We start from the raw sequence: 57,671 nt of genomic DNA, 5'->3' as shown, positions 1-57,671 counted from the left end.
TCAGGTGCAGTTGCAGGTCACGGCGGTTGGCGCCGAACGCGTCCAGCGCGCCGACCTGGGCGAGCCGCCCCGCCAGCGGCCGGCTCGGGCGTGCCCGTTCCCAGAAGTCCAGCAGCGAGGCGTACGGCTGCCCGTCCGCGATCCGGGCCGCCTCGGCCTCGCTGATGCCGTGCACGTCGGAGAGCGCCAGCCGCAGTCCCCATACCGGCGCGGACGACGGAGATTCAGACACCAGTTCGATACGGTGCCCGACCGCCGACCTGTTCACGTCCAACGGCAGGATCGGCACCCCCCGTCGCCGCGCGTCCGCCAGCAGCAGCCGCTTCGGGTACATCCCGGGGTCGTGCGTGAGCAACCCGGCGTAGAAGGCGGCCGGGTGATGGGCCTTCAGCCAGGCCGACTGGTACGTCGGTACGGCGAACGCGACCGCGTGCGCCTTGCAGAAACCGTACGACCCGAAGGCCTCGACGATCTCCCAGGTCCGCTGAATCGTTTCCGCGTCATAGCCGCGGGCCGCCGAGTGCTGGGCGAACCACACCTTGATCCGCCCCTGCGACTCCGGGTCGGAGAGCCCGCGCCGCACCCGGTCGGCCTCGCCGCGCCCGCAGCCGGTCATGACGGCGACGATGTCGATGATCTGCTCGTGGAAGACCACGACCCCGTACGTCCCCTTCAGCGGCTCCTCCAGGTCGGGGTGCGGGTACCTGACAGGGGCCCGTCCGTGCCGCGCCTCGATGAACGGCCGCACCATGTCGGCGGCGACCGGACCCGGCCGGAACAGCGATATGTCGACGACCAGGTCGTGGAAGGTGGCCGGCTGCAACCGCCCCACCAGGTCCCGCTGGCCCGGCGACTCGATCTGGAAGCAGCCCAGCGTCTCGGCGGACCGGATGAGTCGATACGTCGACGGGTCGCCCGGCGGCACGGAGTCCAGGTCGACCCTGGTGCCCGTCGCCCGCTCCACCTCGGCGACCGCGTGCGCCATCGCCGACTGCATCCGCACGCCCAGCACGTCGAGCTTGAGCAGCCCCAGGTCCTCCACGTCCTCCTTGTCGAACTGCGACATGGGCAGCCCCTCGCCACTGGTCGGCACCACCGGCGTACGGGAGAGCAGGGAGGCGTCGGAGAGCAGCACCCCGCACGGGTGCATGGCGATGCCGCGCGGGAGGGCGTCCAGCCCCTCGACCAGCTCCCAGAGCCTGCCGTACTTCTCCTTCTCGCCCGCCAGTTGCCGCAGTTCGGGCAGTTCGTCGAGGGCGGCGCGGGCGTCACGCGCGCGGATGTGCGGGAAGGACTTGGCGATGCGGTCGATGTCGGCCGGGTCCATGGACAGGGCCGCGCCCACGTCCCGGACGGCGTGCCGGACCCGGTAGGTCTCCGGCATGGCGACGGTCGCGACCCGTTCCTCGCCGAACCGGCCGATGATCGCCCGGTAGACCTCCAGGCGGCGCGCGGACTCCACGTCGATGTCGATGTCAGGCAGCACCACCCGCTCCTTGGACAGGAAGCGCTCCATCAGCAGCCCGTGCTCGACCGGGTCGGCATTGGCGATGCCGAGGAGGTGGTTGACCAGGGAGCCCGCGCCGGAGCCGCGGGCGGCGACCCGGATGCCCATCTTCTTCACGTCGTCGACGACCTGGGCGACGGTCAGGAAGTAGGAGGCGAAGCCGTGGTGGGCGATGATGTCCAGCTCGTGGTGCATCCGCTCCCAGTACGCGCGCTTCCCGGCGTACCCGTGCAGCACCATCCCGGCCGCCGCCCGCGAGGCCAGCGCCCGCTGGGCGGTGCGCCGGCCGGCGCCGACGAGGTGCGGTTCGGGGAAGTGGACGGTGCCGATGCCGAGGTCGTCCTCGGGGTCGACCAGGCACTCCGCGGCCGTCGCCCGGGTCTGTTCGAGCAGCCGGTGCGCGGTGTCGCGCCGGAAGCCCGCGGCCTCCACGATCCGCTCGGCCGTCCGGAGCATGGCGGACGCGTCCTTGAGCCAGGCCTCCCCGGAGTCCAGTTCCTTCGTCGGGTCGATCGGGACCAGCCGGCGGGCCGCGTCCAGCACGTCGGCGACCGGGCCCTGGCCGGGGTCGGCGTAGCGGACGGCGTTGCTGAGCACCGGGCGGATCCGCTGCTCGGCGGCGAAGCCGACGGTACGGGCGGCCAGCCGCAGGGAACCGGGTCCGGTCCCCGTGCGGCCGTGCCAGACGGCTTCCAGGCGGAGGGCGTCGCCGTGGGCCTCCCGCCAGGGCGCGAGGAGTCGCGCGGCACGGTCGGGGCGGCCCGCGGCCAGGGCCCGGCCGACGTCGGAGGCGGGCCCGAGCAGCACGGTCACGCCGTCGCCGTGGTTGTCGGGCCAGGGCAGCAGGGGGGTGCCCGCGCTCCGGTGCGCGGCCGTGACCAGGCGGCACAGGTCGGCCCAGCCCCGGGCGCCGTCCCGGGCGAGGAAGGTGGCCCTGGGTGTCGACTCGTCGACGAAGGCACCGCCGCGGACCGGGACCCGACGCCTGTCCTGTCGCAGTGCCTCCGCCGGGACGGTCGCGAGGTTCACCCCGAAGAGCGGGCGGACGCCGGCCCGGGCGGCGGCCTTGGCGAAGCGGACGGTGCCGGCGAGGGTGTCACGGTCGGTGAGGGCGAGGGCGTCCATGCCCCGCTCCGAGGCACGCTCGGCGAGCCGCTCCGGGTGCGAGGCGCCGTAGCGCAGGGAGTAGCCGGAGACGGTGTGCAGATGCGTGAAACCCGGCATCCGCACCTCCCGCACTCATGAGCCCCGCCGGACCACCCGAACAGCGCTATCGAACATCAGTTCCCAACTTCCTCACCCCACCATACCCCCATTCTCGAACATGTGTACGACATCTGTCCGAACGCCTCTCACCTGCGCAAACGCTTCGGCGGGCCCAGGCGGAAGCCCCGCCCCCAGGGACAGGGCGGGGCCTCGTGCGGGAGCGGGCCGGCGTCAGCCGATCTGGGTGCCGGTGGCCGCCAGCGCCTCCGTCACCGGCTGGAAGAACGTCTCCCCGCCGGAGGTGCAGTCACCGCTGCCGCCCGAGGTCAGGCCGATCGCGTCGCTGCCCGAGAAGAGCGAGCCGCCGCTGTCGCCGGGCTCGGCGCACACGTCGGTCTGGATGAGCCCGCTCACCGTGCCCTCGGAGTAGTTCACGGTGGCGTTCAGGCCGGTGACCGTGCCGTCGTGGACATGGGTGGTGGAGCCACTGCGGGTCACCTTCATGCCCACGGTCGCCTCGGCCGCGCCCGTGATCTTCTGGCTGGAGCCGTCGTAGAGGTCGACCTCGCTCGGGTGGTCCACCCCGGAGGTGTACTTGACCAGGCCGAAGTCGTCGCCGGGGAAGCTGGACCGGGCGTTCTGACCGATCACGCCGCCGGAGGAGTCCGACCAGCTGGAGATCGCGGCGGTGCAGTGCCCGGCGGTCAGGAAGTACGGCTCGCCGCCCTTGACCACGTTGAAGCCGAGCGAGCAGCGCCCGCCCGAGCCGCTGATCGCGTCGCCGCCGGCGATGAAGGGCTTGAACTCCCCCTTCGAGCGGCGCAGTTCGACCTTCTCGCCGAGCCCGTCGACGACCTTGGCAAGCTTGGCCAGCCCAGCCCCGGAGACGGTCCTGTCGGCGGTGACGACGACCTTGTTGCCGACCGGGTCGGTCGCCCACGAGGTGCCGGGGATGGTGGCGTCCCGCTTCAGCGCGGTGCGCGCGCCGTCGAGCGCGGCGAGGGAGTTGGCGACGAGTCTCGCCCTGGCCCCGGCCGCCTCGACGGCCTTCGCGGCGGTGCCGTCGAGCACGTTGACGACGAGGTTCCTCGACCGCGCGTCGTAGTACGTGCCGGCCGTGTCGGTACCGAGGTCGGCGGCGAGCGCCGAGGCGAGCTTTCCGGCCGCCGGGGCGGACAGGATCTGCGGTACGGCGGCCTCGGCCGGCTCGCTGGCGTTCGCAGTCTGAAAGGTCACTCCGGCGGCGACGAGCGCGGCCGCGCCCGCGCCGGCCAGGACCGCCCGGCGCCCGGGTATGCGTCGGTGCTTCAACTCACGTCCTCCTGTGGGGGGTCGGCCCGAAGAATGGTGGGGATTCCAGGGCCGGAAGGCTGGTTGACGGGCGCCCACTATTCCGAGACCCACAGGGAGCACACAAGGTCGACTCCAGGACGGACGTGCGCGGATGTTGTGCGCCCCCGGTGCGCGAGGCGTTCACAGTCACCGCAGGAGGATTCGCACTGCGAACATCAGGGACGAGTCATGGACGGCGGGCGAGTCATGGACGGCGGGCGGCGACCCCTACCCCTGTCCTGAACTCGCCCCTCCCGGCCCTCCGGAACCATCGGCCCCGCCCGCCGGGGGCAGGTGCTGCTGGGCCCGTTCCAGGAACCGCAGCAGTTCCACCGGGAACGGCAGCACCAGGGTCGAGTTCTTCTCGGCGGCGACCGCCACCACCGTCTGCAACAGCCGCAGTTGCAGCGCGGCGGGCTGTTCCGACATCTCCTTGGCGGCCTCCGCGAGCTTCTTGGAGGCCTGGAGTTCGGCGTCGGCGTTGATGACACGGGCCCGGCGCTCCCGGTCGGCCTCGGCCTGCCGGGCCATGGACCGCTTCATGGTCTCGGGCAGCGAGACGTCCTTGATCTCGACCCGGTCGATGGTGACGCCCCACTCCACGGCCGGGCTGTCGATCATCAACTCCAGTCCCTGGTTGAGCCTCTCGCGGTTGGACAACAGGTCGTCGAGTTCGCTCTTGCCGATGATGGACCTGAGCGAGGTCTGCGCCATCTGGGAGACCGCGAACTTGTAGTCCTCGACCCGGACGAGCGCCTCGGCCGGGGAGGTCACCCGGAAGTAGACGACGGCGTCGACCCGCACGGTCACGTTGTCCCGGGTGATGCCCTCCTGCGCGGGCACCGGCATGGTGACGATCTGCATGTTGACCTTCTGGAGCCGGTCCACGAACGGGACGATCGTGGTGAAACCGGGTCCGCGCACCTCCGGCCGGAGCCTGCCGAGGCGGAACACCACACCCCGTTCGTACTGTTTGACGACCCGTGCCGCGGCCATCGCGTAGACCGCTCCGACGGACACGAGAGCGGCTCCGGCCGCCACCAGCGCCTCGACCATGCCGGCCCCCAAGGGGTGACTTCCAGGACGGATCCTTCGAAGGTAACCCCGCCCCCGGGCAAAGGGGAGCCCCCGCACGCCGGTTGCGTACGGGGGCCAGTGCCGGGAGACGGTCCGTACGGATCGTCAGCCGACGCTCACGCCGTAGTAGCTCAGCGCCTCGGTGACCGGCTGGAAGAAGGTCGTACCGCCGGAGGTGCAGTCGCCGCTGCCGCCGGAGGTCAGACCGTAGGCCACGGAACCGCCGTAGAGCGGGCCGCCGCTGTCGCCGCCCTCGGCGCAGACCGTGGTCTGGATCATGCCGTAGACGATGTCACCGCTGCCGTAGTTGACGGTGGCGTTGAGCGCGGTGACCCGGCCGCTGTGGGTGCCGGTGGTCGAACCGCGGCGGTACACCGTCGTCCCGACGCTGGGCGTGGCCGCGCTGGAGATGGTCTGGCTGCCGACCGCGCTCGGGTGCGCGATCGAGGTGTTGGTGTACTTCACCAGCGCGAAGTCGTTCGTCGGGAAGCTGTAGCTGACGTTGGTGCCCAGGACCGTGGTGTGCCCGGAGTTGCTGTACCAGGTCGAGGCCACCTCGCCGCAGTGCCCGGCGGTCAGGAAGTAGTACGTGCTGCCGCTGTGCACGTTGAAGCCGAGCGAGCAGCGGTAGGAGCCGCCGTAGATGGCGTCGCCGCCGGTGATCAGCTTCTTGAAGGTGCCGGGGGTGCGCTTGATGGTGAGCGCGCCGGAGTTGGCGCCCGCCTGCCGCTTGATCTTGGCGATCTCGGCGTTGGAGACCGTGGAGTCGGCCGTGACGACGACACGGTTGGTCTTGCTGTCGACGGACCAGGCGGTGCCCGGGATGTCGGCCTTCAGAACAGAGCTGTCCACGGACTTCAGCTGGGTCGCGCTGAAGGTGTGGACGTCGCTCGCGCTCGCGGTGGGGACGGCGAACGCTGCCGCGGCCAGGAAACCGGTGCCCACGGCGATCAGCCGGGTCCGTCTCGAGATACCGCTGCGGGGGGTCGTGCGCTTGATCCTCACTTGTCGTTCCCTCCCAGGGGAAGTCGGGGGCCCGCGTGGGGTCGGGGCCCGTGAGGCGCAGCCAGGGGTGACGCCCGGATTCCGAACACGCAATGCCCCTGACAAGCGCTGTGGGGGAGTATTCGGGCGAACGACCGGTAGCCGCAAGGGCGCCTTTCGGCCGTGCGGCTGTGAGCGAACTGTGGCGTATTTGTGCGATCTTGTCCCGGTCGTCTCCCGTCGTACCCCGCCGTGCCCCTCAGCCCAGCCGGCGCTCCCCCGCCTCGACGGCGACGTCCAGCGTGTTCCCCGGGGGCGGGAACGGGCAGATGAAGTGGTCCGCGAAGGCGCACGGCGGCAGTTGCGCCCGGTTGAGGTCGACGGTGGTGGAGCCGTCGGCGGCCGGGGCGGCCGAATAGAGGAACCTGAACCGGAAACTGCTGTGGCCGCTGGTGCTGTCGGCGAACACCGCCCACAGCCGGCCGTCGGGCTGCTCGGCGACCTGGAGCGTCCGCTCTTCACCCGCCAGGGTGAAGGCGAGTTCACCCGCGAGGACCAGTGCGCGCTCCCGTCCGTCCGCGTTGCCGACCCGGACGGAGCGCCGGTCGCCGGCGTACGGCGTGAAGCGGCCCGGCACCGACCAGCGCGGGTCGTAGGGAGTGGCGTCGATGCCCCGGAAGGCGCGGCGCGTCCCGGCGTCGGGGTCGTAGTCCCGTACTCCCCAGACGCCCTCGCGCACCAGCACGACGAGGTGGCGTTCGCCGAGCGTGACCCGGGCCGCCGGTTCGGGGTCGGCGGCGAGCCGGATCTCCCCGGCGAAGGGCTCGCCGTCGACGGCCAGGCCGTCGGCCTCCGTCGCGGTGAGGACGACCCCTTCCCCGTCGACCGCCCAGGTACCGGGAACACCCGGAAGGCGGCCGTCCGGATGATCCTCGATCCAGCGGGTGCCGACCAGCGCGAGCGGCCCGTAGGGCGCCGACACCTGCTCCCCACGCTGCTCGTGCCAGCGCTTCCAGTCGCCGGACGCGTCCTCGGCGGTCATACGATCAGCCCTTTCACAACGCTCGTCACGTTTCTCGTCATGGTTCTGGTCATGGTTCTCGTCATGGTTCTGGTCATGCTTCTGGTCATGGTTCTGGCCAGGCTTCCGGACACGGCTCTGGCCGCGGCTCTCAGGGCGCCGCGAGCTGGTCGGCGCGGCGGGCGAGGCCGAGGTGCTCGCGCAGGGTGCTGCCCGGGTAGAAGGTGCGGAACAGACCGCGGTGCTGGAGCAGCGCCACGGTGCCGTTGACCAGCCGCTCCAGGTCGCGCCTGGGTTCGGCGGGGACGAGGTGGAAGCCGTCGGTGGCACCCTCGGCGTGCCAGCTCGCGATCAGCTCCGCCAGGTCCACCGGGCCGCCCCGGTACAGCGGGCCCTGCACGGTCTGCCGCGGCCCGCCACCGCCGTGCCCCGGCTCGGCCGCCCGCTCCCCGTCCCCCAGATCCACCATCAGGCTCACCAGCACCCGCAGTTCCTCGGGCTCTCTCCCGAACTCCCGGGCGTGAGAACGCAGTTCGTCGCGTACGACGGCGGCCTGTGCCGAGCTCGCGGCGCGCACCAGGGCCACATCGGCGTACCGGGCGGCCGGCCGGCGGGCGGCTTCCTCGGTGGCGTCGGTCACCCGCACCGGACACTCCTCGACGGGCCCCGGTGCCTCGCTCCACCAGCCGGCCCGCCCTCCGCTGACCTCGTCGAGACGGACGGCGGCGGCCTGCGGGGCGGGCGCCAACGGCACCAGACCGATCCGCCGGGTGGCCGGGGCCAGCCGCGAAAGCACGGTCAGCGGGTCGCTCTCCGCCCATCCGAACCGGCCGTCGAGCGTCACGAAGTCCAGCCCGCCGCTCTCGGCGAGCCGGACCAGTTCGACGTACCGCTCGGCGTCGAACACGCCGACCTGGTCCACGGCGGCGGCCAGGTGCAGCAGCCCTCGGCCGTACGAGCCGCTCATAAGCCACCAACCTCTTCGGAAACCACGAAAACTCCTCCTTCTCGATGAACGGCACGCTTTTCGGTGAGCGGGGCGCTTCTCGGTGAACGGGGCGCCTGTCGGTGAGCGGGGTGCCTCTCGGTGAACGCGGCGCCTCCCGGCGAGCGGGGCTCCTCTCGGTGAACGCGGCGCTTCTCGGTGAACGGCGTGAGCCGGACCGGGGGCGGCGGTGCCGGCTAGGCGGCGGCCTGTTCTGTCAGGGTTCGCAGGAAGGCCAGGGCCGCGCGTGCCGTGGCGTCGTTCTGCCGGAACGCGGGCCCGCCGGTGCGGGGCCGGGTGAAGGCGCCGGGGGTACGGCTGTCGGTGAACGGCCCGAGCGCGAACCGCCGGGGGTGCGGTCGCCCGTCCCCGCCGAGGATCCGCCCGTCGGCCGGGTCCACCGCGAGCAGGCCGCCGTCGGTCTCGACGGCCCCGTCCGCGTGCAGTGCGCGCAGCAGCGCGTCCCGGGCGCGTCCGAGGGTGGGTTCGGGCAGTCGCGCCTCGACGAGCGTGCGAGCCTCGACGGTGAACCCGGGCACGGTGTCGGCGGCGGCCCGGAACACCCCGTCCGCCGCGGTCACCGTCATCCCGGCGCCGACGAACCTCAGCACACCCGCCCGGGACAGCGCGAGCATCTGCCGCAGCCGGGGTCCGGGCGGCCCGGAGGCGAGATAGCTGAAGAACCCGTGCCACCAGGTGCCGATGTTGCCGAGCCGCACCAACTGCCCGTAGACGGAGAGCAGTCCGAGGAACACGGCGAGGTCGGCGCTGTACTCCGGGTCGTGGCGGCGGCCCAGGTCGGCCTCCACGTACTCCCGCAGTCCGTCCTGGAACTCCTCGTGCGACCCGTACCGCACCCCGTCCAGCGGGCGGTCCAGCGCGGCCAGGTCGAGCCGGTCGGCCGGATCCGGTACGGCGGCGGCGACCAGCGCCCGCACCTCGGCGTCGGACTCGGCGGCGGCGTACTTCTCCTCGAAGTCACGCCAGGCGACGGCCGTCCGCTCGGGATGGACGGTGCACAGCCGGTGGTAGTGGGCGAACCCCAGTTCCTTCACCACCAGCGGCCACACGTCCTGCCGGAAGTCGAAGCCGTCCGGCCGGGCGAGCAGTCCGTCGATCTCGGCGGGCCCGAGGAAGCGGGGCAGCGGGGGGCGTTCGCCGGTCCAGTCGTACCCGATCTTCGAGTGGTACGGCACCCCGCGCCGCGATCCGACGTAGAGCACCGGCTCCTGTCCGGAGGGTATGTAGGTGTCTCCGTCGTACCGGCCGCCGCGTCCCTCGGTGAGCAGCACCATCAGGTCGACGAAGGCGAGCCCGAACCCGCGTACCAGCACCGGCTCGCCGGGGCGCACCGCGGACAGGTCGCTGTCGGCGGTGAAGTCGGGCGGCAGGTGGACCAGTCCGTGCGCGTCCGCGTATCCGGCCAGCTCCGCCTGTTCCTCGTCCAGTTCCGCGTCCAGGTGGCCCAGGGCGAGGACGACGAGGTCGGCGAGGAGGGGGCGCGGCCGGCCCTCCAGCCACACCTGCTGGCGGCCCTCGCGCGGTCCGCTCACCCGCAGGGCGCGGCGGGCATGGTGGTGGACGGTGACACCGTCGGGCAGGTCGGCGACGGCACGGTCGTAGACGTGGCGCAGGTAGTGGCCCTGGATCTGCCGGTCGGCGAAGGTACGGCCGTCCAGGCCCGCCCACTCGTGCAGGGTGGGTCCCTCGCGCACCGGGCCGGTCATCCGCACCGTCTCGTCCGTGAACATGGTGACGTCCTCGGCGTGCGAGTTCATCCACAGCAGCGGTGACTGCGCGGCTCGCCAGATACGCCCCGCGCCCGGCGGGTGCGGGTCGACCAGATGGATGTCGAGGCCCGAACCGGCGTACAGCTCGGGTGCGTTGGCGGCGATGCGCTCAAGGAGGCCGGTCCCCCGCGGCCCGGCCCCCACGATCACGAGCTGGGGTCTCATCGGGCCGCCCGCCGATCACGGCGGCGCGGCGGAACGATCCGCGGGAGGTGTGCGGGCCCGGGGGCGCCGGCGGTCTGGGCAAGGGTGTCGAATGACATGTGAAGGCTCCGTGGCGGACAGCACGAACACGGTGATCGCCTTCACACGGGCGCGCCGCTGTGCGGTGCGCTGCGGCCGAGCCCCTCAGCAGGGCCGCCTGTCGACTCTACGGCGGTGTTTCCCCTCGTTGTCAAGGGTGTCCAGAGTGTGGTCGGTGCGTCTCATCTCGGTTGACGGAAAACCGGAGACCTGTTCCACTTGGCCCATGCATCCACAGCAGTGGCTGGTCACCCGCTCCCACATCGACTTCGGTCGCGTGTGGTCCTGTTCCTGTTGAGCTGACCCACTGCGCGCCCCCGCCGACGGCGGGGACCTCTCGCGTTCTTCCTCGCGTATCGCCCCTCGCCTTCACACGCGCACCCCTCCCCTCGCGCCCCGTACGCCTGCCGTCCCCAGGAGACCGCCGCCCCTGGACACCTTTCTCCGCATGCCCGCAACCGTCCTGCCCGCAACCGTCTTGCCCGCAACCGTCGTGCCCGGCAACCGTCTTGCCCTCAACCGTCCTGCTCAGCAGCCGTCGCACGGGCAGCAGCAGTCGCAGCCATCGCAACCGTCGCAGCCGTCGCACGGGCAGTCACAGTCGCAGTCGCGGCAGCAGCCCTCGCGCTTCTTGCGCGACCAGGGCCCCTCGTACTCCTCCGCGCAGCACATCTGGCAGCTACAGCACAGCAGCGCGGACATCCCGCACCCCGCCAGGAGACCGCGCTTCTCCGGCGGGGCCTGCGGCTCCGGGCCGTGGGCCGAGCAGACCGGTGCGGTCCCGAACGCCCGGTCCACCGAACGCCCCAGTTCGTGCACGAGCAGCAGATGGGCCAGCCCGCCGTCGGCGAACTCCGTGTCCCGCAGCGCCAGCCGGATCCCGTGCAGCGCGTCGTCGGCGAGCCGGCGCGCCTCGTCCGGTGAGGTCCCGGTCGCGGCGAGCGGGTTCCAGGCCCCCGCGACGGCGTCGGCCGCGCGGTCCTCGACGGCGTCCAGCAGATGCGCGAGCCGGCCGAAGAGCCGGCCGGCCTCGGCGAGCGGTGCGGCGTTGCCCGGCCGGCCGGCCAGGACGGCGGTGTGCGCGAAGGCCGCGGCGGTGGCCGTCTCGGTCGGTTCGGTGACCGTCAGCAGCGGTGTGCCCGGCCCCGCGAGCGCCTCGACGGCGAGTTGCCGGTCGACGGCGTCGACCAGGATCCCGGTGTCGAACCCGACGGCCGCGCCGCTCCGGGCCCCGGCCCGTCCCCAGTCGGCGGCGACCCGGCGGGCGACCGCCGCGACCGGTCGGCGCGCCAGCAGCCCGTCCCGGTCGGCGACATGGTCACGCACCTTGGCCGAGGCGAGCACCAGGGAGACCGCGGCGGCGAGCCGCGCGCCCTCGCCCCGCGCCACCGAGGCGGTCCGCATCCCGCGCAGCGGGCACGGTCCCGCCGTGCGCCGGCCGTCGGCGGGCCGCTCCGCCTGGGCCTCCGTCAGAACGGATATCAGCAGTCCGTCATAGTTCGTGACGACCCGTGCGAACTGTCCGTGGTCACCGCGGAGCGCGAGACACAGCCCGCACAGGTGCGCAAGCCACTGCGCCCGGAACCGGTCCCCGAGCCGATGACCACATGGTCTGACCATCCCGAACATCCGCGAATTCCCCCCGTGCCGATTCACTCTGACGCACTGTTCATCACCCGTACGCCCCGAACAATCATATTTCACTCTCAGTCAGCAGAGGTGTGAGTCACGGCCCTTGGGGCACCTGGGCTCTCGACGTATTGGCTCTGCACCAGTACCGTCACAAACCCCCCGTGCGGCGTCTATCCACTTGGCGCACCATCCGCATCATGGACGACCATAGGGATGCGGAAGCAAGCAAGACCGCTGTGAGAGGAGGCGTCCATGGGATCGGTACGCAAGGCGAGTGCCTGGCTTGGCCTCGTCGACGACAACGATGACGAGCGCTACTACGACGACGACTACTCCGAAGGGACCGAGCAGCCCGGGGACGCCTGGGTCACCGACCCCCGGGTCAAGGTGGCCTCGGACACCGCCGAGGAGAAGGGCCGCCGGATCGGCACGGTCACCCCGGACAGCTTCCGGGACGCCCGCGCGATCGGCGAGCTGTTCCGTGAGGGCGTGCCGGTCATCGTGAACCTCACGGCCATGGAGTCCGGCGACGCCAAGCGGGTCGTCGACTTCGCGGCCGGCCTGATCTTCGGCCTGCGCGGCTCGATCGAGCGGGTCTCCAACCGGGTCTTCCTGCTGACACCCGCTCACACGGAGATCGTCAGCGGCGAGCCGGCCGCGCGGCGCGAGGACGGCTTCTACAACCAGAGCTGAGGCAGGGCCGTTCACCGGCCCTGCCCCCGCGCAGGGTTCACCGGAAGGCGTCGAGTCCGGTGAGCGCCTTGCCCAGCACCAGCTGGTGCATCTCCACGGTGCCCTCGTAGGTGAGCACGGACTCCAGGTTCGTCGCGTGCCGCATCACGGGGTACTCCAGCGAGATCCCGTTCGCCCCGAGGATCGTCCGCGCCGTACGGCAGATCTCGATCGCCTCCCGTACGTTGTTGAGCTTGCCGAAGCTGACCTGCTCGGGACGCAGGCGACCGGCGTCCATCCGCCGCCCCAGATGATGGGCGAGCAGGATCCCCTTGTGCAGTTCGACCGCCATGTCGGCGAGTTTGACCTGGGTGAGCTGGAAGCCGCCGATGGGCCGACCGAACTGCTCCCGCGACTTCGCGTAACCGACGGCGGCCTCGAAGCAGCTGCGCGCCGCGCCCATGGCCCCCCACACGATCCCGTACCGGGCGTGCGACAGACAGCTGAGCGGCCCCTTGAGCCCGGTGACCTCCGGCAGTACCGCGTCCGCCGGCAGCCGCACGTCGTCCAGGACCAGCTCGCTGGTGACGCTGGCCCGCAGCGACCACTTGTGCCTGATCTCGGGCGCCGAGAACCCGGGCGTGTCGGTGGGTACGACGAAACCCCGGATCCCGTTGTCGCTCTGCGCCCATACGACGGCCACCCCGGCCACCGAGCCGTTGGTGATCCACATCTTCCGGCCGTTGAGCACCCAGTCGCCGCCGGGGTCGCGCCGGGCACGGGTGCGCATCGAGGCGGGGTCGGACCCGTGATCGGGCTCGGTGAGCCCGAAGCACCCGATGACGTCACCTGCGGCCATGCCCGGCAGCCACCGCTGCTTCTGGGCCTCGCTGCCGAACCGGTGGATGGCGTACATGGCGAGCGAGCCCTGCACGGAGACCAGCGACCGGATCCCCGAGTCGGCGGCCTCCAGTTCCAGACAGGCGAGCCCGTACTGCACGGCGGACGCCCCGGCACAGCCGTACCCGTCGAGCGACATGCCGAGGGCGCCGATCGCTCCGAGTTCCTTGGCGAGCTCCCTGATCCCGGGCAGCTCACCGGTCTCGTACCACTCGGCGACGAACGGCAGCACGCGGTCCGCCGCCCAGCTCCGCACGGTCTCCCGCACGGCCAGGTCCTCCGGCTCCAGCAGATCGTCGATGCCGAGCGGGTCATCGGGGTCGAACGGGGGCAACTTCACGGACGCGGACATGGCGAACCCTCCCAAAACTAGCACCGCTAGTTATCACAGGTTACCGCGCCGCCCGCCGGCGCGGGCAGTGGCGTCGGCACGGGCAGGGGGCGTGGGGAGCGGCGGTGGCGTCGGCGCGGGCAGTGGCAGTGGCGTCGGCGCGAGCGGTGGCAGTGGTGCGGGCAGTGGTGGTGGCCGCTACGCCGAGACGCGCGGGCGGGCCGGTTCCCTGGGGGCCGGGACCTCCAGCGGTGTCTCGCCGCACTGCATGACCCGCGGCAGACGCAGCGCCATCACCGCGCCCAGCAGCAGCAGACCCGCGCTCACCAGGAGCGTCACGTGCAGGCCGTGCACGAAGGAGTCCCGTGCCGCACGGCGCAGCGCCGTGCCCGCCGGTCCGCCGAGCCGCCCGGCGACGTCGTACGCCTCGCCCAGCGAATGCCCCGCCGCGGCCGACGCCGAGTCGGGTACGCCCGGCACCCGCTCGAGCCCGGGCGCGTACGCCGCGTTCATCACGCTGCCGAGCAGCGCTATCCCGATACCCGCCCCCAGCTGGTACGACGTCTCGCCGATGGCCGCCGCCCCGCCCGCCTGGGCGGCCGGCGCCTCGCTCAGCATCGACTCGTACGCCCCGAAGAGCGTGGTCTCCAGGCCGAAACCGAGGAGGACGAAGCCGACGAGCAGCAGCCCCGCGTTGTCGGCCCCGCCCATCGCCGTCAGCGTCAGCACCGCGGCCGCGGTCAGGAAGAACCCGAAGCACACCATCCGGCGCGGTCCGAAACGCCGGAGCAGCCGGGCCCCGGCCAGCCCCGCCGCCATCGCGGCGAGCGTCAGCGGCAGCAGCCGCAGCCCCGTCTCCAGCGGGGACAGGCCCAGCACCAGCTGGAGGTACTGCGCGGCGATCAGTTCGAGGCCCACCAGCGCGAGCATCGCCAGCACGATGCAGCACACGGCGGTGCTGAACGCGGGGCGGGCGAACATCTTCAGGTCCACCAGCGGGTACGTACGACGCCGTTGCCGTCGTACGAAGAGGACCAGCAGGAGCGCGCCCAGCAGCAGCGGCGCCAGCGTCAGCACGCTGCCGGCCGGTTCGCCGCCGCCCAGTCGCTTGACCGCGAACACCACGCCGAACAGCCCGGCCGCCGCCATCAGCGCGCCGATCACGTCCCAGGGGCCGTCGCGGTCGCCGCGGGACTCGGGGAGCAGAAGCCGCCCCACCGGGAGGCTGACCAGCATCAACGGGATGTTGACCAGGAAGACGGAACCCCACCAGAAGTGCTCGAGGAGGAAACCGCCGAGGAGCGGGCCGACGGCCGCGCCGACCGCCGCCACCGCGCTCCAGACGCCGATGGCCAGGGCCCTCTCCCGGCGGTCGGGGAAGACCTGCCGGAGGATCGAGAGCGTCGCGGGCATGATCATCGCGCCGCCGACGCCGAGCAGCGCCCGCGCCAGGATCAGCGCCTCGGCGCTGGGCGCGACGGCCGCCGCCGCGGAGGCGATGCCGAACAGGGCGTAGCCGAGGAGCAGCACGCGCCGCCGGCCCACGCGGTCGCCGAGCGTGCCGAACAGGATCAGCAGCGAGGCGCAGACCAGTGGGTAGACGTCGACGATCCAGAGCAGCTGCATGGCACCGGGCCTGAGGTCCTCGGTGACGGCGGGCACCGCGACATGCAGCACGGTCGCGTCGAGGGCGACCAGCAGCAGGCTGACGCAGAGGACGACGAGGACGACCCAGCGGTTGGCACCGGCCCCGGGCGCCCGACGGCGCGGGTGTACGGCAGCCGTGGTCGTCCCGGACATCTTCGTACCTCCCAGATGATCCCTCGCGTGCGGCGGACCGGCGGGGCGGGGACTCCCCGTCGTACGGCCGGAGAGGAGCGGGGTCTCCGGCCCGCGCAAACGAACGCGAGTGACACGTCAGCGTACGCGAGTTCGTTCCGGGGGCACGTGGCGGACCTCTCACACTCCGGACCGAACCTGTGTGGTGTGCGCCACTGGCCCCGCCGCGCACCGCGCCCCGGCGGGCCTCGTGGTTCCGCCTCCCGTCGATAATCGAGCCCGTGACCGATCTTGAGACGCCCGTCGCGGTTCCGCGCCCGCCGGTCCTGCGACGCGCGGTTCCCGCCCTGCTCGGGTACGTGGCCGTGCGCGCCCTGGGCCTGCTGACCCTGGCCGGCTGGAGCGCGGCGCGCGGCAAGAGCGCGTACACGCTGCTGACGGCGCGCTGGGACTCGCTCTGGTACACGCGGGTCGCCGAACTGGGCTACGGCTACGAGGTGCGGCTGCCCGACGGCGACGTCCACTCGAACCTCGCCTTCTTCCCGCTGCTGCCCTGGCTGGAGCGGCTGCTGCACGCGCTCACACCGCTGTCGTACGCCGGCGCGGGCTTCACCGTCAGCCTGCTCGCCTCGCTCGCGGCGGCCTGGGGGATCTTCGCGGTGGCGGACCACGTGTACGGGCGCCGGGTGGGGGTCTGCGCGGTGCTGCTGTGGGCCGTGCTGCCGGTCGGGATCGTGCAGTCGATGGCGTACAGCGAGTCGCTGTTCACGGCGCTGGCGGCGTGGTCGCTGTACGCCGTGCTGACCGGCCGCTGGCTCACCGCGGGCACGCTGGCCGCGCTGGCGGGGCTGACCCGGCCGGTGGGGATCGCCGTGGTGGCGGCGGTGTGGACAGTGGGCGTGGTCTCGTTCGTGCGAGAGCGGAGCGAGGGCGCGCGAGACCGGAGTGAGGGCGCGCGTGACCAGAGCGTGGGCGCGCGTGACCAGAGCGTGGGAGCCGTGCGCGACCGGGGCGACAGCGTGCGCGACCGGGCTGAGGGTCCTCAGACCGGCGTGCGGGGTGACGGACGCGCTCCCACCGCACTCCCTTGGCGCCGCGTCCTCGGCATGCTCCTCGCGCCCGTCGGCACGGCCGCCTACGTCCTGTGGGTCGGCCACCGCACCGGCGGGGGCCCGCTCGGTTATCTGGACGTCCAGGCGGGCTGGCGCAACGGGTTCGACGGCGGTTACGCGTTCGCCCGCTTCGTGGCCGACAAGTTCACGTCGTTTCCGTCCGCTCTCGCCGGAGCGGGTTTGACCGTCGGGGTCTGCCTGCTGCTGTGGCTCTACGTGACGGGCGTCCGCCAGCGCCAGCCGCTCGCGCTGCTGGTCTACACGGGTGTCGTCCTCGCGCTGGCGCTGTGCGCGTCGAGCTACTTCGGCTCCAAGCCCCGGCTGCTGATGCCCGCCTTCCCGGTGCTGCTGCCGCTCGCGCGCGCCCTCGCACGGCTGCGCACGAGCAGATCGGCGCTGGTCACGGCCGGTGTCGCGATCGCCACGGCGGTCTATGGCGCGTTCTGGCTGAACGGCTCCGGGCCTCCGTGATCGTCCTCGGCCGCCCGATGAGCGGCCGGAGAATTCCACCCCATGCTTTGGTTAACGAATTCATAAGTGCCATAAAACGGCGACCCGACATGATCAAAGGAATTGAAGGACGGACCGGCCGCGCATTACGGAATCCTTAGAATTCGGAAGCCTCCTGAGAGGTTTCCCACATCACATCGTCATCACAAACCCGCTGTTTCGACCGGGAACAGAGCTCACTCGCTGTAACGTCGATTGGGTGCGTACCGAACGAAACCTCACCCGTCTGGACCGGGTGTTCGCCAGGCTGGACCGTGAGCCGGAACGGCCGGCCCACATTGATGTGCCGAAGATGAGCCGGCACCGGGTCGTGTTGTTCACCGCGACCCTCGCCTTCTACCTGGCGATCGTGTGGGCCGTCGTGATCACGTCGTGGCTGGTCCGGCTCGACTGGCAGGTCATGTTCTTCCGGCCGTACCAGCAGTGGGCGGGAATCCACTGGTTCGTCGACTACTACGTGGTCCTCGGCCAGCGCGGCCCCACCGCCGTGATGGTCGCGGCCTGGCTGGGCTGGCGCTCCTGGCGGCAGCACACCATCCGCCCGCTGCTGACCCTCGGTGCCTCGCTGCTGCTGCTCAACATCACGGTCGGCGCCGCCAAGCTCGGCATGGGGCGCCTCGGACCGCACTACGCGACCGTGATCGGCTCGAACGAGATGGGTCTGGGCGGCGATATATTTCCCAGCGGCCACACCGCCAACGCGGTGGTGACCTGGGGAATCCTGGCCTATCTGGCCTCCACCCCGAGAGCCCGGCGCTGGCTCTCCGCGGCCTCGGCCGTCACCTCCCTCGGCGTCGGCATGTCCACCGTCTACCTCGGTACGCACTGGCTGAGCGACGTGTTGCTGGGCTGGGCCGCGGGACTGCTGATCCTGCTGGCGCTGCCGTGGTGCGAGCCGTTCATCGCCCGCGCCGAGACCTCGATCCTCGACCTGCGCGACCGCTGGCGTTCCCGCCGTGGCGTCCCGGCACCCGCGCCCGTCCCGGTCCCCGTGGTCCTCAAGCCACGCCCGGCGCCCGTCGAGCTCGCGGCACCCGAGCGCGAGCCGGTCTCGTCGGCCCGCGCGCCCAGGGCCCCGATCCATCTGGCGCCCGGCCCGCACACGGCCCGCTCGGAGCGCACCCCGGTGACCCCGGCGGGCAGCCGCCGCCCACAGCACCCCGAGCGTCCGCCGCGCGGCACCGCCGCCCAGGCGGCCCGCCCGCTGACGGGCGGCTGACAGCACCTCGGCGGGGTCCGGTACGCACAGACCCGCCCCCGCACGGCGAAGGCCCCGGAACCCGAGGTGAGGGTTCCGGGGCCTTCGCCGTCGTACGGCCGGCCGGCGTCCGGTCAGCCCTTCCAGGCGCGCGTCACGACCCCGTCGCGCACCTCGAAGTTGAGCCGGCCCGCCCGGTACTCCATGGTGACGATCGCGCCCGGCGGCAGCGCGCGCACCGTCGACCAGCCCCGCCCGCGGGCCAGCCGCTGCGCCTCGTCCGCGTCGAGGCCTACGTACCCTTGCGGGCTGTCCTGGGGCTCCTCGCGCGGAGCGGGATTCGGTGCCATGCGGCCACGCTATCCCGCGTCCGGTGCCGGTCACACTTCTGTCACAGAATCACGACACGCGTTTGTGTCGGACCGGGTCACCCGTACGAGCGGTTCCGTACGCCTTCCTGGCGCATTCGAACACAATTCCCTGATGTCGGCGGGGCCTTCCGATAAGCCGCCGGAAAGGACCGGAACCGGGGTTCGAGGGCGCTCCAGGCAGCCAATTCATTCCGATTCCACGGGCCGCGACGGCAGCTGACACCGCATAAGAGATTCACCGCTCCGACACAGAACCCTCAACGCCGGCGGGCCGTCCGGGGGCGGTGGCTTCGCGAACTCCGGGGTGCCGTCCACGCGTGAATCGCCGTCACACCGGGACACGCACGGCCCTTTTGGAGCCTGCCCGTGCCCGCCCGGAACGCTTCGTGCCCCGCCCGGAACGCGTCCTGCCCCGCCCGGATCGGTCCGGGCGGGGCAGGGTGGTGCGGGGCAGGGGTGTGCGTCAGAGCGCGAGGCGCTGCCCGGGCACGATGAGGTTCGGGTCGTCGCCGATGACGGCCTTGTTGACGGCGTAGAGGCGCTGCCAGCTGGTGCCGTGCCGCTCGGCGACACGGCTCAGGGTGTCGCCAGCGCGGACGGTGTAGTCGCCGCGGGACGAGGCGCGGCCGGTGTGGTTCGTCGAGCGCTGCGGCGCCTTCGCCGCGGGGGCCGACTTCCAGGTGGACTTCGGCTTCCGGGTGGGCGTCGACCTCGTCGCCGACTCCGTGTTGCTCCCGCTGGTCGCCGAGGCGTTCTCCGGCGCCGAGCCGCTCGCTCCGGCGCGGCCCGAGCAGACCGGCCACGCGCCCCAGCCCTGGGCGTGCTGAACCTTGGTGGCGACGGCGATCTGCGCTTCCCTGGAGGCCTGGTCGGCCGTGGACGCGTAGGCGGTGCCGCCGTACGCGCGCCAGGTGGAGGCGGAGAACTGGAGTCCGCCGTAGTAGCCGTTGCCGGTGTTGATGTGCCAGTTGCCGCCGCTCTCGCACTGGGCGATGCGGTCCCACACTCCGTTGTCCGCCGCCGCGGCGTTGCCGGTCGCGGCCAGCACGCCCAGCGGGGCGAGCAGCGCCGCTCCGGCCAGGGCGGCCGTCGTACGGCCCTTGCGGGAGCCGTTCTTCGCGGCGGTCTCACGGGTGGTATCGGCACACTCGGACATGTATTTCCCTCTCCACGTACCCGGGCTCCCCCAAGCGAGGCCCGGTCCCCGCGCGATGGACGCGGTTCCCGGGCCCGCCCCGTCCGCCACGGCCGGTACTGCGGTGGTGCTCTGCCTGGTTCGGCCGGCGGACGTTCCCGAGCGGTGCTCGTTGCACACGGCGGAGGAATCTAGAGAGCGGGAACGCCCGAAATCAACCAACTCCCCGTCAGGCCAGGCCAGTTCGGCGTTACCCTAGGTAGCAGCGATTTTCGGCCACCCACTACATTCCTTGATTTCCGGATTTGTCGACCATGGGTTCGATGGATCTGTGATTCAGTTCACCGCCTCAAACCCCTTTGGCTTGCGAAGAGTTGACTTTGAGTGCGGAATTCCGCACGCACCGTGACCCTGCGCAGTGGTTGGTTCGATCCCGATCCCCCCGACGCGTGACCCCCACCACAGATCGCCCGTTGTCTTCTTCATGAGCCCGCAACCCCGAGGGGCTCACGGACCGGGAGCCACCCGGCCCTTCACGCACCGCATCCCGAGGGAGCCACCGTGCCGCGCATGCTCGACGTCAGCGACGAGGTACGCGCCGAGATCGGCGACGAAGAAGCCGACCGGCTGCTCGCCGGAGACAACGCCCCCGGCAGTTACGACTGCACGTCCTGCCGCACCCCGGGCGACTCCGAACAGGAGCGCACCAGCACCGTCCTGTTCATCGGGGACGAGACCGCCGTCCTCGCCTTCGCCCACGCCACCTGCCTGCCCTCCCAGGTCGTCCAGGTCACCGAGGAGCAGTTGCAGGGCGCGGTCCGCTCCATCAGCGGCGACGGCGCGCCCGGCGGCTCGCAGCAGGCCGTGCCCGAGCAGGCGGTGCTCGGGGTGACCAGCGGACTGGTGCTGATCGCCGGGGAACTGCACCCCGCCCTGGTCGTCGAGCCGACCTCGCCGATCGTGCGGCCCGGTACGGACGGGGTGGGCGACGACTTCCTGCCGCTGCTGATCGAGCAGGGCTTCATGCCGGTGCCCCAGCTCAGCGCGGTTCCGCCGGTCCTGCACGGGTGGTCGGTGCTGCTGGCGGTGGGCCAGTTGCACGCGGTGCTCCAGCCGGGCGCGAACGGCGGGCAGCCGGTGGCCTGGTGGCAGGCGCACCAGCCGTTGCAGGTGACGGACGGCTGGCGGGCGGCGGCCAACAAGCACCAGCAGGTGCTGATGTTCGCGGCTCCGGTGGGGTCGATCGGACGGCAGCCCCGCGAGGACCTGCTGCGCGACGCGATCGACAAGGCCGCGGCGAACGGGAAGCTGGTGGCGGCCGCGCTGCCGCTCGCGGGGATCTGAGAACCCCCCGAAGCCACAAAAGGCCGCATCTCTTCACCAATCCGGTCGTTTGGACATACGTGCACGCATACGACCTTCCGCCCCGCCGGCCGTCCTTCTCCACCGTTCCGGCAGCCCGGGTGGCCCAGGAGGCCTCAGCCGGGCTCTCGGCCACGCCGATCTACGACTCGCTCTACGCGGAGTGGGTCAAGAGCTTCCGCACGCTGCCGGGCGACCGCAGCGGAGAGGAGGCGCTGGGGTTCACCGCCTTCGGAACCACCCCGTTCAGCACCGGCACACACGGTACGGGGGTGTACGGAGGGGGCGCGTACAGCGCGTACGGCGCGGGCGCCTACAGCGTCCGGCACAACGTCGCCCAGCCGCAGCCGCCGCAGTGGCAGCGGATCGGGCCGCTCGGCCGCTCCCAGGACCCCGGGATGACGCCGGTGCCCGCGGCGCTTCCGCCGGGCCCGCGCCGGGGCATGTGACACATGGGTGAGGGGGCGGCCACCGTGACCGGTGGCCGCCCCCTCACCCATGTCCTGGCTCACTTCTTCTTGGCGCCGCGCTTCTCACGCACCCGCACGGAGATGTGGATCGGGGTGCCCTCGAAACCGAACTCCTCGCGCAGCCGGCGCTCGATGAAGCGGCGGTAGCCCGCCTCGATGAAGCCGGAGGCGAAGAGGACGAACCGCGGCGGCTTGGTGCCCGCCTGGGTGCCGAACAGGATGCGCGGCTGCTTGCCGCCCCGGACCGGGTGCGGGTGGGCCGAGACCAGCTCTCCGAGGAAGGCGTTGAGCCGGCCGGTGGGGACCCGCGTCTCCCAGCCGGCGAGGGCGGTCTCGATCGCCGGGACCAGCTTCTCCATGTGGCGGCCGGTACGCGCCGAGACGTTGACCCGGGGCGCCCAGGCGACCTGGCCGAACTCGGTCTCGATCTCCCGCTCCAGGTAGTAGCGGCGCTCCTCGTCGAGGGTGTCCCACTTGTTGTAGGCGATGACCATCGCGCGGCCCGCCTCGACGGCCATCGTCACGATCCGCTGGTCCTGCACGGAGATGGACTCGGAGGCGTCGATGAGGATCACCGCGACCTCCGCCTTCTCCACGGCGGCGGCGGTACGCAGCGAGGCGTAGTAGTCGGCGCCCTGCTGGAGGTGCACGCGCTTGCGGATACCTGCGGTGTCGACGAACTTCCAGGTGACGCCGCCGAGTTCGATCAGCTCGTCGACCGGGTCGCGGGTGGTGCCGGCCAGTTCGTTGACGACGACGCGCTCCTCGTTCGCCACCTTGTTGAGGAGGGAGGACTTGCCGACGTTCGGACGGCCGATGAGGGCGATCCGGCGGGGGCCGCCGACACCGGAGCCGCCGAAGGTCTGCGCGGGAGCCTCGGGCAGGGCCTCCAGGACGGCGTCGAGCATGTCGCCGGTGCCACGGCCGTGCAGGGCGGAGACCGGGTGCGGCTCGCCGAGGCCGAGGGACCAGAGGTAGGCCGCGTCGGCCTCGCCGCTGGGGCCGTCGACCTTGTTGGCGGCCAGCACCACGGGCTTGCCGGCCTTGCGCAGCAGTCGTACGACCGCCTCGTCGGTGTCGGTGGCGCCGACCTTGGCGTCGACCACGAAGACGACCGCGTCGGCGGCCTCGATCGCGTACTCGGCCTGCGCGGCCACGGAGGCGTCGATGCCGAGGACGTCCTGCTCCCAGCCGCCGGTGTCGACGACCTTGAAACGGCGGCCCGCCCACTCGGCCTCGTAGGTCACCCGGTCGCGGGTGACACCGGGCTTGTCCTCGACGACGGCCTCACGGCGGCCGATGATGCGGTTCACGAGTGTCGACTTGCCGACGTTCGGGCGGCCGACGACGGCGAGGACGGGGAGCGGGCCGTGGCCGGCCTCCTCGATGGCGCCCTCGACGTCCTCGATGTCGAAGCCCTCTTCCGCGGCGAGCTCCATGAACTCCGCGTACTCGGCGTCGCCGAGCGCCCCGTGGTCGTACTCGTGCTCAGCCGAGTCGCCGGGCTGGCTGTGGTCGTTCATGAAGTGCGTACCTCGTCGTTCATCGTGGTGATCGGTGGATCCCCGGCCCCCTCGCGTTCCCGCCGGGAGCCGATCCACTACTCAAGTGTCGCCTAGCGTCCGGTCAGACGCCTGGCGTTTTCCAGGTGGTCGGTGAGCTGCCTCTGGATGCGCTCGGTGGCCTCGTCCAGGGCCTTGCGGGTGCGGCGGCCGGTGCCGTCGCCCGCCTCGAACGGGTCGCCGAAGACGACGTCGACCCGGGAGCGCAGCGGCGGCAGGCCCTTGACCAGCCGGCCGCGCCGCTCGGCACTGCCCAGCACGGCCACCGGGACGATCGGCGCCCCGGAGCGCACCGCGAAGTAGGCGAGGCCCGCGCGCAGCGCGGCGAAGTCGCCGTCGCCCCGGCTGCCCTCGGGGAATATCCCGAGCACTCCCCCGGCGTCCAGGACGCCCAGCGCCCGGGTGACCGCCGTGCGGTCGGTGGACGTGCGGTCCACCTTCAGCTGTCCGATCCGGGTCAGGAACGGGTCGAGCGGGCCGACGAACGCCTCCTTCTTGATGAGGAAGTGCGTCGGCCGCGGCGACACGCCCATGACCATCGGCCCGTCGATGTTGTGGGAGTGGTTCACGGCGAGGATCGCCGGGCCGTGCGCGGGCATCTTCCAGGCGCCGAGGACGCGCGGCTTCCACAGGCCGTACATCAGCCCGACCCCGATGCGCCGCCCGGTCTCGGCGCCGCGCTGCGACGGAAGACTCACTGCCCGGCCCGCTTCTCCTCGACGAGGGTGACGACACACTCTATGACCTGGGCGAGCGTCAGCTCGGTGGTGTCCACCTCGACCGCGTCGCCCGCCTTGGCGAGCGGGGAGGTCTTGCGGGTCGAGTCGGCCGCGTCCCGCTGGATCAGGGCCTCGCGGGTGGCGTTGACGTCGGCGCCCTTGAGCTCACCGCTGCGGCGGGCCGCACGGGCCTCGGCGGAGGCGGTGAGGAAGACCTTCAGGTCGGCGTCGGGCAGCACGGTGGTGCCGATGTCCCGGCCCTCGACGACGATCCCGGCCTCGGCCGAGGAGGCGAGGGTGCGCTGGAGCTCGGTGATCCGGGTGCGCACCTCGGGCACCGCGCTGACCGCGCTGACCTTGGAGGTGACGTCCTGGGTGCGGATCGGGGCGGAGACGTCGACGCCGTCGACCGTGATCGTGGGGTGGGCCGGGTCGGTACCGGAGACGATCTCCGGCTTGCCGGCGACCGCGGCGATCGCGGTCGGGTCGGTGAGGTCGATGCCGTTGGTCACCATCCACCAGGTGATCGCCCGGTACTGGGCGCCGGTGTCCAGGTAGCTGAGGCCCAGCTGTGCGGCCACGGCCTTGGACGTGCTCGACTTGCCGGTGCCCGAGGGGCCGTCGATGGCGACAATCACGGGCTTTACGGCGCCGTTTTCCACGGGGGGACACCTTCCGGGTGCGGGGTGGTGGGTGGTGTGCGGGACGCGAACACGCCCCGCACAAGGTTACCGGCCCCTGGGAGCGCCGTTCTCAGCGCTGCTGCCGCAGTGCCCAGCCCCGCTCCCGCAGCGCCGACGTCAGCACCGGCACCGCCGTCGGCTCCACCCAGAGCTGGACCAGGCCCGCCTGCTGGCCGGTCGCGTGCTCGATCCGTACGTCCTCGACGTTGACCCCGGCGGCGCCGGCGTCCGCGAAGATCCGGGCCAGCTGGCCGGGCTGGTCGTCGATGAGCACGGCCACGACCTCGTAGGCCCGGGGCGCCGAGCCGTGCTTGCCGGGTACCCGCACCTGGCCGGCGTTACCGCGGCGCAGCACGTCCTCGACGCCGGCGCCGCCCGCGCGCCGCTTGGACTCGTCCGAGGACTGGAGGGCGCGCAGCGCGGTGACCGTCTCGTCGAGGTCGGCGGAGACGTCCGCGAGCAGGTCGGCGACCGGGCCGGGGTTCGCGGAGAGGATGTCGATCCACATCCGGGGGTCGGAGGCGGCGATCCGGGTCACGTCCCGGATGCCCTGCCCGCACAGCCGTACGGCCGCCTCCTCGGCGTGCTCCAGCCGGGCCGCGACCATGCTGGACACCAGGTGGGGCATGTGGGAGACCAGGGCCACGGCCCGGTCGTGGGCGTCGGCGTCCATGACGACCGGGACGGCCCGGCAGTGCGAGACCAGTTCCAGGGCGAGGTTCAGCACCTCGGTGTCGGTGTCCCGGGTCGGGGTGAGCACCCAGGGACGGCCCTCGAAGAGGTCGGCGGTGGCCGCCAGCGGGCCGGACTTCTCCCGGCCGGACATGGGGTGCGTGCCGAGGTACGACGACAGGTCCACGCCGTGCGCCTCCAGCTCGCGGCGCGGGCCGCCCTTGACGCTGGCCACGTCGATGTAGCCGCGGGCCACACCCCGGCTCATGGCGTCCGCGAGGACGGAGGCCACGTGCGCGGGCGGGGCGGCGACGATCGCCAGGTCGACCGGGGCCGCCGGCGCCTCGTCGGTGCCGGCGCCGAGCGCGGCCGCGGTTCGGGCCTGCTCGGGGTCGTGGTCGGCGAGGTGGACGACGACACCCCGCCGGGAGAGGGCGAGCGCGGCGGACGTACCGATGAGGCCGGTACCGATGACGAGCGCGGTTCTCACTGGGCGATGTCCTTGCGCAGGGCGGCCGCGGCACCGAGGTAGACGTGGTCGACCTCGGCGCGGGACCGGTCGGACTCGATGTGCGCCAGTATCCGAACGACCCGGGGCAGGGCGCCCTCGATGTCCAGCTCCTGGGCGCAGATCAGGGGGACGTCGACCAGGCCGAGCTTGCGCGCGGCGGCCGCCGGGAAGTCGCTGTGCAGGTCGGGCGTGGCGGTGAACCAGATGCTGATCAGGTCGTCGGTGGTCAGCCCGTTCCGTTCCAGGACGGCGGTGAGCAGCGCTCCGACCTGCTCGGCCATGTGACCGGCCTCGTCCCGTTCCAGCTGGACGGCCCCCCGGACCGCTCGTACCGCCACGGCACGCTCCTGTTCTGACGTCGGTCTGTCGGTCCAGCCTAGTCAGACCGGGCCGGGCCGGTGTGCGGCGCTCGCCCGGTGAGACGCGTTGGGCTGTCAGCGTACGAAACAAGCGTTTTGTGGCACTCCCTCCCGGGTTGCTTCGTCTTCGGTGGTTTCGGTGCCAAGATGCTGCTGCTCCGCTCGGAGCGACTCCCTGTGGTTCTTCCGTACGTTCGGGGTGACGACATGACCGACGGTTCCACCAGGCGCGCGGTTCTCGCGACGGGTGCCGCCGCACTCGCCGTGGGCTGCGCGGGATGCGGCAACAGCAACGACAACGGCTCCTCCAGTTCCTCGGAGTCGCCCACCGCCGGGTCGTCCGTCTCGGAGTCGACGGGCGCGAGCGCGAGCGCGAGTGCCAGTGCCAGTGCCAGTGCCAGTGCCAGTGCCGGGATGGCGCTGGCGAGCACGAGTGACATCCCGGAGGGCGGTGGCACGGTCTTCAAGGACCAGAAGATCGTGGTGACCCAGCCGAAGGCGGGCGAGTTCAAGGCCTTCTCGGCGATCTGCACCCACATGGGCTGCACGGTGAACCAGGTGCTGGACGGCACCATCGACTGCCCCTGCCACGGAAGCAAGTTCAACATCGCGGACGGTTCGGTCGCCCATGGCCCGGCCACCCGTCCGCTGCCGGCCAAGTCCATCGACGTGAGCGGAAATTCGATCACGCTGGCCTGATCCGCCCCGTACGCTCCCTGGCATGCAGCCCGAGGACCTGGTACGCGACCACACGATCTACGCCTGTGTCATGGGGTCGCGTGCCTTCGGCCTGGCCACGGAGGGCAGCGACACCGACCGGCGGGGGGTGTTCCTCGCCCCCACTCCCCTGTTCTGGCGCTTCGAGAAGCCGCCGACGCATGTCGAGGGCCCCGGCGAGGAGCGGTTCTCCTGGGAGCTGGAGCGGTTCTGCGAACTGGCGCTGCGGGGCAATCCGAACATCCTGGAGTGCCTGCACTCGCCCCTGGTCGAGTACGCCGACGACACGGGCCGCGAGCTGCTGGCGCTGCGCGGCGCCTTCCTGTCCCGGCGCGTCCACGGCACCTTCACCCGCTACGCCCTGGCCCAGCGCCGCAAGCTCCACGGCGACGTCCGGACCCACGGCGCGCCGCGCTGGAAACACGCGATGCACCTGCTGCGGCTGCTGACCAGCGCCCGTGACCTGCTGCGCACCGGCGAGCTGGCCATCGAGGCCGGCGACGGCCGGGAGGCGCTGCTGGCGGTGAAGCGGGGCGAGGTGCCCTGGCCGGTGGTCGAGTCCCGGTTCGCCCGGCTGGCCGAGGAGACCGACGAGGCCCTGGACCGCACCCCGCTCCCGGCCGAACCCGACCACGCGCGCGTGGCGGACCTGCTGTTCCGCGCCCGCCGTACCTCGGCCGCCGGTCCCGACGGGGTCTAGGCGTCCCAGAGCGCGCCGAGGGTCATCAGGTCTCCGCGGTACTCGATCCGGTCGGCCCACTCCGTCGGCCAGGCCTCCTCGCCCAGCCAGGCCCCCGCGAACGCGCCGGTGAGGCAGGCGATCGAGTCGGAGTCGCCGGAGGAGCAGGCGGCCCGGCGCAGGGCGGTCAGCGGCTCCTCGGGGAAGAGCAGGAAGCAGAGCAGCCCGGTCGCGAGGGCCTCCTCGGCGATCCAGCCGGCGCCGGTGGCCAGGCACGGGTCGTCCTCCGGGGAGGCGGTGCGCACGGCGTCCCGGAGGCGGTCGAGGATTGCCAGACACTCGTCCCAGCCGCGTGCGACGAACGCCTCGGGGGTCGCGTCGTGGCCGCGGGTCCAGAGGTCGCCGAGCCAGGTGTGGTGGTAGCGGGTGCGGTTCTCGGCGGCGTACGACCGCAGCCGTGCGACGAGGTCCACCGGGTCGGTCCCCCGCGCCAGCAGCAGCACGGCACGTGCGGTGAGGTCCGAGGCGGCCAGGGCGGTGGGGTGGCCGTGGGTGAGGGCGGACTGCAACTGGGCCGCGCCGGCCCGCTGTTCGTCGCTCAGGCCGGGTGCGAGTCCGATCGGCGCGACCCGCATGTTGGCGCCGCAGCCCTTGGATTCGACCTGGCTGGCGTCCTGCCAGACCCGGCCCTCCTCCTTCAGCAGGCTGCACGCCCGCAGACAGGTCCGGCCGGGTGCGCGGTTGTTCTCCGGTGACTGGTACCAGTCGACGAACTCCTCGCGCAGCGGCCGCTCCAGCCGTTCGGGCCCGAGCACCCCGCGGTCCATGGCGGTGCGCAGCGCGTGCCCTACGGCGAGGGTCATCTGGGTGTCGTCGGAGACGAAGGCCCGCGCCGGCAGTTCCATCTGCCGCCAGGGGCCGGACTTGGCGACGATCGACGGCACGTCGTTGAACTCGGTCGGGAAGCCGAGCGCGTCCCCGAGGGCGAGGCCGATCAGGGAGCCGGTGGCGGCGCGCTTGTGGGCGGTGAAGGTCATGCGGGGCGTCCTTCCCGGGGCGGGCGGAGCAGGGGAGGGTGGAGCGAGGTGGCGTCGCCCGCGCGGTAGAGCGCGGCGGGTTTGCCGCGGCCGCCGGTCAACCGGGCCGCGCCGGGCACCGGTTCGACGAAGCCCGGCGTGGTGAGGACCTTGCGGCGGAAGTTGGGGCGGTCCAGCGTGACGCCCCACACGGTCTCGTAGACGTTCTGAAGCTCGCCGAGCGTGAACTCGGGCGGGCAGAAGGCGGTGGCGAGACAGCTGTACTCCAGCTTCGCGCCCACCCGGTCGTGGGCGTCGGCGAGGATCCGGTCGTGGTCGAAGGCGAGCGGCCGGCCCGGGTCGTACGGCAGCCAGCGCGCCTGCGCGGCGTCGCCGCCGCCGTGCGGCTCGGGCGGGTCGGGCAGCAGCGCGGTGAAGGCGACCGAGACGACCCGCATCCTCGGGTCGCGGTCCGGCTCGCTGTAGGTGCGCAGCTGTTCGAGGCGCAGCCCCGACACGTCGGACAGGCCGGTCTCCTCGGCGAGTTCCCGCCGGGCCGCCGTCTCGGCCGACTCGCGGGGCAGCACGAAGCCGCCGGGCAGCGCCCACCGGCCGGCGTACGGCTCCAGTCCGCGCTCGACGAGCAGCACGTGCAGGGCGCCCGCGCGGAGGGTGAGTACGGCGAGGTCGACGGTGACGGCGAAGGGTTCGTAGGCGTACTTGTCGTAGCCCTGCACGGTTGCGTCACCCCCTCGGTATCACGCGAGTAATAGTCGTTACGACTATAAAGCTGCGAGGGTGGTCACGCAAGCTCTCAGCGCCCGCTGGAGCCCTGTTCGCGGGAACGGCGACGGCCGGCCCCGGTGGAACCGGGACCGGCCGTCAGACGGACGCACAGGGCGTTCTAGAGGTCGACTTCCTTCATGAGCATCCCGACCTCGGTGTTGGAGAGCCGGCGCAGCCAGCCCGACTTCTGGTCGCCGAGGGTGATCGGCCCGAAGGCGACCCGCACCAGCTTGTCGACCGGGAACCCGGCCTCGGCCAGCATGCGGCGGACGATGTGCTTGCGGCCCTCGTGCAGGGTGACCTCCACGAGGTAGTTCTTGCCGGTCTGCTCGACCACCCGGAAGTGGTCCGCGCGCGCGTAGCCGTCCTCCAGCTGGATGCCGTCCTTGAGCTTCTTGCCCAGGTCGCGCGGGATCGGGCCGACGATGTGCGCGAGGTAGGTCTTCTTCACGCCGTACTTGGGGTGGGTCAGCCGGTGCGCCAGCTCACCGTGGTTGGTGAGCAGGATGACGCCCTCGGTCTCGGTGTCCAGCCGCCCCACGTGGAAGAGCCGGGTCTCCCGGTTGGTGACGTAGTCGCCGAGGCACTGCCGGCCGTCCGGGTCCTCCATGGTGGAGACCACACCGGCCGGCTTGTTCAGCGAGAAGAACTGGTACGACTGCGTGGCGACGGTCAGGCCGTCGACGCGGACCTCGTCCTTCTCCGGGTCGACCCGCTTGCCCTGCTCCAGGACGATCTCGCCGTTGACCTCGACCCTGGCCTGCTCGATCAGCTCCTCGCAGGCGCGCCGGGAGCCGTAGCCCGCGCGGGCGAGGACCTTCTGGAGCCGCTCGCCCTCCTGCTCTGCGCCCGGGAAGGTCTTCGGGAGCTTCACGTCCTTCTTGCCCGCGTACCGCTCGCGGTTGCGCTCCTCGGCGCGGGCGTCGTACTCACGGGAACTCGCCGGAGCGGTACGGCCGCGCCCGGTGCCCTGCCCCTGCCGCGGGCCGCCCTTGGCACCGCCGCGCGCCGAGGCGCCACGGCCCGACTTCGGGCCGTCCTGGGTGGCGCCCGGACCCACGTCGTAACGCCGCTCCTCCGGGCGCGGCTTCTTCGGCCGGCCGGTGCCCTGCTTGTCGTCGCGGGAGTTGCCGGCGCCGCGGTAGTTGCCGCGCCCACCGCTGCTCCCGCCGCGGCCGCCGCTGTTGCCACCACGGCTCCCGCCGTTGTTTCCGCTGCTGTTCCTGCCGCTGCTGCTTCGCATCAAATTTCCGTCTAGTCGTCTGCGTCGTCTGCGTCCGGCGCATCGGGTGCGTCCGGATCGAACGACGGAACGCCCTCCTGGGTCTCGGCCTCGATCGCCTCCGCCTCCGGGAGGAAGGGCGCGAGCTCCGGGAGCTCGTCCAGGCCGCGCAGGCCCATCCGCTCCAGGAAGTAGTTCGTCGTCCTGTACAGGATCGCACCTGTTTCGGGTTCCGCGCCCGCCTCCTCGACCAGACCGCGCTGGAGCAGGGTGCGCATCACACCGTCGCAGTTGACCCCTCGTACGGCCGAGACCCGGCTGCGGCTCACCGGCTGGCGGTACGCGACGACCGCGAGGGTCTCCAGCGCGGCCTGGGTCAGGCGGGCGGTCTGCCCGTCCAGGACCAGCCGCTCGACGGCGGGCGCGTACTCGCCGCGCGTGTAGAAGCGCCAGCCGCCCGCGACGAACCGCAGCTCGAAGCCTCGGCCCTGCGCGGTGTACTCGTCGGCCAGCGCGCGCAGCGCCTTCGTGATCGTCTGCCTGGGCCGTTCCAGGATCCTGGACAGGTGCTCGGCCGTGGCGGGCTCGTCCACGACCATCAGGACCGCCTCCAGGGCCGGCTTCAGGTCGAGGTCGGCGACGGGACGCAGCCCCGCCGGCAGTTCCGTCGTCTCCTCGCTCACGGCTTCTCCTCCTTGGACGGCTCGGGCGGCTTGGACGGCTCGGGCGGCTCGGGCGGCTCGGGCGGCTCGGGCGGCTTGGGCGGCCGGTCGAACTCGTCGGTGACCATCGGCCTGGTCTCGCCGTCCCCGCCGGTCCACCGCACCAGCAGGTCGCCGAGCGCGGTCTCCTGGTCCAGGGCGACGGCCTTCTCCCGGTACAGCTCCAGCAGGGCGAGGAAGCGGGCCACGACGGTGAGCGTGTCGTCGGTGTCCTCGACCAGCGTCCGGAAACTGGCCTCGCCCAGCTCCCGCAGCCGCGCCACCACGATCCCGGCCTGCTCCTGCACGCTGACCAGCGGGGCGTGGATGTGGTCGACGTACACCTGTGGTCTGGCCCTGGGCTGCATCGCCTTGACCGCGAGCCTGGCGAATCCTTCGGCCCCGATGCTGATGACGACCTCGGGCAGCAGCTCGGCGAGGTGCGGTTCGAGGCCGACGGTGCGGGGCCAGCGGCGGGCCTCGTCCTCCAGGCGCCGGTTGAAGATGTCGGCGATCTGCTTGTAAGCGCGGTACTGGAGGAGCCGTGCGAACAGCAGGTCGCGGGCCTCCAGCAGCGCCAGGTCGGCCTCGTCCTCCACCTCGGCGGCGGGCAGCAGCCGCGCGGCCTTCAGGTCGAGCAGTGTGGCGGCGACGACGAGGAACTCGGTCGTCTGGTCCAGGTCCCAGTCCGGTCCCATGGCCCGGATGTGCGCCATGAACTCGTCGGTGACCTTGGAGAGCGCGACCTCGGTGACGTCCAGCTTGTGCTTGGAGATCAGCTGGAGGAGCAGGTCGAAGGGCCCCTCGAAGTTGGCGAGCCGCACCTTGAAGACCCCGTCGGGCACGGCTTCGGCCGCACCGCCCGCACCTTCCGGCGTCGGCCTGGGCACCGTCTCCCGCGCCCCGGCTTCAGGCCCGGGCGGAGACCCGGGTTCTGCCGCGCCACCGACGGTATCCGCCGCGCCGCCTTCGCTCCGGGGTGCCAGGACCCCGGCAACCGCCGCGCCCTCTCCGGCCTCTGGCTCGGGTGCCACGGCCTCGGGGGCCGGCGCGGGGGTCTCAGGCCCGGGCTCGGGTGCCACGGCCTCGGGGGCCGGCGCGACGAGCTCCCGCTCGGGCGCGGGCTCGCGTGCCACGGCCTCGGGGCCCGGTGCGGTCGGCTCGGGCTCGGGAACCGGTGCGGTCGGGTCTGGTTCCGGCTGCGGGGGTGCGGCCGTCGGGGGCGGTTGCTCGGCCGCTCCCGGGCCCCTGCCCAGCGGGCGTCGGCGGCCGCCGGAGGCGCCGGGAGCGGGAGCGTCGGTCGAGGTCATAGCCCCCGCAGGCTACCCCTACCGGCCACGCAGCCGTCGTACGAGAATGCTCGCGTCTCCCCGGGACTCCAGGTCCGCCAGGACCACGGCGACCGCCTCGCGGACGATCCGGCCCCGGTCGACGGCGAGGCCGTGCTCGCCGCGGAGGACCAGGCGGGCGTGCTCCAGGTCCATCAGCTCCTCGGCGGAGACGTACACGGTGATCTTCTCGTCGTGCCGTTCCCGTCCGCTGGGCCGCCGGGCGGGCGCCCTGCCGCCGCGCTTGCGGGGCTGGGCCTGGGCCGCGGGCCCGGCAGAACCTTCCTGCGCCGCCTGCCGCCGCGCGGACCGCTCGCCCGCCGGGGCGACCGTGGTGGGCTGCGCGGCGCGGTTGCGGGACTCGCCGGCGTCGGCCGGTTCGGCCTCCACCGCCACGTGCTCCGCGCCCTCGCCGTCGCCGCCCTGCACGGGCACCGCGTGCGGCGCGTCCTCGGCGGGCTCGGCCGCCGTCTCGTCGTTCTCCCCCGCGGGAGTCGCGGGAGCCGGCACCCGGGCCTCGCCGTTGGCCGGGCGCCTGGGGCTGGACGGCTGAAGCGCCATCCCCCCGGTCGTACGGAACAGTTCGTCGGCCCCGGGCAGACTCACTCGGCGTGACACCGGGCGAGCACCTCCCTGGCGAGCTGGCGATAGGCGGCGGCACCGACGGAGTTGGAGGCGTACGTGGTGATCGGCTCACCGGCGACCGTGGTCTCCGGGAAGCGGACCGTGCGGCCGATGACCGTGTGGTAGACGTGGTCGTCGAAGGCCTCGACCACACGGGCCAGCACCTCACGGCTGTGGACCGTGCGCGAGTCGTACATCGTGGCGAGGATGCCGTCGAGCTCCAGCTCCGGGTTGAGCCGCTCCTGCACCTTCTCGATGGTCTCGGTCAGCAGGGCGACACCACGCAGCGCGAAGAACTCGCACTCCAGCGGAACGATCACCTTGTGCGCGGCGGTCAGCGCGTTGACCGTGAGCAGACCCAGCGAGGGCTGGCAGTCGATCACGATGTAGTCGTAGTCGGGCAGCAGCGGCTTCAGGGCGCGCTGGAGCGTCGACTCACGGGCGACCTCGGAGACCAGCTGGACCTCGGCGGCCGACAGGTCGATGTTGGAGGGCAGCAGGTCCATGTTGGGGACCGCGGTCTTCAGGAGCACCTCGTCGGCCGACATGCCCCGCTCCATGAGCAGGTTGTAGACGGTGAGGTCGAGCTCCATCGGGTTGACACCGAGACCCACCGACAGCGCGCCCTGCGGGTCGAAGTCCACGAGCAGCACGCGCCGACCGTACTCCGCGAGCGCGGCACCCAGGTTGATGGTCGACGTCGTCTTGCCGACGCCGCCCTTCTGGTTGCACATCGCGATGATCTTCGCGGGGCCGTGATCGGTCAGCGGGCCCGGGATCGGGAAGTACGGCAGCGGGCGTCCGGTCGGGCCCACGCGCTCGCGGCGCTGGCGGGCCGCGTCGGGCGCGAGCGTGGCCGCGTACTCCGGGTCCGGCTCGTACTCGGCGTCGGGGTCGTAGAAGTGCCCCTCGGGCAGTTCGTCGTAGTCGGCGAAGTGGTTGTGGGGCGCGCCACTTCCGTCGCCGGCCATGGCGTTCACGTGATGGCCATCCATGCTCTGGTGTGCTGTCCGCGTGGTCAGCGGAGTCCGGGCTGCTGTGAAGGTGCGCACCGCGACGGAGCCGACAGCCTCGAACCCCGCGGGACCCTGGTCCCGTACCGGCATTCCTGGTTGACCACCCCCGGGAGAAAATGTCGACTCATTCACAAGTCGTCTTACCTCCTTGGTGACCAGGAAACTTCTAGACAGGTCAGCGTGGCACCATGCCGACGGTTGGCGACTCTATGGCGTGTCGGGCGTCCGCAGCAACACAATCCGCCGGACCCGGCACGATGTGTCGGCAATGAAACATGTCGCTGTCAAGGGCGTACGGCCGTCGCACAGCAGGTTTCACCGGTGTGCGAATCGGTCGAAGGGTTACGTTCGAGGCGAGTTGACCGAGAGTCGCAAAGTGACCATACACACATCCGGCCGGACCTTGTCGGGCAAGGTCCGGCCGGATGTGCGTGATTGACGCGGCTTGTTGACGTATCGCCTTTACGAAAAGGTGACTTAGCGGCCGCTCCGGCGTACCGGCTCAGCCGATCAGCGTGTCGAGGTCCACGTGGTCCAGGCCGTGCGCCTCGGCGACCTCCTTGTAAACGACCTTGCCGTCATGGGTGTTGAGGCCCTTGGCCAGCGCGGCGTCCCGGCGCAGCGCCTCCACCCAGCCGTTGTTCGCGAGCGACACGATGTACGGCAGCGTGGCGTTGGTGAGCGCGTAGGTGGAGGTGTTGGGCACCGCGCCCGGCATGTTGGCGACGCAGTAGAAGACCGACTCGTGGACCTTGAAGCTCGGCTCGGCGTGAGTGGTGGGGCGGGAGTCCTCGAAGCAGCCGCCCTGGTCGATCGCGATGTCGACAAGGACACTTCCCTGCTTCATGCGCGAGACCAGCTCGTTGGTGACGAGCTTCGGAGCCTTGGCGCCGGGGATGAGCACCGCGCCGATCACGAGGTCGGCCTCCAGGCAGGCCTTCTCCAGCTCGAAGGAGTTGGAGACGACGGTCTGGATCTTGGTGCCGAAGACCTTGTCGGCCTCCTTGAGCTTGTTGATGTCCTTGTCGAGCAGGGTCACGTGGAAGCCCATGCCGATGGCGATCTGGGCGGCGTTCCAGCCGGAGACCCCGCCGCCGATGACGACGGCCCGGGCGGCGAGCACGCCCGGGACACCGCCGGGCAGCACCCCGCGGCCGCCGTTGGCGCGCATCAGGTGGTAGGCGCCGACCTGCGGGGCCAGCCGGCCCGCGACCTCGGACATGGGCGCGAGCAGCGGCAGCGCGCGGTTCGGCAGCTCGACGGTCTCGTAGGCGATGGCCGTGGTGCCCGACTCCAGCAGGGCGTCGGTGCACTCCTTGGACGCGGCCAGGTGCAGGTAGGTGAAGAGGGTCTGGTCCTTGCGGAGCCGGTGGTACTCCTCCGCGATGGGCTCCTTGACCTTCAGCAGCAGGTCGGCGGTGGCCCACACCTCGTCGGCGGTGTCCAGGATCGTGGCGCCGGCGGCGGTGTACTCGGCGTCCGGGATGGACGAGCCGACCCCGGCGCCGCGCTCGATGACGACCTGGTGGCCGTTACGCACCAGCTCGTGCACGCCGGCCGGGGTGATGGCCACCCGGAACTCGTTGTTCTTGACCTCGCGGGGGATGCCGACCTTCACGTCGATCACGGTCCTTGGCTCAGAGGGTGTGGGGGCATAGCTGCACATACCCGGCATACGGGATACACCAGGAGACACCGCAGGAGAACCGGCGGCAGAGCCAGTTTAATGAAGGCGTTCCGGCTGTCTAGCCTTTCATTGCATCAATCTTCGCCGGGCGCGGTACGGATTTCGTAGGTGTTAGCGCCTTGTTCCGGGTCGGAGTCGGGGTCCGAGGAGGCCTGGGCCTCCTCACCCAGCATGCGCTCGGCCGCCGCGCGGTGCAGGCTCGCGGCGGTGGAGTCACCGAGCCGCTCCAGCGTGTCGGCCAGCCTGAGCTGGAGCGCCGCCTGGAGCCGGGCGTCCTCGGCGCGGCGCGCCCACTCCACCGCGTCCTGACAGGTGCGCAGCGATTCCTCGGGGCGTCCGGCGTACTCCTGTACCCGCGCCAGCTCGCTCAACGCCCGCGCCTGGGCGGCGACATCGCCGTTCTTGCGATGGCCGGAAACCGCCGCCCGCCAGGCCCTGAGCGCCTCGCCGTACCGCCCCGCGTAGGTGTGTGCGCCGGCGATACGGCCGTAGAGCCGGGCGGCCTCGGCGCGCTCGTCGCGGGCCAGCCGCTGGGCGAGGGCACGGCCGAACCAGTCGGCGGCCCGGTCGTAGTCGCCCAGCTCCTGATGCGCGCCGCCTACGGATTCCATTGCGCGAGCGGTCGCGTACGGGTCATTTGCTCTGCGTCCGGCGTCCAACGCAGACCGATATCGCACCAGCGCATCTCCGGTACGCCCGGTCTGGGCGTCCAGGTCGCCCAGGTTCAGCAGCGCGGCGGCCTGCTCGCGGGGCAGGTCGCGACGCTCGGCGACGTCGAGGACGAGCCGGTGGATGCCGTACAGGTCCGGGGCCGCGGCGCGGGTGCCGAAGTGCGCCACCATGGCCTTGACCAGCTGGGCCATCAGCCGGCGTGCCAGGGTGTCCAGCTCGCCGTCGGCGACCGCGGCGCGGGCGGCGGACAGCAGGGCGGGACGCCGGGCGCGCAGCCAGTCGGCGGCGGCGCGCGGGGTGGGGAAGCGCAGCTCGCGCGGGAGCGCCTGGAGCTTCTCGCGGGCCTGCGGGTTGTCGGTCTCGGTGATCGCCCGGCAGGACTGGAGCAGCCGTACCGTGCGCTCCAGCATCCGGGCCCGGGCCAGCTGGAGCTCGCCGGGCCGCTCCTGGGACTCGGCCATGGCCCGGATCAGCGGGTGCAGACAGCCCGGGACCTCGTACTGGGGCAGCACGGACGGCGCGACGTGCAGCAGGCCGAGGCGGACCAGTTCGTCCAGGGTGACGCAGGCGGTGTCGACCGAGCAGCCGGCCAGGGCGGAGGCGGTGTGCGGGTCGACCAGTCCGGCCGGGGCCAGACTGAGCAGTCGCAGTATCCGGGCGGCCTGGGCGGGCAGCTGGGCGTGCACGAACCGGAAGAGCCGGGTCAGGGCGCTGCTGTCGTCGGCGTCCGCGTGCAGGCGTTTCGCGAGGTCGGAGACGGCCACCTGGGGGCGGGCGGCCAGCCAGCCGCCGGCCAGGGTGAGCGCGGCGGGGTGTCCCTGGCACACCTCGACCAGCGCCTCGGCGGACCGCGGGTCGACGGTGATACGGACCGAGCCGGTGTAGCGGGCGAGCAGTTCCACGGCCGACTTGGTGTCGAGACCGCCCAGGGTGCACGGGCGGACGTCCGAGATCCCGGTGAGCGGGCCGCCGGAGACGGCGACGGCCAGGCAGTCCGGGGTGTCCGGGAGGAGTGCGTCGACCTCTTCGGCGCCGGGCGCGTCGTCCAGCAGGAGCAGCATGCGGCGCTCGGCGAGGGCGGTGCGCAGGGCGTGGGTGAGGTCGTCCTCGGCGGCGCCGGCCGGGGTGGGCAGCCGCAGCGCGGTGAGGAGTTCGCGGGCGGTGCGCTCGACGGGGACCGCGGTGCCGTCGGGCTCGGTGAGGCGGGCGCGCAGCACGCCGTCGGGGTAGTCGGCGGCGACCCGCCGGACGAGTTCCGCGGCGAGGGCGGTGCGTCCGGATCCCGGTCTGCCCGCGATCAGCAGGACCCGGGCGCGGGGGGCCTTGCGGCCCGCGATGGTGTCCAGGCCCGCGCGCTCGATGTCGGCGCGCAGTTCCTTCAACTCCCTTGTACGGCCCAGGAATTGAGCGTCCGGGGCCGCGGGCGCCGCCAGTCGTGCACCGCCTGTGTCCACCGCCTGGTCCGTCACGGGCCACACTCCCGTCCCACCGCACGCGCAAGCCCGCCGGGACTCCGGTTCGGGCGTTTCGGCTCAATCGCGTCGAGCCTAGTTCACGTGCGCGGACGTTCCCGGCGGAGCACGGCGAGCGCATCGCCCGATCGGATCAGGCGATGGTCACACCGGTACACCCGAAGGGCGGATTCCGGCCGCGAGGGGCCGGTTCAAGACCACGGAGGGCGGCCCCGACGCCACGGAGGGCCGACTCAGGCTTCACACGGCCGGGTCAGGCTTCGAAGGGCCGGGCAGGCCGCAGGGCCGGGTCAGGCTTCGAAGGGCCGGGCAGGCCGCAGGGCCGGGTCAGGCCGCCGGGTCCGGCCGCCGGGCGGGTCAGGCTTCGAAGGGGCGGGCCGGCCAAGGGGCGTCGGCCGGGCGCAGGGCGTCCAGACCGTCGCCGGTGCGGGCGGCGACCAGTGAGAGCACGCCCGTCACCAGGCACGTGTTGTGCACGTCGCCGGCCAGCACCAGCCGGACGAGCTCGTCTACCGGCACGCGCGCGTACTCCAGGTCGGTCTCCTCGTGCTCCGACTCGAACCGGTTGCCCTCGGCCTCCGCCAGATCACGGGCGAGGAAGACCCGTACGGCCTCGTCGCAGCCGCCGGGGGTGGTGTACAGGTCGGTCAGCACCCGCCAGTCCTCGGCCTTGACGTGCGCCTCCTCGTACAGCTCGCGCTGGGCGGCGTGCAGCGGGTTCTCGCCCGGGACGTCGAGCAGCCCGGCCGGGATCTCCCAGAGCTTCTGCCGGACCGGATGCCGGTACTGGCGGATGAGCAGGACGCGGTCCTCCTCGTCCAGGGCGAGGACGGCGACCGAGCCGGGGTGGACCTGGTAGTCACGGCGGACCACCGAGCCGTCGGGCATGACCACCTCGTCCGTGCGGACGGAGGTCTTGTTGCCCACGAAGGGGGTCTCCGTCGCGCGGATCTCCCACTCCTCGGGGGTGTCCTTGATCGTCATGCCCTGCCGCCCTTCGAAGTGCACAGATGAAACCGGGGTGCCCACCCTTTGAAGGTATGCACCCCGGCCACCGTACAACTGGTGTGTTACTTCGAATTCGCCTGCTCGCCCTCGGCCTGCTGACGCGCGACGGCCGCCTTCACCAGGCCCGCGAACAACGGGTGCGGGCGGGTCGGGCGGGAGCGCAGCTCCGGGTGGGCCTGGGTGGCGACCAGGTACGGGTGGACGTCCCGCGGGTACTCGACGTACTCGACGAGCTTGCCGTCCGGGGAGGTGCCGGAGAACTGGATGCCCGCCTTCTTCTCCAGCTCCGCGCGGTAGGCGTTGTTCACCTCGTAGCGGTGCCGGTGCCGCTCCTCCACGTACTCCTTGCCGTCGTACACCTCGCGCACGATGGAGCCCTCGGCCAGCTTGGCCGGGTACATGCCGAGCCGCATGGTGCCGCCCATGTCGCCCTCGCCTGCGACGATGTCCAGCTGCTCGGCCATGGTCGAGATGACCGGGTGGCCGGTGGCGGAGTCGAACTCGGTGGAGTTGGCGTCCGGGATGTCGGCCAGGTTGCGCGCGGCCTCGATCACGATGCACTGGAGGCCCAGGCAGAGGCCGAGCAGCGGGATCCGGTTCTCGCGGGCGTAGCGGATGGCGCCGACCTTGCCGAGCACACCGCGGTCGCCGAAGCCGCCGGGGATGCAGATGCCGTCGACGTCGGCGAGCTGGGCGGCGGCACCGGCCGGGGTCTTGCAGTCGTCCGACGTGACCCACTTGATCTTCACGCGGGCCCGGTTGGCGAAGCCGCCGGCGCGCAGCGCCTCGGTGACCGAGAGGTAGGCGTCGGGCAGGTCGATGTACTTGCCGACCAGCGCGAGGGTGATCTCGTGGTCGGGGTTGTGGACGCGGTCCAGCAGGTCGTCCCAGGTCCGCCAGTCCACGTCACGGAACGGCAGGTCCAGCTTGCGGACGACATAGGCGTCCAGGCCCTCGCCGTGCACGGTCTTCGGGATGTCGTAGATCGAGCGGGCGTCCGGGCAGGCGACGACCGCGGCCTCGTCCACGTCGCACATCAGCGAGATCTTGCGCTTGATGGCGGTCGGCACCTCGCGGTCGCAGCGCAGCACGATCGCGTCCGGCTGGATGCCGATGTTTCGCAGGGCGGCCACGGAGTGCTGGGTGGGCTTGGTCTTCAGCTCGCCGGAGGGGCCGATGTAGGGCAGGAGCGAGATGTGGACCACGAAGACGTTGTCCCGGCCGACCTCGTGGCGGACCTGGCGGACGGTCTCCAGGAACGGCAGCGACTCGATGTCGCCGACCGTGCCGCCGACCTCCGTGATGACGACGTCCACCTCGTCGGTGGCCATGCGCCGGATGCGGTGCTTGATCTCGTTGGTGATGTGCGGGATGACCTGGACGGTGTCGCCCAGGTACTCGCCGCGCCGCTCCTTGGCGATCACCGTGGAGTAGACCTGACCCGTGGTGACGTTGGCGGAGCCGTCCAGGTCGCGGTCGAGGAAGCGCTCGTAGTGGCCGATGTCCAGGTCGGTCTCGGCGCCGTCGTTGGTGACGAACACCTCACCGTGCTGGAAGGGGTTCATCGTGCCCGGGTCGACGTTCAGGTACGGGTCGAGCTTCTGCATCACGACACGCAGGCCGCGGGCCTTGAGCAGCATGCCCAGGCTGGAGGCGGTCAGCCCCTTGCCGAGCGAGGAGGCGACACCCCCGGTGACGAAGATGTGCTTGGTCGTCGTAGCTGTGCTGTTCCGAAAAGCATGCGGCGGCATGGCCAAGAGGGGGCTCCCGTGGTCGCGATCTGTCGTGCGGTACGGCTGCCGCCCGGTCGGTTCCGGGGTGGTGCCGTCGCTGCGGTTCGGGGGTTTCGTGCCCACCGGTCCACGGGCTACCAGGGTATCAGCGCCGCGGAGAGATGGCTTCCGACCACGTTCCGTACCCAGGTCGGCACGGATGTGGGGTCCTGGTCACCGGGTTTTCACTCGGCGCTCACCCGTTCGGCTCACACGGGTTGCCCGGAGCGGCGCGCAGATCATCTACGTGCGTCGTATCCTGCTCGGACACTCGCTGCCGAGCCCGGCCGGAAAAGACGGCACACCCCCGCCCGTATCTCCCGGAACAACGAGAGCTTGGCAGTTCGTTGAGCTATGACTGTCGTTTTGCCTCAGGGCATGGCGGGCTGCTTTGCTTCACCGCTCAACGACGCACAACAACAACCCCCCTTGACCGCACTAGCGACAGCCCCCCGTATGCCCGGGGGGTGACGTGGCCGTTCGACTGGAGTTGCACGTGGCCGGGCGCATCGAAGACTACGCACTCATCGGAGACATGCAGACCGCTGCCCTGGTCTGCCGGGACGGCACAGTCGACTGGCTGTGCCTGCCCCGCTTCGACTCGCATGCCATCTTCGCCGGTCTGCTCGGCACCGAGGAACACGGCTTCTGGCGGCTCGGCCCGGCGCACGCGGCCGACTCCCAGCCGCCGACCGCGGCCCGCCGCACCTACCGCGGCGACTCGCTGATCCTGGAGTCCGAGTGGGACACCCCGCGCGGCACCGTCCGGGTGACCGACTTCATGCCCCCGCGTGACGGCGCGCCCCAGCTGATCCGCATCGTCGAGGGCGTCACCGGCCGGGTCCCGATGCGCTCGGTGCTGCGGATGCGGTTCTCCTACGGCCGGGTCGTCCCCTGGGTGCACAAGCACGACGGCCGTACGGTCGCCGTCGCGGGCCCCGACTCGGTGTGGTTCGACACCTCCGCGGAGACCTACGGAAAGTCGCTGACCACCTACGCCGACTTCACGGTGGCCCCCGGCGACCGGATCGCGTTCACCATCTCCTGGCAGCCCTCGCACAAGGAGCCGCCGCCGCTGCCCGAGCCCGAGCAGTCGCTGGAGGCGACCGAGGAGTTCTGGCGGGACTGGGTCGAGCACTGTACGTACCACGGCCCCTACCGCGAGGCCGTGATCCGCTCGCTGATCACGCTGAAGGCCCTGACGTACGCCCCGACGGGCGGCATCGTCGCCGCGCCCACCACCTCGCTCCCCGAGGACATCGGCGGCGTCCGGAACTGGGACTACCGCTACACCTGGCTGCGCGACGCGGCGATCACGCTGTCCTCGCTGCTGCGCACCGGCTACCGCGAGGAGGCCCGCGCCTGGCGCGAGTGGCTGCTGCGCGCGGTCGCGGGCGACCCCGAGAACCTCCAGATCATGTACGGCATCGCGGGCGAGCGCGAGCTGGGCGAGGCCGAGCTGGACTGGCTGCCCGGCTACGAGGGCTCGGCGCCGGTCCGGGTCGGCAACGGCGCGGCACACCAGCTCCAGCTGGACGTCTACGGCGAGGTCACCGAGGCCCTGCACCTGGCCCACATGACCGGCCTCGCCCGCAACGACTACGCCTCCCTGCTCCAGCTGAAGCTCATCCGCTACCTGGAGGACCACTGGGACGAGCCCGACGAGGGCATCTGGGAGGTCCGCGGGCCGCGCCGGCACTTCGTGCACTCCAAGGTGATGGCCTGGGTCGCGGTGGACCGCACCATCAAGCTGATCGAGTCCGGGGACGCGGACGGCCCGCTGGAGCGCTGGAAGGAACTGCGCGACGACATCCACCGGGACGTCTGCGAGAAGGGCTACGACAAGGAGCGCAACACCTTCACGCAGTCCTACGGCTCGCAGGAGCTGGACGCGTCGCTGCTGCTCATCCCCCAGATGGGGTTCCTGCCGCCGGACGACAAGCGGGTCATCGGCACCATCGAGGCGATCCAGCGCGAGCTGTCCACCTCCGACGGCTTCATCCTGCGCTACCCGACCTCGGGCGGCGAGGAGGGCGTGGACGGCCTGCCCGGCGACGAGGGCGCCTTCCTGGCCTGTTCGTTCTGGATGGCCGACGACCTCGCGATGATCGGCCGCGTCGACGAGGCCCGCAAGCTCTTCGAGAAGCTCCTCGCCCTGCGCAACGACCTCGGGCTGCTCGCGGAGGAGTGGGATCCGCGGCTGAAGCGGCAGGTGGGCAACTTCCCGCAGGCGTTCAGCCACGTGCCGCTGATCGACACCGCGCTGCGGCTGACGGCCTCCGGGGCGTACGGGGGCTAGCCGCCGGGCGGCGGCCGGGCGCCTTCGGGTACGGAATCCGAAGGTGCCGGGAGGGCGTCCGCCCAGGTAGCGTCCGCTGCATGGACAGCGGGACGGGGAGCGGATTCGACACCCAGGGCGCCGGGATCACCGTGCAGCGGGCACTGGAGCTGCCCGGGCTGCGCAGCGGGCTCCCGGAGATCCTGGCCGGTGCCGACCGGCTGGGGCGGACCGTGCGCTGGGTGCACACCGGCGAGGTGCCGAACATCGCCTCCCTGCTGAAGGGCGGCGAGCTGCTGCTCACCACCGGCTACGGGCTGGGCACCCGCCCCACCGACCAGCGGGCGTTCGTGCGCACCCTCGCCGAGCGGGGCATCGCCGCCCTGGTGGTGGAGCTGGGCCCGCGCTTCTCCCGGCTGCCCGCCACCCTGGTCGACACCGCGCGGTCGACCGGGCTGCCGCTCGTGGTGCTGCACCGCGAGGTGCCCTTCGTGACGGTCACGGAGGAGATCCACACCGAGATCGTCAACCACCACTACACGCTCCTCCAGCGCGCCGAGGAGGTGCACCGCCGCTGCACCGAGGCCCTGCTGAGCGGCGGCGGGGTGCCGCAGGTACTCGTCATCCTGGCCGACTTCTGCGGTAACCCGGTCTTCCTGGAGACCCCCGACGGCCAGCTGCTGTACGCCGCCGGGGCGGGGCCCGAGGGCGCGGACCCGCTCCAGGTGTGGGAGGGGCTGCGCGGCCAGCGGGGCGACGTGCCGCCGCCGGCCGGGGCGGTCCTGGTGGACGTGCCCGGCGGCGGGCCGGGCAACGGCTCGGTGCGCGCCCGGCTGGCCCTGCTCCCCGTGCGCGGCCCGCTCGCCCCCGTCCATCGCATCGCCGCCGAACGCGCCGCGGGCATCCTGGCCGTCGTGCTGATGCAGGCCCGCCAGGAGGAGGAGCTGGCGGCCCGCGGGCGCGGCGACTTCCTGACCGACCTCGCCGAGGGCCGTATCACCGCGGAGGACGCCCCGGCGCAGGCCCGGGTCCTCGGCTTCAAACCCGGCAGCAGTCCGCTGCTGCCGGTGGTCATGCGGGTCGGCGACTCGCTCTCCCCGGGCTCCCCGGGTGGCGGCTGGGCCGTGCTGGCCCGCGCGGTCGGCGAGGAGCTGGCGGCCGTGGGGGTCCCGGTGCTGCTGGGCGTGCGGCCGGTGGAGGGCCGGGTGCCGCTGCTGCTGGGCCTGCGCTCGGAGGCGGAGCGGACGACGGTCGCGGACCGGGTCGCGGCGGCGCTGCGGGCGGGTGTGGAGCGCGCCGGGATGCAGCGCCCCGGGGCCGCTCCGCCGGTCGTGGTGGTCGGCGTGGCCGGCGGCTGGGCGGCGGCCTCGGCGGGGCTGCGGCACGCCGCGGAGACGGCGACGGCCGCCCAGGGGCTCTCCGACCGCCCCTGGTACGACGCCCGCCGCCTCGACATCGACCTGTTGCTGTGGCGGCTGCGCGACCATCCCGACCTCGCGGCCTTCGTGGACCGCGCGATCGGTCCGCTCCGCGACCACGACCACCGTTCCAGGCCGCCGCTGCTGCCCACCCTGGAGACCTATCTCGCGCATGCCGGCCGCAAGGCGGAGACGGCCCGCGAACTCCATCTCAACCGCCAGACCCTCTACAACCGCCTCGCCCGGATCGGGGAGTTGCTGGGCACGGACCTCGACGACCCGCAGGCGGTCCTGGCGTTGAGCCTGGCCCTGCGAGCCCGCCGGCACGTCCCGTAGGCCTCTCAGGGCAGCGGCCGGGGCTGGGTCAACTCGTCGTACACGCTGAGGACTTGGGCCACCGTCTCGTCCTCCGTCGGCCAGCCGGCCGCCTGCCGGGCGCCCTTCTCCCGCAGTTCCGCGCAGCGGCCGGGGTCGCCGAGCAGCCGTACGACGGCGGCGGCCAGGGCCGGCGCGTTGCCGGAGGGGACGAGTTCGGCCGCGTCGCCGACCAGGTCGGGGACGCCTCCGACGGCCGTCGCGACCAGGGGTACGCGCGCGTGCAGGGCCTCCTGGGCGAGGACCGAGCGGGACTCCCAACGGCTGGGCAGCAGCGCGAGATCGGCGGCGGCGAGCAGTTCGGTGACGTCGTCGCGGCGGCCGATGAGCCGGACGGGCAGCTCCTCGTCCTCGATCCGCCGCTGCAACTCGGTGCGCAGCGGGCCCTCCCCCGCGATGACGAGCAGCGGTACCGGATCGAGCCGGCGCCAGGCGTGGGCCGCGTCCAGCAGCACGTCGTATCCGCGGTGCCGGTCGAGAGAGCCGACGGCCATGAGCAACGGCCGCCCCATGGAACCGAGTTCGGCGCGCACCTTGGACCGCAGCCCCTCCCCGTCGTCCTGGTCCACGGGCGGCCGCGGGCCGGGCAGCGCCACGGCGGCGAGCCGGGCGTCCCGGGCACCGGTCCGGCGCGCCCGGTCCACCAGGTCGGACGTGGTCCCGAGGACCACCGCCGCGGTCCGCACCACCCGCCGCTCCAGCATCCGCAGCAGATGCGCGCGGGCGCCCTCGGCGTGCGCCCGGTTGTGCCAGGTGACGACGAGCGGGGTGGTACGGCCGCTCAGCGCCAGCACCGCGCGGAAGGAGGCGTGCAGGCCGTGGGCGTGCACCAGGTCGGCGTCCGCGCAGGCCGCACGGAGCGCGGCGACCGACCCCGGGTCGCTGCTGCGCGGCACGTGCACGTGGTCGGCGCCGGCGCCGGAGAAGTCGTAGGCACGATCGGCCTCGGCGGGGGCGCACACCGTGACCCGCACACCCCGCGCGACGAGGCCGGCGGCCAGCGAACGCACATGTGCGCTGCTGCCGGCGTTGCCGCCGCCCAGCACCTGCACGGTGCGCAGGGGCGACAGGCCGTGCGGTGCGTTGCTGCTCAGGGGGCTCACGCGGCCGGGCTCCTGGTTCGGCGTGGGGCGGTCACGAGGGAACGTACAGAAGGTATCGGGCCGAGGACATCGCCGCGCGCGCCTCCCCCGGACACCGCGTCCTCGTCAAGGATGCCAGCAGACAAGGGTGTTCCGCGTACGCCGGGACGGCACATACCGAGGCGGGCCGGGGCAATGCGCCGGAGCGTGTCACCCGGGAGAGTGACGAAAAGGCCGCGGCGGAGGAGCCGCGGCCGAGGGTGGGCCAAGAGGACGGGGAGGCCCGGCGGGCCGGGGCGCGGAGTCGGACGGCGGGTCCTGTCCCGCCGGCCGTCCCGCGCTCCGTCAGCGGTCCGCGCGGGCCGTCGCCAGCAGTTCCTCCGCGTGCGCCCGGGCCGTCTCCGAGTCCTCCTGGCCGGCCAGCATCCGGGACAGCTCCCGGACCCGTTCCTCGCCCTCCAGGACCTTCACGCCGGACCGGGTGACCGTGCCGTCGTTGGTCTTCTCGACCAGCAACTGCCGGTCGGCGAAGGCGGCCACCTGAGGAAGGTGGGTGACCACGACCACCTGCGCGGACTTCGCGAGCTTCGCCAGCCGTCGCCCGATCTCGACCGCCGCCTTGCCGCCCACCCCCGCGTCGACCTCGTCGAAGAGGTACGTCGGGACCGGGTCGGTGCCGGCGAAGACGACCTCCACCGCGAGCATCACGCGGGACAGCTCACCGCCGGAGGCGCCCTTGGCGATCGGGCGGGGCGGGGCGCCGGGGTGCGGGGCGAGGAGCAGTTCGACCTCGTCGGCGCCCGCCGGGCCGTAGGCCACCGTTCGGCCGCCGACCTCGACGCCCTCCGGGTCCTCGGTCTGCCGGATCGCGAAGGAAACCCGCGCGTGCGGCATCGCGAGCGAGCCCAGCTCGGCGGTGACGGCGGCGGCGAACCGCTCGGCGGCCTCCGCCCGCGCGTCGGTCAGCGCCTGGGCGAGCCCGCCCAGTTCGACCCGGAGCGCGTCCCGCTCGGCGGTGAGCTCGTCGATCCGCTCGTCGTCGCCGTCGAGTTCGGTGAGCCGTGCGGCGCCCTGCTCGGCCCAGGCCAGCACCGCGCCGATGTCCGCCCCGTACTTCCGGGTCAGCGCGGTGAGCGCGGCCCGCCGCTCCTCCACGGCCGCGAGCCGCAGCGGATCGGCGTCCAGGTCGTCGGCGTAGCCGGCCAGCTCCCCGGCCACGTCGCCCAGCAGGATCCCGATCTCGCCGATCCGGTCGGCGAGCGCGGCCAGCGCCGGGTCGTGGGACCGGACGGCCTCCAGGGCCCGGTGGGCGCCCGCGACGAGGGTGGCCGCGTCGATGCCCTCGGGGTCCTCGGGGTTGCCCGCGAGCGCGGAGTGCGCGGCGGTCGCGGCCGACGACAGCGCCTCGGCGTGGCCGAGCCGTTCGGCCTCCTCGGCGAGCTCGACGTCCTCGCCGGCCCGCGGTTCGACGCCCGCGATCTCGTCGAGCCCGAAGCGCAGCAGGTCGGCTTCCTGGGCCCGTTCACGCGCGCGGGTGACGATCTCCTCCAGCTCCACCGCCACGGCCCGCAGCCGCCGGTAGGCCTCGCCGTACTTGGCGAGCGGTACGGCGACGCCGTCGCCCGCGTACCGGTCGAGGGCCTGGCGCTGCCGGGACAGCTTCAGCAGGCCCTGCTGGTCGGTCTGCCCGTGCACGGCCACCAGGTCGTCGGCGAGCTCCGCGAGCAGCCCCACGGGCACGCTCCGCCCGCCCAGGTGCGCCCGGGAGCGCCCCTCCGCGGAAACGGTACGGCTGATCAGCAGCGCCCCGTCGTCCAGCTCGGCACCGGCCTCCTCGGCCCGCACGCCCGCGGAGGCGCCCGGAGGCACGGTGACCCGCCCCTCGACGACCGCCTTCTCGGACCCGATCCGTACGAGCGCGGGGTCCGCCCGCCCGCCGAGGAGCAGCCCGAGGCTGGTGACCACCATGGTCTTGCCCGCACCGGTCTCACCGGTGACGGCGGTGAACCCGGGCGACAGCTCGACGACGGCGTCGTCGATGACTCCGAGGGACCGTATCCGCATCTCTTCCAGCACGGAGAAGACCTTACGAGGTACGACACGAGAAGCGCGAGGCACCCTGTCACCCGGCCGAGTGGAGAAGCGCCTCGAAGGGGCGCGCGGAACTGCGCGACAAGCCCTGGATCACCCGCACTCGCCGACGCTCCCCGCCGCCCCCTTCGAATCGCTAGTTCGGCGCTCCCCGCCGCCCCCTTCGAATCGCTAGTTCGGCGCCCCCCGCCATCCGGAAACGGGCAGCGCGAACTTCGCCACCAGCCGGTCCGTGAACGAAGCGTGATGCAGCCGCGCCAGTCGCACCGGCACCGCCCCCCGCCGCACCTCCACCCGGGCCCCCGGCGGCAACTCGACGGTCCGGCGCCCGTCACACCACAACACGCCCGGCTGAATGTGCGGCAGCACCTCCACCGCCAGCACCGAGTCCGGCGACGTCACCAGCGGCTTCGCGAACAGCGCATGCGCGCTGATCGGCACCATCAGCAGCGCCTCCACCTCCGGCCACACCACCGGCCCGCCCGCGGAGAACGCGTACGCCGTGGACCCGGTCGGCGTCGACAGCACGATCCCGTCGCAGCCGAACCCCGTCACCGGCCGCCCGTCGATCTCCAGCACCACTTCGAGGAGCTTCTCGGCGCCCGCCTTCTGCACGGCCGCCTCGTTCAGCGCCCAGTCCGTGTGCACGATGTCCCCGTTGCGGTGCACGACGACGTCGACGGTCATCCGCTCCTCGACCTCGTACGCCCGGCTCACCACCCGGTCGACGACCTTGTCCAGGTCGTCCCGCTCGGCCTCCGCGAGGAACCCGACGCTGCCGAGGTTGACGCCGAGCATCGGCACCCCGGAGGCGCGCGCGAACTCGGCACCGCGCAGCAGCGTCCCGTCACCGCCGAGCACGATCAGCAGCTCGCAGCCGTCCAGGCTGTGCGGCGAGGCCTCCTCGACGAGTTCGACCTCGTCGGGCAGCGGCAGGTCCGCGGCCTCGAAGTCCAGGACCCGTACGCCGACCCCGGCCGCCAGCAGCCCCTTGACCACGAGTTCGGCGCTGCGGATCGCAGCGGGCCGCCCGGTGTGGGCGAGGAGGAAAACAGTACGAGCTCGGTTCTGTGTCAACGCGGCCCCTCCGCCACTGCACGGTCAACATCGGCCGGATCCAACTGGGGTGCGCCGGCCCGCAGCCACAGAAAGTACTCGACGTTGCCGGACGGCCCGGGCAGCGGACTCGCGGTGACACCGTTCACCCCTAGCCCCAGCTCCCACGCCTTCTCGGCAACCCCCCGCACGGCCTCCGAGCGCAGCTGCGGACTCCGTACGACTCCCCCGCTGCCCAGTCGTTCCTTGCCCACCTCGAACTGCGGCTTGACCATCATCACCAGGTCGGCGTCCGGCTTCACACACCGCGCCAGGGCCGGCAGCACCAGCCCGAGCGGGATGAAGGACAGATCACCCACGACAAGATCCACAGGCTCCCCATCGATCGCTTCAAGCGTCAACTCGCGTACGTTCGTACGGTCCTTGACGGTGACGCGTTCATCGCTCCGCAAAGACCACGCGAGTTGGCCGTACCCGACGTCGACGGCGACGACGTGCGCGGCCCCCGCCCGCAGCAGCACATCGGTGAACCCGCCGGTCGACGCGCCGGCGTCCAGCGCCCGCCGCCCGGCCACCACGAGCCCCCGCGGCACGAACGCCTCCAGCGCGCCCGCGAGCTTGTGCCCGCCCCTGGACACGTACTCGGGATCACCGTCGTCGCTCTGCACGACGATCGCCGCGGCGGTCTCCACCTGCGTGGCCGGCTTGGTCGCGACGGTCTTGCCGACGGAGACCCGCCCGGCGGCGATCAGCTGGCTGGCGTGCTCGCGCGAGCGCGCCAGCTTCCGCCGGACCAGCTCCGCGTCCAGACGGCGACGTGCGACTCCTGCCACGGTGGGTTCAGCTCCTGCTCTGGTGGTACGACGGTGCGGGCACCGGGGGCCCCGGAGGTCCCGGGCGGGTGTCGAGCGCGGTGAGCGCGTCGCGCAGGCCCCGGTGTACATCCTCGTACACCTCCAGATGCCCGTCCGTGGCGAGGTGGTCGGCGTCGGCCAGCCGGTCGAGCCGGGCGTCGACCTCGGCGTCGCCGGTGGGGGTGCGGGGCACGTCGATCGGGGCGGGGGCGGCGGGGTCGTACTCGGGTTCGACCGGTACCGCGACCGGATCCGGTTCCGCCGCCTCCGCCGCCTGGCCCTCGGGCACAGAGTCGGTCATGCCCCGACGCTACCTCGAACCGCTGGGGTACCGTCGATCGCGATGGCCACGATCGAGGAGTGCCGCGCCGCACTCGACAAGCTCTCGCACAACATGGGTGGCGCCGAGGGCGACGTCCGGGCGGCCGCAGCCATGGACCGCACGGTCAGCTGCCATGTCACCGACCTGGACGTCACCTTCGCGGGCCGGCTCACCGGCGGCCGGATCGACGTCGAGGACACGTTCCCCGGACCACCGCGGGAGAAGGCGCAGATAAGACTCGCCATGGCCGGTGACGACCTGGTCGCCCTGGTCGACGGCGAGCTGAACTTCGCCGGGGCCTGGGGTTCGGGCCGGGTGAGGCTGGAGGCGAACCTGCTGGACCTGTTCCGGCTCAGGAAGCTGCTGTGACCCTCGTCCTCCGCGCGGCGGGCACCACCAGCGGGGTGCCCGTCTCCGGGTCCTCGATGATCTGACAGCGCAGCCCGAACACCTCCCGCACCAGCTCGGCGGTGACGATGTCGTTCGGCGCGCCCTCGGCGATCACCCGGCCGCCCCGGAGCGCGATCAGGTGGGTGGCGTACCGGGCCGCGTGGTTGAGGTCGTGCAGCACGGCGACCAGTGTCCGCCCCTGCTCCTCGTGGAGTTCCGCGCACAGGTCGAGGACGTCGATCTGGTGCTGGATGTCCAGATAGGTGGTCGGCTCGTCGAGGAGCAGCAGCGGGGTCTGCTGGGCCAGCGCCATGGCGATCCAGACGCGCTGGCGCTGCCCCCCGGAGAGCTCGTCGACGTACCGGTCGGCGAGTTCGGCGACCCCGGTCCGCTCCATCGACTCCTGGACGACCCGTTCGTCCTCGGCGGACCACTGGCGCAGCAGCCCCTGGTGCGGGTAGCGGCCCCGGCCGACCAGGTCGCCGACGGTGATGCCGTCGGGCGCGACGGACGACTGCGGGAGCAGGCCGAGGGTACGGGCGACCTTCTTCGCGGGCATCGACTGGATGACCTGCCCGTCGAGCAGCACCCGGCCCTGACTCGGCCTGAGCATCCGGGACAGGGCACGCAGCAGCGTCGACTTGCCGCATGCGTTGGGGCCGACGATCACCGTGAAGGAGTGGTCGGGGATCTCCACCGACAGCTCCTCGGCGATGACACGCTGGTCGTAGGCGAGCGTGACGTTCTCGGCGGACAGACGGTTCACAGTGCTCCTCGGGTTGTTCGTCTCGCCGGTGGGGATCGCGCTCATATCCGGCCCGCCTTCCGCTCGGTGACCAGCAGCCACAGCAGGTAGACCCCGCCGAGGACGCCGGTGACCACGCCCACGGGCAACTGGTCGGCGCCGAAGGCGCGCTGGGAGGCCCAGTCGGCGGTGACGAGCAGGGCGGCACCCATGCAGAGGGAGGCCACCAGGTTGGGGCCGGGCGAGCGGGTCAGGCGGCGGGCGAGCTGCGGCGCGGTGAGCGCCACGAAGCTGACGGGACCGGCGGCGGCGGTGGCGGCCGCGGTCAGCAGCACGGCCGACACCATCAGCAGCAGCCGCACCCGCTCCACCCGCACTCCGAGCGCGTACGCCACGTCGTCGCCCATCTCCGTCATCCGCAGGGCCCGGGCGTTGGCCAGGACCAGCGGGACGAGGACGGCGCACAGCGCGAGCAGCGGCCAGACCTGGCTCCAGTCCCGGCCGTTGAGGGAACCGGTCATCCAGACGACCGCGCGGGTGGCGTCGACCAGGTCGGCCTTGGTGAGCAGGTAGCCGTTGACCGCCGTGACGATCGCGGAGACCCCGATGCCGACCAGGACCAGACGGTAGCCGTGCACGCCCTGCTTCCAGGCCAGCAGATAGATGCCGGCGCCGGTCAGCAGTCCGCCGGTCAGCGCGCCGACGGTGACCTGGGCGGCGCCGCCGGACATCAGCACGATCACGACGAGCGCGCCGGACGTGGCGCCCTGGGAGAGGCCCAGGACGTCCGGGCTGCCCAGCGGGTTGCGGGAGACCGACTGGAACAGCGCGCCGCCGAGGCCCAGCGAGGCACCGACCAGCAGGCCCACCAGGACCCGGGGCAGCCGCAGTTCGTTGACGATGAAGTCCTGTCCCGCGGTGCCGTTGCCGGCCAGCGTCCTCAGCACGTCACCGAAGGAGATCGGGAAGTCGCCGGTGCCGATCAGCACGACACTCGCGGCGGCCGCGGCCAGCAGCAGCGCCACCACGACGACCAGCGCGCGGACATCCGCCCGCAGCGAGAGCCCGCCGGGAGTGCGCAGGGTACGCGTGTTCCTCACAGCTGGGCCGTCCTCCGCCGTCGTACGAGAAGAATGAAGACCGGCCCGCCGATGATCGCGGTGACGATGCCGACCTGGAGCTCCGAAGGACGGGCGACGATCCTGCCGACGACGTCGGCGCCGAGCAGCAGCACGGGCGACAGAACCGTCGCGTACGGCAGGATCCAGCGCAGGTCGGGGCCGGTGAAGGAGCGCACCACGTGCGGGACCATCAGGCCGACGAAGACGATCGGACCGCAGGCCGCGGTGGCCGCGCCGGACAGCACGGTGGCGGCGAGCATGGCGAGGGCCCGGGTGCGGCCCAGGTGCGCGCCGAGGGCGCGGGCGGTGTCGTCGCCCATCGCCACCGCGTTCAGCGGCCGGGCCAGACCGAGGGCGAGCAGGGTGCCGGCCGCCAGGAACGGCAGCACCTGCGCGATCGTCGCGTCGCTCGCCGAGGCCAGTGAACCCACCGTCCAGAAACGCAGCTTGTTGAGCGCCGCGCCGTCCGTGATCATCACGGCCTGGAGATAGCCGTAGAGGGCCGCGCTGATCGCCGTACCGGCGAGTGCGAGCCGTACCGGGGTGGCGCCCCGGCTGCCGCCCAGGAACCACACGAGGGCACCCACCAGGGCCGCGCCCGCGAACGCGAACCACACATAGCCGTTCAGCGAGGTGACGCCGAAGAAGGTGATGGCGGTGACCACGGCCGCCGACGCGCCCGCGTTGATGCCGAGCAGCCCCGGGTCGGCGAGCGGGTTGCGGGTGAGCGCCTGGAGCACCGCGCCGGACAGGCCCAGAGCGGCACCGGCCAGCAGACCGAGAACGGTCCGCGACAGACGCTCGTCTACGACCACGTCCCCGTACGTGCCCGTGTTGTGGAACAGGCCGTGCCAGACCTGGTCCAACGGCAGCTGTTTCGCCCCGATCGCGATGCTCGCCAGGGCGACGAGCAGCAGGATCACGACGGAGCCGAGGAGGCCGAGGGCCCGTATCGCCCGGCGGGTCGGGGGCGCGGGGGCGGTCTCCGCGCGCTGTTCGGGGGGACTGTCGACCAACACGAGGTTAGGTTAGCCTACCCTCGCATTCGGCTTCGAGACCGGCCCCGCACTCAGCACCGGCCCAGCGCCCGGCCGTTCCGAGTCAGGGCCGTACCCCGCCGCTCAGAGTCCGGGGCGCGCCAGTGCCGTTCAGAGTCCGGGGCGCGCCCCCGGCGTTCAGAGTCCGAGCCGCGCCCCGCCGTTCAGAGTCCGGGGCGCGCTCCCGCCGTTCAGAGTCCGAGCCGCGCCAGTGCCTTGCCTCCGTCCAGCCCGCACGAGCCGTCCCCGGCCGTCGTCCAGGCCGCCGCGCACAATGCCCGCAGCCCGTCCAGGGCATCGCCGTCGCCCGTCAGCTCCAGTTCCTCCGCTCCGGCCGTGGCGGTCCACCCCCCGCACCGGAATCCGTCGCGCGCCGCGCTCACCTCCGGCTGCCCGGTGAGCAGCCCCCGCAGATCGGCGTCCACGTACGTCGGCCGGTGCTGCGGCGGCGCGGCGAGCAGCTGCGGCCCGTCGGTGACACCGGTCAGCACCAGCAGCGAGTCGACCCCGCCGTTGAACGCGCCCTCGATGTCCGTGTCCAGCCGGTCCCCGACCACCAACGGCCGCTTCGCGCCCGTCCGCAGGATGGTCTCCCGGTGCATCGGCGGCAGCGGCTTGCCCGCCACCTGCGGTTCGGCGCCCGTCGCGATCCGGACGACCTCCACTGCCGCGCCGTTGCCCGGCGCGATCCCCCGCCCGCTGGGGATCGTCAGATCGGTGTTGGAGGCGAACCACGGCACCCCGCGCGCCACCGCGTACGACGCCTCCGCGAACCGCCCCCACGGCAGGTCCGGACCGCCGAATCCCTGCACGACCGCCGCCGGATCGTCGTCGGCGGACTCCACCGGCTCCAGCCCGCGCTCCCGCAGCGCGACCCGCAGCCCCTCGCCGCCGATCACCAGCACCCGCGCCCCCGCCGGCACCTGCTCGCTGATCAGCCGCGCGACCGCCTGCGCCGAGGTGATGACGTCATCGGCCCCCGTGGGGATCCCCAGCTCCGTGAGATGCGCGGCCACCGCGTCCGGCGTGCGCAGCGCGTTGTTGGTGACGTACGCCAGATGCATGCCGCCCGACCGGGCCACCTCCAGCGACTCGACGGCGTGCGCGATGGCACTGCCGCCCGCGTACACCACCCCGTCAAGATCGAGCAACGCCGTGTCGTACGCCGTGCTCAGAGCCTTTCCGCTGCCCTCGGGACCAGTCCTGACGCCCTGGCTCATGCCCCATCGCTCCTTGTCACTCTCGGTCGACCCGCCTTTCACCGTCGATCATCCCGCACGCCACTGACACACGTACGATGCCGGGATGAACACAGCAGGTCACTCGGAAGCAACGGAGCGCCGAGGCCTGGAACTCACCGCGTTCCGAGGCCTCCGCTACGACCCCGACCGGGTCGGCAGCCTGGCGGCCGTCACCTCCCCGCCCTACGACGTCGTCGTACGCCCCGACGGAGTGCACCATCTCCAGTCCGCGGACCCGCACAACATCGTCCGCCTCATCCTCCCCCAGGCCGGTACCCCGAGCGCCCGTACCGAACAGGCGGCGGACACCCTGATCCGCTGGCAGGCCGAGGGCGTCCTCGCCACGGACCCCGAACCCGGACTCTACGTCTACGAGCAGCGCGACGACGACGGCATGCTCCAGCGTGGGGTCATCGGCGCCCTGCGGGTCTCGGAGCCCTCGGAGGGCGTGGTGCTGCCGCACGAGGAGGTCATGCCCCCGGTCGTCGCGGACCGCGCGGCCCTGATGCGCGCCACCTCCGCGAACCTCGAACCCCTCCTGCTGACCTACCGGGGCAACGGCACGACCGCGGAGGTCGTCGAGACGGTCGCCGACCGCCCCCCGCTCCTCGCCACCACCACGGAGGACGGCTTCCACCACCGCCTGTGGTCGATCACCGACCCCGCCGAGGTGGCCCGCGTCCAGTCGGACCTGGCCCACCACCAGGCACTGATCGCCGACGGTCACCATCGCTGGGCCACCTATCTGCGTCTACGCGCGGAGCACGCCTCCCCCAGCCCCTGGGACTACGGCCTGGTCCTCCTCGTGGACACCGCCCGCTATCCGCTGCGCGTCCGTGCCATCCACCGTCTGCTGCACGGCCTGCCGGTCGCGGACGCACTCACGGCCGTCGAGGGCCACTTCCGGGTACGACGGCTCGACGTCCCGCTGCCGAAGGCCCTGGAGGCCCTCGCGGACGCGGCCTGCGCCGGCAACGCGTTCCTGCTGGCCGGTGACGGCACGTTCCACCTGCTCGACCGTCCCGACCCGGACCTGCTGGCCCGCACGATCCCGGCCGACCGGCCGACCGCCTGGCGCACCCTGGACGCCACCGTCCTGCACACCACGCTCCTCGAACACGTCTGGCACATCCCCGAGGACTCGCCCGCGCACATCGCCTACATCCACGACACGGCGGCGACGGTCGCCAAGGCCGAACGGGACGGCGGCACGGCCGTCCTCATGCACCCGGTCCGCGAGGACGTCGTCCGCGACCTGGCCCTCCAGGGCGTGACGATGCCCCGCAAATCGACGTCCTTCGGCCCGAAGCCGGCATCGGGACTGGTGCTGCGGGCTCTCGACGTCTGAAAGCCCACGGCACGCGGAAGGGGCAGGCTCCGGATCGGAGCCTGCCCCTGTTGTCGTCTCCCGCCGTCGTGGCGGGCGCCGAGATCAGTCGCGCTCGGTGCCCGCACCGTTCTCGTCGGACGCGTCGGCGGCCGTCTCCTTGGCGGGGCCCCCGACTTCAGCCCCGTCGTCGGCCACGGTCACGCCGGCCTCGTCGTCGGCGACGGTCACGTCTGCCTCGTCCTCGGCCACGTCGACCGCGTCGACGGCCGCGTCGTCCGCGTCGACGGCCGCGTCGTCCTCTACGTCGGCCTCGATCTCGTCGTCGGCGTCGAGGGCGTCGAGGAACTCGACCCCGTCCAGCTCGGCCAGCCGGTCGGAGGCGTCCGTGCTGCCGTCCCGGTCGGACTCGACGGCCTTGGCGAACCACTCCCGTGCCTCGTCGACCCGGCCGGCGGCCAGCAGGGCGTCGGCGTAGGCGTACCGCAGCCGGGCGGTCCACGGCTGGACCGAGCTGGACGCCAGCTCGGGGCTTTGCAGCGTCACGATCGCCGCGTCCAGCTGACCCATGTCACGCCGCGCGCCGGCCGCGACGAGCCGCATCTCGACCTGTCCGGCCTTGTCGAGCTTGTGCACCTCGGGGGCGCCGGCCATGTCCAGCGCCTTCTCCGGCCGGCCGAGCCCACGCTCGCAGTCGGCCATGACGGGCCACAGGTCCACGTTGCCGGTCATGCGGCGCGCCGCCCGGAACTCGGCGAGGGCCTCGGAGTACTTCTGGTTCGCGTAGGCGGCGAAACCGGCGGCCTCGCGCACGGCGGCGACACGGGACGCCAGCCGCAGAGCCACCCTGGAGTAGCCGTAGGCGCCCTCGGGGTCCTCGTCGATGAGCCGCGCGACCATCACCAGGTTCCTGGCGACGTCGTCCGCGAGCGTCTTGGGCAGGCTCAGCAGTTCCTGCCGTACGTCCTTGTCGATCTCGTCGCCGGTGACGTCCTCCGGGATCGGCAGCCGCTTGATCGGCTCGCGGTCCCGGTCACGGTCACGGTCCCGGTCGTCGCGGCCGCGGAAGCCGCCCCGGTTGTCGTCGCGCCGGCCGTAGCCGCCGCCTCCGCGGTGGTCGTCACGGCGGTCGTCCCTGCGGTAGCCACCGCCGCGGTTGTCGTCACGGCGCGGGTAGCCACCGCCACCACGGCTGTCGTCCCGACGAGGGCCGCGGCTCCGGTCGTCACGTCCGCGGTCGTCACGTCCGCGGTCGTCACGGCGGTCATCTCGACGGTCGTCGCGTCGGTCGTCCCTGCGGAAGCCGCCACCGCGGTTGTCGTCACGGCGCGGGTAGCCGCCGCCGGAGCGGTTGTCGTCACGGCGCGGGTAGCCACCGCCACCACGGTTGTCGTCACGGCGGTCGTCGCGACGGCCGTACCCACCGCGGTCGTCGCGGTCGTCGCGGCGGAAGGCAGGACGGTCACCGCGGTCGTCGCGACGGTCGTCACGGCGGTCATCGCGCCGGTCGT

48 protein-coding genes and 1 pseudogene (1 of these 49 running past the window's edge) are annotated in these 57,671 nt (G+C 72.4%); 11 read left to right on the top strand and 38 right to left on the bottom strand.

Annotated elements, in window-relative coordinates:
• From AAW13_RS17335 to AAW13_RS17300, 8 genes and pseudogenes are all read right to left on the bottom strand, one after another.
• On the bottom strand, positions 1-2,731 hold the 5' portion of the coding sequence (locus tag AAW13_RS17335) for a DNA polymerase III subunit alpha (RefSeq protein ID WP_046728985.1). It extends 770 nt beyond the left edge of the window; the window shows 2,731 of its 3,501 coding nt (coding positions 1-2,731); the start codon lies at positions 2,729-2,731; its stop codon lies off the left edge, out of view.
• 213 nt (positions 2,732-2,944) lie between these two features.
• A complete protein-coding gene (locus AAW13_RS17330; protein ID WP_046728986.1) occupies positions 2,945-4,024 on the bottom strand; it encodes a S1 family peptidase in 1,080 nt (359 codons plus the stop codon).
• A gap of 252 nt (positions 4,025-4,276) precedes the next feature.
• Positions 4,277-5,101: pseudogene (locus AAW13_RS17325) on the bottom strand (slipin family protein); the annotation flags it as partial.
• A gap of 126 nt (positions 5,102-5,227) precedes the next feature.
• On the bottom strand, positions 5,228-6,127 hold the full coding sequence (locus AAW13_RS17320) for a S1 family peptidase (protein WP_046728988.1): 900 nt from the start codon (positions 6,125-6,127) through the stop codon (positions 5,228-5,230).
• A 238-nt stretch (positions 6,128-6,365) separates the two neighbouring features.
• A complete protein-coding gene (locus AAW13_RS17315; RefSeq protein ID WP_046728989.1) occupies positions 6,366-7,148 on the bottom strand; it encodes a DUF1684 domain-containing protein in 783 nt (260 codons plus the stop codon).
• 130 nt (positions 7,149-7,278) lie between these two features.
• Positions 7,279-8,094: an LLM class flavin-dependent oxidoreductase gene (locus tag AAW13_RS17310; RefSeq protein ID WP_046728990.1), complete on the bottom strand. Its 816-nt coding sequence runs from the start codon at positions 8,092-8,094 to the stop codon at positions 7,279-7,281.
• Between the two features lie 215 nt (positions 8,095-8,309).
• Positions 8,310-10,067, bottom strand: a complete 1,758-nt coding sequence (locus AAW13_RS17305; protein WP_046728991.1) for an FAD/NAD(P)-binding protein — start codon at positions 10,065-10,067, stop codon at positions 8,310-8,312.
• Positions 10,068-10,673: 606 nt separating this feature from the next.
• Positions 10,674-11,774 (bottom strand): DUF5685 family protein, encoded by a 1,101-nt coding sequence (locus AAW13_RS17300; protein WP_063777054.1) that lies wholly within the window; start codon positions 11,772-11,774, stop codon positions 10,674-10,676.
• 255 nt (positions 11,775-12,029) lie between these two features.
• Here AAW13_RS17300 and AAW13_RS17295 point away from each other — a divergent pair, with 255 nt between their 5' ends.
• Complete coding sequence (locus tag AAW13_RS17295) at positions 12,030-12,470, top strand: cell division protein SepF (RefSeq protein ID WP_046728992.1); 441 nt, start codon at positions 12,030-12,032, stop codon at positions 12,468-12,470.
• A 37-nt stretch (positions 12,471-12,507) separates the two neighbouring features.
• On the opposite strand, the gene AAW13_RS17290 is transcribed toward AAW13_RS17295, so the two are convergent.
• Together AAW13_RS17290 and AAW13_RS17285 are read right to left on the bottom strand one after the other, a co-directional pair.
• Positions 12,508-13,701 carry an acyl-CoA dehydrogenase family protein gene (locus AAW13_RS17290; protein WP_046728993.1) on the bottom strand — a complete coding sequence of 398 codons (1,194 nt, stop codon included), beginning with the start codon at positions 13,699-13,701 and terminating at the stop codon, positions 12,508-12,510.
• A gap of 177 nt (positions 13,702-13,878) precedes the next feature.
• Positions 13,879-15,480 carry an MFS transporter gene (locus tag AAW13_RS17285; protein ID WP_046728994.1) on the bottom strand — a complete coding sequence of 534 codons (1,602 nt, stop codon included), beginning with the start codon at positions 15,478-15,480 and terminating at the stop codon, positions 13,879-13,881.
• 260 nt (positions 15,481-15,740) lie between these two features.
• Between AAW13_RS17285 and AAW13_RS17275 the strand changes: the two genes are divergently transcribed.
• The gene (locus AAW13_RS17275; RefSeq protein WP_046728995.1) at positions 15,741-17,042 is read left to right on the top strand and encodes a mannosyltransferase family protein; all 1,302 of its coding nucleotides are present in this window, start codon (positions 15,741-15,743) and stop codon (positions 17,040-17,042) included.
• Positions 17,043-17,280: 238 nt separating this feature from the next.
• Positions 17,281-18,300, top strand: coding sequence for a phosphatase PAP2 family protein (locus AAW13_RS17270; protein WP_046728996.1), 1,020 nt, complete (start codon positions 17,281-17,283; stop codon positions 18,298-18,300).
• A gap of 113 nt (positions 18,301-18,413) precedes the next feature.
• On the opposite strand, the gene AAW13_RS17265 is transcribed toward AAW13_RS17270, so the two are convergent.
• Complete coding sequence (locus AAW13_RS17265) at positions 18,414-18,629, bottom strand: I78 family peptidase inhibitor (RefSeq protein WP_046728997.1); 216 nt, start codon at positions 18,627-18,629, stop codon at positions 18,414-18,416.
• Between the two features lie 484 nt (positions 18,630-19,113).
• A complete protein-coding gene (locus AAW13_RS17260) occupies positions 19,114-19,806 on the bottom strand; it encodes a LysM peptidoglycan-binding domain-containing protein (protein ID WP_046728998.1) in 693 nt (230 codons plus the stop codon).
• A gap of 540 nt (positions 19,807-20,346) precedes the next feature.
• Here AAW13_RS17260 and AAW13_RS17255 point away from each other — a divergent pair.
• A complete protein-coding gene (locus AAW13_RS17255; protein ID WP_046728999.1) occupies positions 20,347-21,129 on the top strand; it encodes a hypothetical protein in 783 nt (260 codons plus the stop codon).
• Positions 21,130-21,188: 59 nt separating this feature from the next.
• Entirely contained in the window at positions 21,189-21,596 is a 408-nt protein-coding gene (locus AAW13_RS17250) for a hypothetical protein (protein WP_046729000.1), read from the top strand.
• Positions 21,597-21,655: 59 nt separating this feature from the next.
• Here AAW13_RS17250 and der read toward each other — a convergent pair whose 3' ends face one another.
• The 5 genes from der to aroH all read right to left on the bottom strand — a co-directional run bounded on the left by der (position 21,656) and on the right by aroH (position 26,102).
• On the bottom strand, positions 21,656-23,140 hold the full coding sequence (gene der / locus AAW13_RS17245) for a ribosome biogenesis GTPase Der (protein ID WP_046729001.1): 1,485 nt from the start codon (positions 23,138-23,140) through the stop codon (positions 21,656-21,658).
• 92 nt (positions 23,141-23,232) lie between these two features.
• A complete protein-coding gene (locus tag AAW13_RS17240) occupies positions 23,233-23,916 on the bottom strand; it encodes a lysophospholipid acyltransferase family protein (protein WP_206306231.1) in 684 nt (227 codons plus the stop codon).
• Entirely contained in the window at positions 23,874-24,560 is a 687-nt protein-coding gene (gene cmk, locus AAW13_RS17235; RefSeq protein ID WP_046729003.1) for a (d)CMP kinase, read from the bottom strand. The genes AAW13_RS17240 and cmk overlap by 43 nt, the downstream gene beginning before the upstream one ends.
• A gap of 91 nt (positions 24,561-24,651) precedes the next feature.
• A complete protein-coding gene (locus AAW13_RS17230) occupies positions 24,652-25,743 on the bottom strand; it encodes a prephenate dehydrogenase (protein ID WP_046729004.1) in 1,092 nt (363 codons plus the stop codon).
• Positions 25,740-26,102: a chorismate mutase gene (gene aroH, locus AAW13_RS17225; protein WP_046729005.1), complete on the bottom strand. Its 363-nt coding sequence runs from the start codon at positions 26,100-26,102 to the stop codon at positions 25,740-25,742. Before aroH ends, AAW13_RS17230 begins: the two co-directional genes overlap by 4 nt.
• Before the next feature lie 60 nt (positions 26,103-26,162).
• On the opposite strand from aroH, the gene AAW13_RS17220 reads away from it, so the two are divergent.
• Both AAW13_RS17220 and AAW13_RS17215 read left to right on the top strand, forming a co-directional pair.
• The gene (locus tag AAW13_RS17220) at positions 26,163-26,822 is read left to right on the top strand and encodes a DUF6529 family protein (protein ID WP_420855471.1); all 660 of its coding nucleotides are present in this window, start codon (positions 26,163-26,165) and stop codon (positions 26,820-26,822) included.
• Positions 26,823-26,844: 22 nt separating this feature from the next.
• A complete protein-coding gene (locus AAW13_RS17215) occupies positions 26,845-27,540 on the top strand; it encodes a nucleotidyltransferase domain-containing protein (RefSeq protein ID WP_046729006.1) in 696 nt (231 codons plus the stop codon).
• Here AAW13_RS17215 and AAW13_RS17210 read toward each other — a convergent pair.
• From AAW13_RS17210 to AAW13_RS17160, 11 genes are all read right to left on the bottom strand, one after another.
• Positions 27,537-28,556 carry an ADP-ribosylglycohydrolase family protein gene (locus tag AAW13_RS17210; protein ID WP_046729007.1) on the bottom strand — a complete coding sequence of 340 codons (1,020 nt, stop codon included), beginning with the start codon at positions 28,554-28,556 and terminating at the stop codon, positions 27,537-27,539. The two genes, AAW13_RS17215 and AAW13_RS17210, sit on opposite strands and share 4 nt — an antisense overlap.
• Positions 28,553-29,272 carry an NUDIX hydrolase gene (locus AAW13_RS17205; RefSeq protein ID WP_046729008.1) on the bottom strand — a complete coding sequence of 240 codons (720 nt, stop codon included), beginning with the start codon at positions 29,270-29,272 and terminating at the stop codon, positions 28,553-28,555. Before AAW13_RS17205 ends, AAW13_RS17210 begins: the two co-directional genes overlap by 4 nt.
• Positions 29,273-29,439: 167 nt before the next feature.
• Positions 29,440-30,564: a pseudouridine synthase gene (locus AAW13_RS17200; RefSeq protein WP_046729009.1), complete on the bottom strand. Its 1,125-nt coding sequence runs from the start codon at positions 30,562-30,564 to the stop codon at positions 29,440-29,442.
• Between the two features lie 11 nt (positions 30,565-30,575).
• Complete coding sequence (scpB, locus tag AAW13_RS17195; protein ID WP_046729010.1) at positions 30,576-31,226, bottom strand: SMC-Scp complex subunit ScpB; 651 nt, start codon at positions 31,224-31,226, stop codon at positions 30,576-30,578.
• Positions 31,223-32,554 carry a segregation and condensation protein A gene (locus tag AAW13_RS17190; RefSeq protein WP_063777055.1) on the bottom strand — a complete coding sequence of 444 codons (1,332 nt, stop codon included), beginning with the start codon at positions 32,552-32,554 and terminating at the stop codon, positions 31,223-31,225. Before AAW13_RS17190 ends, scpB begins: the two co-directional genes overlap by 4 nt.
• Positions 32,555-32,572: 18 nt before the next feature.
• Entirely contained in the window at positions 32,573-33,190 is a 618-nt protein-coding gene (locus AAW13_RS17185) for a hypothetical protein (RefSeq protein ID WP_046729012.1), read from the bottom strand.
• Positions 33,175-34,302 (bottom strand): ParA family protein, encoded by a 1,128-nt coding sequence (locus AAW13_RS17180; protein ID WP_046729013.1) that lies wholly within the window; start codon positions 34,300-34,302, stop codon positions 33,175-33,177. The genes AAW13_RS17185 and AAW13_RS17180 overlap by 16 nt, the downstream gene beginning before the upstream one ends.
• 412 nt (positions 34,303-34,714) lie before the next feature.
• Complete coding sequence (gene ald / locus AAW13_RS17175) at positions 34,715-35,839, bottom strand: alanine dehydrogenase (protein ID WP_046729014.1); 1,125 nt, start codon at positions 35,837-35,839, stop codon at positions 34,715-34,717.
• A 134-nt stretch (positions 35,840-35,973) separates the two neighbouring features.
• Entirely contained in the window at positions 35,974-38,040 is a 2,067-nt protein-coding gene (locus AAW13_RS17170; protein ID WP_046729015.1) for a tetratricopeptide repeat protein, read from the bottom strand.
• Between the two features lie 360 nt (positions 38,041-38,400).
• Positions 38,401-39,027 (bottom strand): NUDIX domain-containing protein, encoded by a 627-nt coding sequence (locus tag AAW13_RS17165; protein ID WP_046729031.1) that lies wholly within the window; start codon positions 39,025-39,027, stop codon positions 38,401-38,403.
• An 86-nt stretch (positions 39,028-39,113) separates the two neighbouring features.
• A complete protein-coding gene (locus AAW13_RS17160) occupies positions 39,114-40,802 on the bottom strand; it encodes a CTP synthase (protein WP_046729016.1) in 1,689 nt (562 codons plus the stop codon).
• 517 nt (positions 40,803-41,319) lie between these two features.
• Between AAW13_RS17160 and AAW13_RS17155 the strand changes: the two genes are divergently transcribed.
• Positions 41,320-43,122, top strand: coding sequence for a glycoside hydrolase family 15 protein (locus tag AAW13_RS17155; protein ID WP_046729017.1), 1,803 nt, complete (start codon positions 41,320-41,322; stop codon positions 43,120-43,122).
• A gap of 80 nt (positions 43,123-43,202) precedes the next feature.
• Positions 43,203-44,855: a PucR family transcriptional regulator gene (locus tag AAW13_RS17150; RefSeq protein WP_046729018.1), complete on the top strand. Its 1,653-nt coding sequence runs from the start codon at positions 43,203-43,205 to the stop codon at positions 44,853-44,855.
• Between the two features lie 5 nt (positions 44,856-44,860).
• Here AAW13_RS17150 and AAW13_RS17145 read toward each other — a convergent pair whose 3' ends face one another.
• From AAW13_RS17145 to AAW13_RS17125, 5 genes are all read right to left on the bottom strand, one after another.
• Positions 44,861-45,997 (bottom strand): glycosyltransferase family 4 protein, encoded by a 1,137-nt coding sequence (locus AAW13_RS17145; protein WP_046729019.1) that lies wholly within the window; start codon positions 45,995-45,997, stop codon positions 44,861-44,863.
• Positions 45,998-46,321: 324 nt separating this feature from the next.
• Positions 46,322-48,040, bottom strand: a complete 1,719-nt coding sequence (gene recN / locus AAW13_RS17140; protein ID WP_046729032.1) for a DNA repair protein RecN — start codon at positions 48,038-48,040, stop codon at positions 46,322-46,324.
• Between the two features lie 198 nt (positions 48,041-48,238).
• Complete coding sequence (locus tag AAW13_RS17135; protein ID WP_046729020.1) at positions 48,239-49,144, bottom strand: NAD kinase; 906 nt, start codon at positions 49,142-49,144, stop codon at positions 48,239-48,241.
• Complete coding sequence (locus tag AAW13_RS17130) at positions 49,141-49,956, bottom strand: TlyA family RNA methyltransferase (RefSeq protein WP_046729021.1); 816 nt, start codon at positions 49,954-49,956, stop codon at positions 49,141-49,143. Before AAW13_RS17130 ends, AAW13_RS17135 begins: the two co-directional genes overlap by 4 nt.
• 7 nt (positions 49,957-49,963) lie before the next feature.
• Positions 49,964-50,278: a hypothetical protein gene (locus tag AAW13_RS17125; protein ID WP_046729022.1), complete on the bottom strand. Its 315-nt coding sequence runs from the start codon at positions 50,276-50,278 to the stop codon at positions 49,964-49,966.
• Positions 50,279-50,320: 42 nt separating this feature from the next.
• On the opposite strand from AAW13_RS17125, the gene AAW13_RS17120 reads away from it, so the two are divergent.
• Positions 50,321-50,668, top strand: coding sequence for an SCP2 sterol-binding domain-containing protein (locus AAW13_RS17120; RefSeq protein WP_046729023.1), 348 nt, complete (start codon positions 50,321-50,323; stop codon positions 50,666-50,668).
• On the opposite strand, the gene AAW13_RS17115 is transcribed toward AAW13_RS17120, so the two are convergent.
• The 4 genes from AAW13_RS17115 to AAW13_RS17100 all read right to left on the bottom strand — a co-directional run bounded on the left by AAW13_RS17115 (position 50,652) and on the right by AAW13_RS17100 (position 54,812).
• The gene (locus AAW13_RS17115) at positions 50,652-51,500 is read right to left on the bottom strand and encodes an ABC transporter ATP-binding protein (RefSeq protein WP_063777056.1); all 849 of its coding nucleotides are present in this window, start codon (positions 51,498-51,500) and stop codon (positions 50,652-50,654) included. The two genes, AAW13_RS17120 and AAW13_RS17115, sit on opposite strands and share 17 nt — an antisense overlap.
• Complete coding sequence (locus AAW13_RS17110; RefSeq protein WP_046729024.1) at positions 51,497-52,534, bottom strand: FecCD family ABC transporter permease; 1,038 nt, start codon at positions 52,532-52,534, stop codon at positions 51,497-51,499. The genes AAW13_RS17115 and AAW13_RS17110 overlap by 4 nt, the downstream gene beginning before the upstream one ends.
• Positions 52,531-53,574: a FecCD family ABC transporter permease gene (locus AAW13_RS17105; RefSeq protein WP_046729025.1), complete on the bottom strand. Its 1,044-nt coding sequence runs from the start codon at positions 53,572-53,574 to the stop codon at positions 52,531-52,533. The genes AAW13_RS17110 and AAW13_RS17105 overlap by 4 nt, the downstream gene beginning before the upstream one ends.
• A 209-nt stretch (positions 53,575-53,783) precedes the next feature.
• Complete coding sequence (locus AAW13_RS17100; RefSeq protein ID WP_046729026.1) at positions 53,784-54,812, bottom strand: HAD-IIA family hydrolase; 1,029 nt, start codon at positions 54,810-54,812, stop codon at positions 53,784-53,786.
• Positions 54,813-54,897: 85 nt separating this feature from the next.
• On the opposite strand from AAW13_RS17100, the gene AAW13_RS17095 reads away from it, so the two are divergent.
• Positions 54,898-56,181, top strand: coding sequence for a DUF1015 domain-containing protein (locus AAW13_RS17095; protein WP_046729027.1), 1,284 nt, complete (start codon positions 54,898-54,900; stop codon positions 56,179-56,181).
• 84 nt (positions 56,182-56,265) lie between these two features.
• Here AAW13_RS17095 and AAW13_RS46780 read toward each other — a convergent pair whose 3' ends face one another.
• Positions 56,266-57,177, bottom strand: a complete 912-nt coding sequence (locus AAW13_RS46780) for a tetratricopeptide repeat protein (RefSeq protein WP_420855473.1) — start codon at positions 57,175-57,177, stop codon at positions 56,266-56,268.
• Between the last annotated feature and the right edge of the window lie 494 nt (positions 57,178-57,671).

Source organism: Streptomyces humi (assembly GCF_001005085.2).
Lineage (GTDB): Bacteria > Actinomycetota > Actinomycetes > Streptomycetales > Streptomycetaceae > Streptomyces > Streptomyces humi.
The sequence above is the reverse complement of the archived record's forward strand: the minus strand, read 5'-3'. Positions and strand labels throughout refer to the sequence as shown.

Coding starts and splice junctions, on each gene's coding strand:
- AAW13_RS17315 (WP_046728989.1), bottom strand. CDS start 7,148: ATGACCGCCGAGGACGCGTCCGGCGACTGGAAGCGCTGGCACGAGCAG.
- AAW13_RS17310 (WP_046728990.1), bottom strand. CDS start 8,094: ATGAGCGGCTCGTACGGCCGAGGGCTGCTGCACCTGGCCGCCGCCGTG.
- AAW13_RS17305 (WP_046728991.1), bottom strand. CDS start 10,067: ATGAGACCCCAGCTCGTGATCGTGGGGGCCGGGCCGCGGGGGACCGGC.
- AAW13_RS17300 (WP_063777054.1), bottom strand. CDS start 11,774: ATGTTCGGGATGGTCAGACCATGTGGTCATCGGCTCGGGGACCGGTTC.
- AAW13_RS17295 (WP_046728992.1), top strand. CDS start 12,030: ATGGGATCGGTACGCAAGGCGAGTGCCTGGCTTGGCCTCGTCGACGAC.
- AAW13_RS17290 (WP_046728993.1), bottom strand. CDS start 13,701: ATGTCCGCGTCCGTGAAGTTGCCCCCGTTCGACCCCGATGACCCGCTC.
- AAW13_RS17285 (WP_046728994.1), bottom strand. CDS start 15,480: ATGTCCGGGACGACCACGGCTGCCGTACACCCGCGCCGTCGGGCGCCC.
- AAW13_RS17265 (WP_046728997.1), bottom strand. CDS start 18,629: ATGGCACCGAATCCCGCTCCGCGCGAGGAGCCCCAGGACAGCCCGCAA.
- AAW13_RS17260 (WP_046728998.1), bottom strand. CDS start 19,806: ATGTCCGAGTGTGCCGATACCACCCGTGAGACCGCCGCGAAGAACGGC.
- der (WP_046729001.1), bottom strand. CDS start 23,140: ATGAACGACCACAGCCAGCCCGGCGACTCGGCTGAGCACGAGTACGAC.
- AAW13_RS17215 (WP_046729006.1), top strand. CDS start 26,845: ATGCAGCCCGAGGACCTGGTACGCGACCACACGATCTACGCCTGTGTC.
- AAW13_RS17210 (WP_046729007.1), bottom strand. CDS start 28,556: ATGACCTTCACCGCCCACAAGCGCGCCGCCACCGGCTCCCTGATCGGC.
- AAW13_RS17200 (WP_046729009.1), bottom strand. CDS start 30,564: ATGCGAAGCAGCAGCGGCAGGAACAGCAGCGGAAACAACGGCGGGAGC.
- AAW13_RS17190 (WP_063777055.1), bottom strand. CDS start 32,554: ATGACCTCGACCGACGCTCCCGCTCCCGGCGCCTCCGGCGGCCGCCGA.
- AAW13_RS17180 (WP_046729013.1), bottom strand. CDS start 34,302: ATGCCGGTACGGGACCAGGGTCCCGCGGGGTTCGAGGCTGTCGGCTCC.
- AAW13_RS17165 (WP_046729031.1), bottom strand. CDS start 39,027: ATGACGATCAAGGACACCCCCGAGGAGTGGGAGATCCGCGCGACGGAG.
- AAW13_RS17160 (WP_046729016.1), bottom strand. CDS start 40,802: ATGCCGCCGCATGCTTTTCGGAACAGCACAGCTACGACGACCAAGCAC.
- AAW13_RS17150 (WP_046729018.1), top strand. CDS start 43,203: ATGGACAGCGGGACGGGGAGCGGATTCGACACCCAGGGCGCCGGGATC.
- recN (WP_046729032.1), bottom strand. CDS start 48,040: ATGCGGATACGGTCCCTCGGAGTCATCGACGACGCCGTCGTCGAGCTG.
- AAW13_RS17125 (WP_046729022.1), bottom strand. CDS start 50,278: ATGACCGACTCTGTGCCCGAGGGCCAGGCGGCGGAGGCGGCGGAACCG.
- AAW13_RS17120 (WP_046729023.1), top strand. CDS start 50,321: ATGGCCACGATCGAGGAGTGCCGCGCCGCACTCGACAAGCTCTCGCAC.
- AAW13_RS17115 (WP_063777056.1), bottom strand. CDS start 51,500: ATGAGCGCGATCCCCACCGGCGAGACGAACAACCCGAGGAGCACTGTG.
- AAW13_RS17100 (WP_046729026.1), bottom strand. CDS start 54,812: ATGAGCCAGGGCGTCAGGACTGGTCCCGAGGGCAGCGGAAAGGCTCTG.
- AAW13_RS17095 (WP_046729027.1), top strand. CDS start 54,898: ATGAACACAGCAGGTCACTCGGAAGCAACGGAGCGCCGAGGCCTGGAA.